We start from the raw sequence: 57,671 nt of genomic DNA, 5'->3' as shown, positions 1-57,671 counted from the left end.
CTCTTAAATCTAAATGGAAGAATACTACAAACTTCGCTACACCTTTTGCAAACATCATTAGTGCAATAGTAATTGCTCCTTGCAAGAAATATAAGAACAACGTAATAATTAATGGCAATACGGATTTTCTAAATACATTTGCTAAGAAAAAGGCAAGTGTTGCAAAGAAAAATGGTGATACAAGCTGATATAACATCGTTTTTAAAACAATTCCTAACGTTAAATCTGTTTTACTACCATCCATTACAATACCACCAATAATCGTTGCAATGAACATACCAGCAAATATGATAAATAGCATCGCTAATAACACAGTAATATATTTAGAAAATAAAACTGTAAGTCGTTTTCTTGGACGAATTAACAATTGTTTAATTGTACCTTTTTGGAACTCATCAGTAAGAGTACGGGCTGCAAGTGTGATCCCAAAAATTGTTGCGAATAAAACGATTAAACCAATCTCTGAGTTTGCATAATCTAAATACGACCCCTTAAACTCATCACCTTTTCCCCACTTCATCATTGCTAAATTTCCTAAAATTTCGAGTGCCGCAATGACACCGATTAAAATATACATACCTTTTTTCGCATGTAACTTTAAAAATTCATTTTGAATTAATTTAAACATTACGCTTTCACTCCCCCAGTAATCGCTAAGAATTCATCCTCTAACGTTTTATTTTGAACGGTAACACCATATACAAGCACATCAGCATGCACAAGTTTTTTTACAAGCTGTGGAATTCTCTCTTTTGTTACAGATGCCACAATTACATTCTCCTGTGCTTTACCTTTAATAATTTCATTCGCTTTCTGAACTTCATCTACTTCGAACGCTACTACTACTGTCTCATCATGTTTCGCTTGTTCATGTAAGTTGTACTCTTGTACAAACTCACCTTGTTTAATAATTACGACGCGATCACACATTAATTCAATTTCACTTAATAAGTGACTCGATACGATTACCGCGATATTCTCTTCTTTCGCTAGTCGTTGTAAATAATCACGAATTTGGCGAATACCAGCTGGATCTAATCCATTTGTCGGTTCATCTAAAATTAATATTTTCGGCTGATGAAGTAACGCCTGCGCAATTCCTAAACGTTGTTTCATACCAAGTGAGTATGTTTTTACCTTTTTATGAATTGCATGCTCTAATTCAACAAGCTTTACAATTTCAGCGATGCGCTCTTTATTAATAGGTGTAATTGCCATGTTCGCAAAATGCTTTAAGTTTTGCATACCAGTCATATAATCATATAGTTCCGGATTTTCTACAATCGCTCCAATTTGCTCTAACGCCTTTTCACGTTCCGTGCGAATGCTATGACCACAAATTGTAATATCGCCTTCTGTCATAGAAATAAGACCTGTCATCATACGAATTGTCGTCGTCTTACCACTACCGTTCGGTCCAAGGAATCCGTACACTTCCCCTTCTCGCACCTCAAATGATAAACCTCGAATAATTTCTGTTCTACCAATCTTTTTTCGAACATTTTCTAATTTTACTACTACATTTCCCAATGCTGATTCCTCCTTTAGACTTCTAGTTTTTTGTCGATTATGCGGCCTGTAATGACTAGTAATATAATTGTTAATAAACAATTAAAACATAGATTTAAAACTGTAATATCTGTGCCAGAATAGAATGATGTATTTAAAAAGCCATTTTGATCTATAAATCCAATATTATTTATGGCAAACACATACTTTTCTATTTGATGAAAGATATACGTTATTCCCCCATTAAATGCGATAAAAATGAAGAATAAGACTACGCAAACAATCTTACTCATCGATGATTTCACATTGAATAGCTTCACAATTACTATAATTAAATAAACTGAAACTAGCATATTAACAAAATCTAGTCCCCATAAGAAAATAGATAACATATGATGGAATATTCCATAATCATATAAACTGTGGATCGCTTGCTGAACACCTAAATTTGTTTTTCCATTGTAAATATTTAAAGAAAAATAGTATAGAAAAATGATTCCTATTCCTAGTAAAATCATAAAGAGTAGTACAGAAAATAAAACATTTGCACATATATACTTTTGTGCTGAAATAGAAGTACAACGTAGCATAGAGTTTTTTAGCATTTTTCGAAAAGACGATATACCTGTTAGAAAAATTGCAAATCCATTTATACCTAGTACGATAAAAAATATAATAATGATTATATCTTGCCTACCTGAAATTCTAGCTCCTGAAACTCCTTTCATATTAAATAAAAGAATTAATGAAACTGTAATAAATCCGAAGTAAATAATGGCTATCTTTCTCTTATTACAATTATACAAATAACGAAAAAGCTGATTCATTTCTCATAGGCCTCCTTAAACAGCTCATGTACTGCTTTCCCTTTTTGAAATCGTAGTTCTTCCACATTTTCATGCAATATTATTTCTCCATCTTTCAAAAAGATTACTTCATCAAATATATTTTCGATTTCTCTTATTAAATGAGTCGATATAAGCAACGTACAATCTTCACGATAAAATTTAAGGATTAGCTCAAGTACATGTTCCCTAGAAACAAGATCTATCCCGCCCAGTGGTTCATCCAGTACGTATAACTTCGCTTTTCGAGAAAATGTTAAAATGATTTGCAGCTTCTCAATCATCCCTTTTGACAATGCTTTAATTTTTTCTTCTAACGGTATTTTGAATTCCACAATCGTATCTACTGCTTTTTGAATATCGAAGTCTTTATAAAAATCTCGATAGAAAAATAAAGCATCTTTTACAGTCATCCAATCATCAAAGACTGGCTTATCGGACATAAATGAAACAATTTCTTTCGTCTCTAACCCAACTTTTTTACCGTTAATTGTAATGCTACCTTCAGAAGGGTGCTGCAAACCTGCAATCATTTTCAATAACGTCGTTTTCCCGCTCCCATTATCTCCAACAAGCCCTATAATTTTCCCTTCCGTAATCTCTATGTTCAATTCACGAATCACTGCTTTTAATCCGTATCTCTTCCATAAGTTTTCTATTTTTAATAGTTCTGTCATTTGCTCTCCTCCCTCTTCTCATGTAAGGAAGAACGAAGAATTGAAAGGATTTCGTCTTCTGAAAACCCTAAGTTATCCATTCCATCTATAAAAGAATGAAGTAATTCTTTCGCCATATCTTTGCGCAGCTCCATAATTTTCTCCCCTTCATTCGTTACATATCGTCCCATTCCTCTACGCGTTACAACAACACCATCCCGTTCCAATTCTTGAAATGTTCGTTGAATTGTATTTGGATTTACTTGTAATTCACTCGCTAATTCACGTACAGAGGGAATTTTATCACCAGGCGATAAATGCCCAACTACAATTTCTTTTTTTATGTATTCCATTACCTGAATGTAAATGGGTGTATTTGGAGAAAATTCTATTTTCATTTCTTCCCTCCTTCTGTCTTAGTGTACTAGTTAAATAGTACACTAAGACAGAGTATATGTAAATACTTACAAATAAAATGTAATAAAAAGGCAGTGCAACTTTCGTTACACTGCCTCCTTACAATCAAAACTAGTACAGTAAACAATATGATAGTTTTACTAGTTTGAATCCGTATATAATTTTATACAAAAATTACTTTCCTTTTACTAGCGCTAGTACAGATTTAAACGTATTAATAACTGTATCTACCTCTTCATAACTAATTGTAAGAGATGGTTCGATACGAATTGTTTTTGAATTAATTAACGTTCCAGCAACGAGAATACCTTGATCAAACATTGCCTTTGACACTTCGTAACCAATCTCGTCTTTATGGAATTCAATACCAATCATTAAACCTTGACCACGAATTTCAAAGATTTTATCCTCGTGCCCTTCTGCTGCTTGTTTCAATCCATTTAAGAAATACGCCCCAACTTCAGCAGCACGTTCTGGTAATTTCTCTTCCAATAATACATGGATTGTTGCAATTGCAGCCGCACATGCCAGCGGATTCCCTCCAAATGTTGTTGTATGCATAAATGGATTTTCAAACCAACTTTGGAATACTTTTTCTTTCGCAACGATAGCTCCTGCTGGCATGACGCCTCCACCAAATGCCTTCGCCAGACAAATAATATCCGGCACAACATCATATAATTCCGCTGCAAACATTTTCCCTGTACGTCCCATTCCAGTTTGTACTTCATCGAAAATAAGGAGTGATCCAAACTCATCACAAAGCTCTCGTACTTGTTTCAAATAATTTTCTGGAGGTAAAATAATACCGCCCTCTCCTTGAATTGGTTCTAAAATAACTGCTGCAACATCTTCTCCCACTAATGCGCATGTCTCAAATGTTTTTCTCATCATATCAATATCGCCAAATGGGACATGACGGAAACCCGGAATTAATGGTAAAAATGGCTTGCGGAACATTCCTTTTGCCGTCCCAGATAAAGCACCAAGGCTCTTACCATGGAAAGCACGAGTTGTAGAAATGAAAGTTGTTCGTTCACTATACATTTTTGCTAGTTTTAATGCTGCCTCTACACTTTCAGTTCCACTATTTGTGAAGAAGGCATATTTCAAATCACCAGGTGTAATATCCGCTAAAATCTTTGCAAGAATCGCTCGAAGTGGATCTAGTAAATCTTGACTGTGTAATGCTTGACGCTTTAGTTGATCTGTCACAGCTTTTACTACTTTCGGATTACGGTGACCAACATTGTAAATTCCGAATCCACCTAAACAGTCAATATATTTTTTACCATTAATATCCATAAAACAAGATCCTTCATCAGACCATTCTACTGCCGCAAATTGTCCATCCTTTGTTACTGTTTTTCTATATGCTAGAAAACCAGGATTCACATGCTCTCTAAATCCATCTACTGTTTCTTTTTGAATCCAGTTTGCTTCTTCTTCAGAAACTTTTTCTTTTTCAATTAACTGTAGTACTTTCGTAATATACTCATTTACATTTGAACCTTTTACATCTTGTTCATTCAATTTATTTTCCACGTTCGTTCCCATTTATTTCACTCCTATATTCTTTTTATTTGCAAACCAACCAATAGGTTCTACTTCTAGATTTATATTAATCTGCTTAATTTCTTGAAATTCCTCTAAACCAAACGTTCCTAGACTACGACCTATACCACTTTGCTTATATCCACCCCAAGGTGCCTCATTGTATGTTGGATGATAGCTGTTAATCCACGTAATTCCTGCGCGAAGCTTGCGAATTACACGCATTGCTTTCGCACCATCAACTGTAAATACCCCTCCAGCTAAGCCATAATCTGTACCATTTGCTAACTCAATTGCTTCCTGTTCATTTTTAAACTTTTGAATTACTACAACAGGACCGAAAATTTCTTCCTGTACAATGCGCATATCGAGTTTTACATTGACAAAGACCGTTGGTTCAATAAAGAAACCTTCACCTTTTCCATCAGTCAGTATTCGCTTACCTCCACAAGCGATGTCTGCACCTTCGTCTTTCCCAATTTCAATGTAGCGTAATACTTTTTCCATATGTTCTTGACTTACAAGTGGTCCCATTTCTGATTCAGGATTATCACCAGGCCCAACGTTAATTTGCTGCGCTCGCTCCACAAAACTATTAATAAATTTATCGTAAACGCTTTCTTCAACAAGGATTCTCGATCCTGCTGAACATACTTGTCCGCTACCTGCATAAATACCAAATAGTGCATAATCAATAGCTGTTTCAAAATCTGCATCTGCAAAAATAATATTCGGTGATTTGCCTCCAAGTTCTAGCGAAATCTTTTTCATATTATCTGCTGCCGTTCTCATAATGTGCTTACCTGTTTTTGTTCCACCTGTAAAGGAAATCATATCCACTTTACTACTCGCTGCAATTTCATTCCCTACTATTGGACCGGCCCCCATTACCATATTAGCAACACCTTTTGGTATCCCTACTTTTTCAAGGATTTCGAATAGCTTTGTCGCAGTAATTGGTGTCACTTCAGAAGGTTTAAACACAATTGTATTTCCAGCTGCTAAAGCAGGTGCAATTTTCCATACACTCATCAATAGCGGATAATTCCATGGAACAATTAATCCACAAACACCAACTGGCTCTCTTACAACCATTGCTTGCATTGGATCGGCTACATGATATGTTTGCCCATCTGGCTTTGTAATCAATCCAGCATAATAGCGAAAACAAGCCGCTGCATCTCCAATATCTCCTTCTGCCTCACGGTATGTTTTTCCATTATCCATTGTTTCAAGATACACTAACTCTTCCATATTTTTATCAATTTCATCTGCTATTTTAAATAAATATGATGCCCTTTCAGCAGTGGATGTTTCTGACCAAATTCCACTATCGAAAGTCGCTCTTGCCACTTCGATCGCGTATTTTGTATCCTCAATTGTTCCCTCAGGTGCATATGCTATACCCTTGCCATTCGCAGGGTTAATTATTGTTCTTTTTTCTTGATTACTAGACTCTCTCCATTCACCGTTTACATACATTTTTAAATCTAGCACTATATTGAATCCTCCTTTATTGATCGTTTATATATTTATAAGCAAGTTTCATGCCAACATTTAAAGCACAAAGGAATCCTATAAAAACTAACTATATTCTTACGTGTAATAAAAAAGAAATATGCGTTGTTGCATACACTATTCCACTTTGCATAAAACAAAATGTAGATCAGTACCATTACCATCTTTCATTTTGCTGAAATGTGAGATGATAGTACTTGCCAACCACGAATAGCGGAAAACTCGCTAAACTAACAAAAAAGGAGAAGTCTATGTGACCTTCTCCTTTTTTAGGAATACGAGATTATATCAGTTGGCATTCCTTTTTCACTGACAATCCTTTGATATTTTCGACTCACTGAAGATTGGCTAATGCCAAGAGCTTTTGCTGCCTTAGTCGTTGTTTTATACTGCTTCATTGCAAGTAAAATCAATTGTTCTTCTACAGAATGTAGTGCTTCTTGTAACGGTAATACTCTCGTAATAACTGGTTTTGATTTTTTAAAGTCATAACCGGGGGTTAAAAACTTACTAACAAACTCAGCTTCAATTACTGGATCGTCTGCTGATACTACTAAACGTTCAATCATATTTTGTAATTCACGTACATTTCCTGGCCATGAATAAAACTCTAGTAAGTTAAGTGCATCCGGAGTTAAATGATAGTTTTTATTATATTTTTCATTTAACTGTTGTAAAAAATGAAAAGCGAGTACTGGGACATCTTCCATTCGTTCTCGTAGAGGAGGCACTTGCAATGGAATTACATTTAAGCGATAAAATAAATCTTCACGGAACGTTCCTGCCTCTACCATCTTTTCCAGACTTTTATTTGTAGCGGCAATAATTTGTACATTTATTTTCGTAGGTATTGTACTTCCAATAGGAATTACTTCTTGTTCCTGCAGGACCCTAAGCAATTTCACCTGCAAATGTAGAGGCATTTCTCCAATTTCATCTAAAAATAAAATACCTTGATCAGCTCGCTTGAAATATCCTTCTTTTCCATTTTTATCTGCTCCTGTAAAAGCACCTTTCGTATAACCAAATAGTTCACTTTCTAACAAAGTTTCTGGAATTGCACCACAATTTAATTTTAAAAATGGCTTTGCAGATCGCTTTCCAAGTTGATGAATTGCTTGAGCAATTACTTCCTTCCCGACGCCCGATTCTCCGGAAATAAGAACATTGGAAGAGAAATCTGCTATTTTTTTAGCTTGGTTTATAATTTGCTCCATTTTCGGACTACAGTAAATAAGTTTCTTAAGAAAACGATCTTTATTTTTAAAATCATCTAATTCCTTCTTATATTGCTCTGATATTCTCTTTATTTCATGTAATTCCGTCTTTAATCTCGTAGCTTCTGTAATATCTCTTGAAGCAATAATAATACGATGAAGCTCTCCGTTTTCATCAAATACAGGATTTCCAACTGCCAATATTTTTCTTCCACTTTTTGTTTCTTGTACAACTGATACCTTTTTTTGTTGCTCCAATACTAATCGCGTAACAGATGGACTAAATAACCCTTTCTGTTCTAAGTCTAAAAGGTTTTTACCTAAAAGATCCTTCAAATTACTCCCCCAAAAATCATTAATAACGGTTTCACTGTAACGAATTAATTCCCCTTTATGATTAACAACTAATATTTCATCATAAATACTAGACAAAATTGCATGCAAATCTTTGTTTAAATCCTTTATATATTCAATTTCCATTGCCATGTCCTCAACCATCGGCAAATCTTGTACGATAATAACCATTCCTTCAATATTTCCATCAAAGTTTGGAATGGGACTGTAGTCAACTAATACACCCATCTCATTTGTGATTTGTAATTGATTCAAAATTGTCTTTCCCGTTGCAAATACGTTATTAATATGTCCTTCGTTAAAAATTTGTTCTGCTGGTACATTCATTACTCTTTCAGGTGTAGATTTAATCATCTTCAAACCAGATTCATTGCAATTTACAATTTTCTTTTCACGATCCACTACAAAAATCCCCATTGGAATAGACGTTAAAATAATTTTTAATATATCAACACTCTGATTTTCTTGTTTAAATAGTTCTGCAAAAACATCTTCTCTTCTTATATATCCTATTAACTCATCCATTTCATTTTTCACTATCGCAATCGGCGCTCCAATAATTTGAAACAGAGCTGTTAAAGAAATATTTTTACTAAGATAACATATTGTATCTAGCGAAACTGCATTTGCAAGCAATGCCTTAGAATGTAAGTCCTTACTGTTTGATAGCAGATCCTTGACATGAACGTATGCAAATAATTTCTCTCCCCTTTTTAAAAATAGAAAAGGTTCTTTTATATTTTCAACGTCTATATTCCATTCCTTTTCGGATTGATCGATAGGTAGAGAAACAATAGGTCTAATTTTATTACGAGCAATGGAAAACATTCTGCTATTCCTCCTTTGGGCTACTTAATTTGTATTGTATCATTAAATGCAGATTTTTTTAATTAATCTGAAAATAAAACATTCTTTCCTTTACTTAATAAAAAAAGGAAGATGAGCACCTCCATCTTCCTCATTGTTCTATCATTAATCACTACCACTAACGAAAAGGTCTTCTTGAATATAAGCTAATACCATACCTGGAATTACTTTATCTCCTGCCTCTACTTCTAAAGAGTGAACTTCTCCGCTACATCCCATCTTAATTACTTCCAGTTTACCATTCATATCTTTAATCGAAAATAATGGCTCCCATTCATAAACTCGAGAATCCTTAACAATAGAAACTTTTTCAATTGTTCCATAGCATGGACTCGTAATAATATCATAGTACATAATCAATCATCCCCTTCTTTTATTCTATTAATATTGCTCTTCTAACCTTTGTGACTGAAGAATCATATAAAAAAAGCTTTGAAACTCTTCTATGTCTTCAATCTCAATTCCTAACCTCGGTGCCCAATATTGTTCCTCTACAATATCTTCTTGACTTAATAAAATCATTCTCCCATTTTGAATAGAGGTAACCATTGCTTTTCCAAGAAACTGTTGTGAATACGTAACAGCTATATCGTAACGATGACTTTTCGACAAAACACAATAATAACCGATTGGTTGTCTCTCCACTTCTTCTAATAAAATATCCAGTTTCATTTGAGCCCTCCTTTAGGTTAAAAATGCAACCAACCTCTTAGGCGCGATGCTTCTACAATCTTACGAACTCCTTCAATATAAGCAGCAATTTTCATATTTACTCCAAAGTGTTTTGAAGTGTCAAGTACGTTAGAAAAACTAGATGTAATTTTCTCCTTTAAACATTGATCAACATATTGCTCTGTCCAATAATATCCTTGATTATTTTGACACCATTCAAAATAAGAAACAATAACACCACCCGAGTTTGCTAAAATATCTGGAACAACCAAAACTCCCTTTTCTTCTAACATCGTTATCGCCTCTTTTGTTGTTGGACCATTTGCAGCCTCAATGATAATCTTACATCCAAGCTTTCCTGCATTATGTTTCGTAATGACTCCCCCAATTGCCGCTGGAATGAGTACATCACATTCTTTTTCTAACAACTCCTGATTAGAAATTGTTTTACTAAAGAGATTCGATACTACACCGAAAGAATCTCTGTTTTCTAATAAATAAGGAACATCTAAGCCGTCTGGATTATAAATTCCTCCTATAGCATCTGATACCCCAACTACTTTCACACCAATATCATATAAATATTTCGCCAAATACCCTCCAACATTCCCAAATCCTTGAATAATAACTCTCATATTTTGTAGTGGAATTTGTTTTAACTCACTTACTAACTGAAGCGTATACAATACACCTTTAGAAGTTGCTGTTTCCCGTCCTTGTGATCCTCCTAGCATTAATGGCTTCCCGGTTATAAAGCCTGGAGAGTCAAACTCCCTAATATGGTCATATTCATCTAGCATCCAAGCCATAATTTGCGCATTTGTGTACATATCAGGAGCCGGAATATCTTTCGTCGGTCCCACAATTTGACTTACTGCCCTTACATACCCACGACTCAATAACTCTAATTCTCTAAAACTCATCTCCTGTGGATTACAAATAATCCCGCCCTTTGCGCCTCCATATGGCAGTCCTGTCACTCCACATTTCAAGCTCATCCAGCCAGCAAGTGCTTTTACTTCTTCTGCCGTAACATCTGGATGGAATCTAATACCACCTTTCGTTGGCCCAGCTGCGTCATTATGCTGAGCACGATACCCTTGAAATACCTTTGTTGTTCCATCATCCATACGAACAGGAATACTTACTTCTAAAAAACGCATTGGTTTTTTCAGAAATTCAAATACTTCGTCTGGATAATGTAAAAAATGAAGCGCCTCTTTTAATATAGCTTGAAATTCCTCTAAAGGATTTTCAACCTCACCTGTATGTTTTTCTGACTGAATCGGCACGATAACACCCCGCTTTTTATTTTTACTAATTATACAAAGCAATAATCGTGCCAAGTGAAAATGCTACGATAATCATATTGTGTCACCCTCCTACTTATGACGCTTTGAATGACTTATGCAATACTGCATGATTATTAAATATAAAAAGCAAAAGACATCGGGATTTATCCGATGTCTTTTGCTTTTTACATTTCCTGCACTTCTTCAAAATGCATTTGCGGAGGAGCTAAGCGGAACATATTTGTAATATATAAAAGGTATCCCATTCCAATAGCAGCCCAGCAAATACCGAGAATAAGTGAATGAACATTGAGATTAAACCATAGTACTGCTACAGTACCAGCACCTAAAATAGGCATCACTAAAAAATTTAAACAGTCTTTTATCGTTTTATATCTTTTTTTCTTAATTACATAGTAGGAAATTACAGATAAATTAACAAATGTAAATGCAATAAGCGCTCCAAAATTAATAAGTGATGCTGCCGTTTCTAAATCAATGAATATCGCAGAGAGTGAAATAACTCCTACAATAATAATGTTATATACTGGCGTTCGCCAACGAGGATGAATGTATCCGAATATTTTTTTCGGAATAACATTATCTCGCCCCATTACGTACAATAATCTAGACACACTTGTATGAGAAGCTAAACCAGACGCGAGTGTCCCCATAAGCGTTCCTACTAAAAAGAAAGCTTGAAATAGTTTTCCACCAACATATAGCGCAATTTCTGGAGACGCTGATTCTTTATCTTTAAATACAGATGTATCTGGAAAGAAAGATTGTGTAAAATACGTAGTTGTAATGAATAAAACTCCACCGATTAAAGCAGTAAGAAAAATAGCCCGAGGTATTGTCTTCCTCGCGTTTGGTGTCTCTTCCGAAAATGTAGTTACTGCATCAAAACCTAAAAATGAAAAACAAAGAATTGTTGCACCTGCAACTAACGGTGATATTTGTATATCTGATTGAAAAAACGGCTGAATGGAAAAAACTTCTCCTGTTCCCTCTCCCGCTAATAAACCTTTTATAACTAGAAAAACAAACACGGCCATTACTAGCACTTGAAATATTACTAAAAACGTATTGAAGTTAGCAGTAACATTTACGCTAATAACATTTATAAGTGTAATCAGTAGAATAAAACCAATGACCCATATCCAATTAGGAACACTTGGAAAAAATGCTGACAAATAAATTCTCGTTAATAGTGCGTTCACCATCGGCAGAAACAAATAATCCAATAATGCGGACCATCCAACAAGAAACCCAAGTCTTGCACTAATTGTTTTCTGTGTATACGTATAAGCTGATCCTGCGGTAGGAAAAACCTTTACCATTTTGCCGTAGCTTGCAGCAGTAAACAACATCCCTGCTAATGCAATCAAATAAGCTCCTGGAACATGCCCACCCGTTTTTTCCGAAACGATTCCAAACGTATCAAATCCAACCATCGGTGTCATATACCCGACCCCTAGCATAACAATTGACCAAAGCCCTAACGAACGTTTTAAACCAACTACTTTTCCCACCTATCATTCCCCCTACTTTCTCTATCTCATTTTCATTTGAAAATCGACAGCGAAAAGGAAACGCTTTCAAATAGCTGTATACATCACACCAACTATTACAGTTCCCTTTTGTTTTTAAATATCATGCAATTTTCGAGCCAAAATGTATGTAATTAAAAGATTCAATTCGAAAGAAAACATATAGGTGGAATGAGGCCTCACTTCTTCTCATTTTTTATTCATTTTGACATAAGTTATTCAATCTCTCATACTGCTAAATATAAAAAATAAAACTTTAATTCGTGTTTTTATTTTCACTCCCTTACAAATTTGGCTTTTATGAGATAGGAATATTTCCATGAAATAATAACATTATGTAAACTATCCATAGAAAAAAGCTGTCTTTTCTATAAAGACAGCTTTTTCTATGACACGATATTAAAAATTGAATGCGAAGTCATCGTCAGATAACTTTTCAACGTTCGTTGCTTTTACGTAACCATTTCCTTTTACAGAGAAGAAATCATGGTTTTTCGTATCTGTACGTAGACCATTTAAAACGATTGGGTTAATTTCTTCTTCTTCAAACTTCGGTTCAAGTCCTAAATTCATAAGTCCTTTATTCGCATTGTAGCGAACGAAACGATTTACATCATCTACAAGACCGATAGAAGTGTAAATTTCTTCTGTGTATGCCATTTCAATTTCATATAGTTCCATTAATAACTCTTGCGTTTCTTTTTGCACTTCTTGTTGATCTTCTGCAGAAAGCTCTGCGAAAAGTTGTTGTGCTAAAATACCGACGAATACGCCGTGAATGGACTCATCACGAATGATTAGGTTAATAATTTCACCACTTGCCGTCAATTTACCTTGACCTGCTAAGTAAAGTGGATAGAAGAATCCACTATAGAATAAGTAACTTTCTAAGAACACACTTGCTACCATTGCCATGTATAACTCTTTTTTCGTTACTTGAGGCTTTAATAAACGACGATAGTAACGAGTAATAATACCAGCCTTTTTCTCAAGTAATGGATGATTGTCTACCCATTCAAAAATATCATCAATTTCTTCTTCCGTAGCTAACGTTGTAAAAATATGACTGTAACTCTTCGCATGAACTTCTTCCATAGCTCCCATGAAAGCTAATACACTTTTTGCTTGTAAATTTTCAAGATGAACAAGTACAAGTGGCATCCCTTCGCCACCTTGTTTCGTATCTAAAAGTGTTAAACCACCTAATACACGCTTATAAGCAATTTGCTCTTCTTTTGATAATTGTGCCCAAGTATTTTTGTCAGAAGACACCGCGATTTCTTCTTCTGTCCAAAACTGAGCGATGTTTTGCTTCCAAAACATTAAACTAAAATCGTCTTCCTTTTTGTTCCAGTTTACCGCACGCATTCAATCGCCCCTTCTCTAAATAAACATGAAAAATTGATAACTAAGCATGAGCAGGGTTCAGAAAACCCTGCTCATAATGTCTCACTTTTTTATATTAAACGGTACAAGCTACGCACTCTTCCACGCTTAATTTACGTGTTCTCGTATAATACAGACTCTTTAAGCCTTTTTTATGTGCATAGATGTAGTAACGTGCTAACTCACGTGTTGAAATATCACTATTAACGTAAAGAATTGTACTAATTCCTTGGTCAATATGCTCTTGAATTTCTGCAATTAAATCAATTAATTTAAACTGATTCATATCGTAAGAAGATTTATAGTACCAGAACGTATCTTTTGATAAATACGGCATTGGATAATATGTTGTCGCATTCGCATACGTTCTTGATTCGATTTGACTTACGATCGGCATTACGCTTGAAGTTGCATTTTGAACGTAACTGATAGATTGTGTTGGAGCGATAGCAAGACGGTATGAATTATATAATCCATTCTTCTGCACTTGCTCTTTTAAACTTGTCCAATCTTCTTTTGTTGGAATATGAATTCCTTCAAATAGTTGCTGAACTTTTTCAGTTACTGGGCTGTAATCTGTCGTTTCATACTTCTCAAAGTATGTGCCGTTCGCATAATCAGACTTATTGAAGTCTTTAAATGTTTCGCCTTTTTCTTTAGCGATTTCCATACTTTTCTCAATAGAGTAGTAATTTAACATCATAAAGAATGTACGAGCGAACTCTTTCGCTTCTGCACTTTCATAACCGATTTTATTTTTTGCTAAATATCCATGTAAGTTCATTGCTCCAAGTCCAACTGAATGAAGCTCATCATTTGCTTTTTTCACAGTTGGTGCATTCGGAATGATTGTCATATCAGAAACAGCTGTTAAAGCTTCCATTCCTGCATGAACTGCTTCACGAATTTCTTTATTTTCCATTACATTTACGATATTTAGTGATCCTAAGTTACAGTTAATATCGCGGCGGATAATGTCATCTGTACCATAATCATTTATTTCAGAAGTTTCTTGTAGCTGGAAGATTTCTGTCTCGAATGTTCAACCGAGTTCGCTACTCCTCAGTCCGTTGCTCATGCAACTGCTGTATGTCACCATACAGGACAGACTATATCATCACCTACAGCATTACCTGATTAGGTGCTCCGCTTTTCGAACGCCAATCACTTGCGCTCTACTCCCATAAGGGATAGTCGTTAGGCTTTTACTTATCTTAATCTTTCAGAAAGTCTCTTATTACTTTATGTTGTCCAATCACTCTGCTATACAAAATAATAAGATACATTCTGAACTTTTCTATTTTCATTCTAAGATAAGATTTAGCACGGTAGGTTACCTCAAACTTGAGGCTTTCCCCGTTTAACGGAGTTTTCGACTAGCATTTCTACTAGAAGGTGCTACATATTTAACACAAGTTCGACATCTTCACAGTTCCAATATCCTTCAGTGGATGCTGATTATTTGCATTTGATTTAAACATTAAGTATGGATAACCAGACTCAAGCTGAATCATTGCGATTTTAATAAGCATATCACGTGCACTAATATCTAGCGGCTTCTTCTTCACTTTCGGATTGCTCATTAATTCATCGTACATTTCATCAATATCAATATCATCTAAATGCTTGCCATATTCTTTAAACACCGTATAAGGCGCGAAAACATGGAAAGGTTCGTTTTTCTCAGCAAGCTCAAAGAACTTACTTGGAACAATAATTCCGATTGATAGAGACTGAATACGGCTCTTCTCGTCGGCATTTATTTTCTTTGTATCAAGGAATTCGATAATATCCCAATGGAAGATGTTTAAGTATACTGCACCAGCACCTTTTCGTTGGCCAAGTTGATTCGCATATGAAAACGAATCTTCAAGCAATTTCATAACAGGTACTACACCACTTGCAGCGTTATCAATACCTTTAATTTGCTCACCACGTGCACGTAGCTTAGATAAGTTTAAAGCTACTCCCCCGCCAATTTTTGATAATTGCATTGCAGTATTAATGTTAAAGCCGATTGAATTTAAGCTATCGTCCATCTCTAACAAGAAACAAGACACCATTTCTCCTCTTCTGCTTCTTCCCGCATTTAAAAAGGTTGGTGTCGCTGGTTGGTAGTTTTGTTTTACAATCATGCTTGCGAATTGTTTCGCCTTCGCAACATCACCGCGTCCTAAGTATAATGACACAATTGCTACACGATCTTCATAGCTTTCTAAGTATTGTTTTTGATCATTCGTTTTTAACGCATAATCTTTGTAGAACTTAGATGCTGCCATATAAGATTGGAATTCGAAGTTTTCACCATAAGCGATGTTATATACTTCTTCTACTTCCTCCAAGCTATACTCGTCCAGAACGTTGTAATAGTAATCATGTTCTTTCATATACTCCATTCGCTCTGCCACGCTATTAAAAGGAACGGTATTCTCTCTAGCTTCTTCCATAAAGACTTCTAATGCCTCTTTATCTTTATGAAGCTGATAAAAACCGTCCTGCATTTGCGTGATTTCATTATTCAGTTCAATGTGTCGCAATCTCCCGCACCCTTTCCTTAAAATATTCTACATCGTTATTTGTTCCTGATAACTCAAATTTTGATACAATAGGCACTTCATATTTAGCAGAAATTTTGTCAGCACTTGCACCGAACATGTCTCCCCAGTTACGATTGCCGCTTGCAGATACGCCTTTTAATTTGTCATTATTGCGCTCTAAAAATTCTAAAACACGTTCTGGTACATTGCCAAAACCTGTTGTATACGTAATAAGAATAAAGTCTTCATCTATTACTAGATCTTCACCAATTTGAACGGCCGGCATATTTAATTTGTGAATGAAACGCTTCACGTTTCCTGTCATAGAATCATATGCAACTAACATTTCCGACCCTCCCTCTCCAATCTATACTCTTTGTATGTCGTTTCTTGATTTCTCTATATATTGTATTACGTTTCAAAACAAGACACAAGATATATGTATAAATTCTTTCTTTTTTTAACTTTTACTTTTCGACAAGACCGCCGATTTTTTTCAATACAATGACTATGAAACAACATTCTAAAACTCATGTCAATAAAGTGCTTTTCAAAAAAGTTGTCAACGAATTTAACCTCATTTTAAAAAAAGTTAACAATATATTTTGTCATAAAACGGCAAATGCTGGAGGAATATATTTCTCCAGCATCACGCAAAAAAGAACAGACATGAAACGATAATCTGTTCTAACAAACGATTACATTTATCAATTTTACTTTATTAAATATTATACATATACTTTCGTTGCTCGTTACATAATAAAAGATAACTATTATAGAAAAAGATTATTATTATGGCGTTTCAATTTATGTATGAAAAGTTTATTCAGAGTGCTCAATACGCAAAATATCTTTTACAAATATGTGATGCGGATTCTCATCTTTATCAAGCATTGTACATACAGGAGCTTCTTCATCAAAGTATACGATCATTCCTTCTACGTACTCATATGTCTGTTGAACTTGTACAGTTACTTTAATTTCTGCCGCTTGCTCATACGCCCTTTTTATTTTCTGAAGCATTTTTGTTGAACATTTTCGTTTCTCTGGATACATAACCATTCCCATACATCTATTTCCGGCTCTATCTTTCCACATATAATCCCAATGCGGTAAAATGCCTTGTTTAAAATCGCCCATAATTCTCCTCCCCTTTATCTTCTATTTATGAACGTGGCGTTTTTGAATATGTATAAATTACCTGTCCGCCGCGTTGTGCGTTCCCAATAATATGTTTAAAATCTTCTCGACTTACTACAACTTTCCTAAACGTATAAAATACATCTTTCGTTACAACATACTCCTTTATCTCACCATTTTTCAGCTGATCCAAAATTGTATTTGCTAATTGTTCATCCATGTATTTCACCTCTATGCAATATTTTATTTTATCGTATCTTTTATCGGTCAACAACTGTAAATTTTTCCTGTTGCTATGCCTTCATTTCATTTTCATTATTTTACAAGCAGTATTGCTTTATTATATGTCCACTAAATATCATATACTAACATAGCTACTTCTCTATATCAAACATTTTGGCATTCAATCATACAAAGTTCCATACCACTATGTTACAATATATAAATAGAACTAGGAGGGATACTATGATTCGGAAAGCAACAAAGACAGATGCAAAGGCAATATCTCCTTTATTGTATAATGCTCTGCATGAAATTGCTGAAAAAATCACTGGTAGCACAGTTGAAGCAAATGTATTACTAGGACTTGAAAAATGGTTCGTAAAAGAAAATAATCGGTTGAGCTATGAAAACTGTTTAGTGGCGGAACAAGATGGAAAGGTAGTTGGGGTTATTGTCGCTTATCACGGTAGTGACGTTGAACAACTTGATGCACCAATCATACGCCACTTAAGAGAACTACATGAAGATGAATCCATTACGTTAGAAAAAGAAGCTGAACTTGATGAGTATTATATTGACACGTTGTCAGTTTCAAATATGTACGGCGGACGTGGCATTGGCTCTAAGTTAATCGATGCAGCTGAACTTCATGCAGCTGAAACAGGTTATGAAAAAATCGCCTTACTTGTTAATTTAGAAAACAAGCGTGCTTTTTCACTGTATGAAAAACTAGGTTACAACAAAGATAAAACCGTAATGCTCGTTGGCGAACCTTATGCTCATCTAATAAAACCATTACGTACATTGGTTTCTATATCTTAAAAAAAAGCACACGATTTTATATAAAATCGTGTGCTTTTAAGTTAATTTTGTATTTAATACACTTCCACTCATCGCCTCATGGAACGTATACTTTGTATATCCCCACGGCTTCCGATGAAAAATAGGAGGTCCAGACCATCCCATCGCCCTCAGTTCCGCACCAATCATGGCATTAAAATAGCTATGTCCTACTATCGCGATTTTCCCGTGCACCATTGCATAATGATGTAACATGTTAGCAGCTTCTTTTGCCCTTCCCCTTGCTTCCTTATACGACTCAACATCTTTATGATACCCAACCATCCATAAAGCACGTCCAATAAAAAACCAAGTCCCCGGCTTACATTTAAACCATTCTGGTGCAAAAAAACTCGACGGTACTTCTACTTCCCTAAAAAGAGAATTTTGCACAAAGGACAAAGAATTCATTAATTCCGCTGCTGACTGTACAGCACGTCTTTGATCACTCGATACAATTAAATTTGCCGATTCTACTGCCTCAATTGTTTCAATCGGTATGTTACATTCCCTACTCATACTATCTACATCATATCTCTTCAGCCATTCATGAAATGAAGTAATTGTCATCGGTTCTATAGTACTATTCAAGCGACCATGACGAATAAAAGATATCCACATTCTTTTCACTCTCCATTCATCACTTACGAACTATATTATGTACTATTTCTTACATTCATCATAACATGCTGAAAATAAAAGTTACATATTGTTACATATCTCCGCCACTACTATGAGTAACTGAAGCATCTATTCCATCAAAATATGTATTCGTTTCATGTTGACGAATTTTCTTCAACTGTGTATAAGAAAATAAATATAAGAACAAAGCTATAAAGATCCCCATAATTTCAAACATTATTTTACCGCTCCTATTTCCCCATATTAAACAGACCAACATCCATTTTCATTATAAAGATATAAACACTTTTTCTCCAGCATCATATGAAATATGGATATTATCTTACAAAACATGAATATTTTTCGACTTTTTCCTTTGAAAACATTTACAAAACAGGAAACATAGTTCAAAATAAAGGAAAATAAAAAATCCCAAATTATTCTTTTTTGGAAAAACTGTAACAAGGAGAGTTGCTTATGCAGATCGCAGAAACTGGAGATATCATCGAATTTAAAGGTGGAATGCAAGGCCGTGTTCAAAAGGTAAATCAAAACTCTGTTATTGTTGATATAACAATTATGGAGAATTTTAGAGAACTAGATATGGAACCTCTTACAGTTGTAAGTCATAAAAACTATACTGTCATTAATCAAAATGCATAATATAATAGAAAGAAAAGTCCTGTATACTATACAGGACTTTTCTTTCTATTAACGATTATCAATCGTTTCCGGATATAGATCGTGGTTCATCATACGGTAATCTGCCATTTGTTCATACTTCGTTCCTGGTCGACCGTAGTTGCAATATGGATCAATTGAAATACCACCACGTGGTGTGAATTTGCCCCATACTTCAATGTAACGCGGATCCATTAATTTAATTAAATCATTCATAATTACATTCATACAATCTTCGTGGAAGTCACCGTGATTGCGGAAGCTAAATAAATATAACTTTAAAGATTTACTCTCTACCATTCTTTGTTCAGGAATGTAGCTAATATAAATTGTTGCAAAGTCTGGTTGTCCTGTTTTCGGACATAAGCTTGTAAATTCAGGACAATTGAATTTTACAAAGTAATCACGGTTTGGATGGTTATTATCAAATACCTCTAAAATTTCTGGGCTATATTCAAATAAATATTTTGTATTTTGATTTCCTAATAATGTTACATCTTTTAAATCTTCATCTAATCTTCCTGCCATTTTAAACATCCCTTCTCTTTATACGCCTCGTTTATTTCCCCATACTAACGCATGAAGCTGCGGCAATACTTTCGCATCATTCATTTTTTTACAATTAACAGCTTTTTCAATAAGCCACTCATACTTATCTAATAATTTTTTAATAAGCATTGCATCATCCACTGTTTTCGTATCATCGTTCCCTACTTGTAAGAAAAATGGTACAGATGGATAACGTTCGTGCATCTTAACTGCATATTCAAAGTCGCGATCATCGAATACTACTACTTTTAAGCTAATATCTTTTCCTGCTAGTTTCTGAATTACAGCATCTAACTTTTGATAATCTGTTTTCATTCCCGAACTTGGTGGTTTTGGCGAAATGGTTATCTCATCAATTTGAAGTAACCAATCTTGCCATTTACTCCCTTGTGTTTCTATCGCCGTTCGCATCCCATTCTCTTTTAATATAGAAAGAAGCGACTCAATATTTTTCAATAAAACAGGATTCCCACCCGAAATCGTAACATGAGAGAAATTTTCTCCTCCAATTTCAACAAGCTCATTCCAAATGTCTTCCGCTGGCATTTGTCTAATTTGATCTTTTGCCGATCCATCCCATGTAAAAGCAGAATCACACCAAGAACAGCTATAGTCACAGCCAGCAGTTCGAATAAACATAGTCTTTTGCCCGACAACCATGCCTTCTCCTTGAATAGTCGGACCGAATATTTCTAAGACAGGGATTTTACTCATCGAGCATCCACTCCCGTCTTACTTCCGCATAACTAGTTGGCGTCTCAAATAGACGAACAAATTCAACACGAGCTCCTTTATATTCGTTCACACGATTATCTTTCGTTAATGCTTCTGCCATCTTTTCATAAATCCAAACGACCATATTCTCAGCAGTCGTATTCATCGCTGGTAATGTTTCGTTTAAATAACGATGATCTAAATATATTTCAATTTCGTTTTTCCAAATTTCTTTTATATCTCCAAAGTCAATTGCAAGTCCTATTTCATTTACATATCCACTAATCCCAAATACAACTTTATATGTGTGACCATGTAAGTTTTTACATTTCCCTTCATAACAGTGTAAATGGTGTGCTGCATCAAATGTAAATTCCTTGCTGACCATTACTCTTTTATTATGATATTTGAGTTGTTTACGTTGAATATCCTTGTCCATTTTTTGCAAATTTTCTACGATGCGAAATCCAAAGAAATTATCCATTAGTTGTTCGCTCCTTCGCGTTCTTGTAAGTACGTATCTAATCCTGCTTTACGAAGTTGACATGCTGGACATTCACCGCAACCATCACCAATGATTCCGTTATAACATGTTAATGTTTTTTCTCTAACAAACTCGAATGCGCCAAGTTCATCAGATAATTTCCACGTGTCTGCTTTATCAATCCACATAAGTGGTGTATGAATGACAAATGGATAATCCATAGATAAATTTAATGTAACGTTTAACGATTTCACAAACACGTCACGGCAATCTGGGTAACCACTAAAATCAGTTTCACATACACCCGTTACAATATGACGTGCCTCAACTTGTTTTGCTAATACAGCAGCAAATGATAAGAATAGTAAATTTCGTCCATCTACAAATGTCGATGGCAATTCACCTTCTTCATGTGTAATCTCCATATCCGTTCTCGTTAACGCATTTGGAGCAAGTTGATTTAATAGACTCATATCTAGTACCGTATGTTTAATTCCTAGCTCTTTCGCAATTTCCACTGCACAATCAATTTCTAATTTATGACGTTGATTGTAATTAAACGTTACAGCTTCTACTTCTGCAAACTGCTCTATTGCCCAAAATAAACATGTTGTACTATCTTGTCCACCACTAAAAACAACAACTGCTTTTTCTTTTTTCATTTCACTCATTCTCCTTCTCTACTACGAATAAGAAGAAAGAACGTTCTTGAACTGTCACAATAAAAAAACAAAACAATACCTAAGGATATTGTTGTTTCCATAGTTTTTTATAGAGGGAGTTCGCGAACCTCTCCCATGCGATGCATGGAATTTCTTCTTTCATTGACAAAACATATTGTAACATATTGTATACTACCAGAAAAAATTTCTGATTTTTCCGCTATTTTATATTCCATTTCTTTCATTTTATAGTATGATTAGTTTACTATTCGGAGAGAGGAGGCATCCCACTGAAACACTTTATTATTTACCTCTTTTTAAATATTTTATCTATTCTCGTTACAATGCTTATTTATCACTTATTTTGGAATCAAAAAGGGAAACGGTCTCCTAAATTAAATTCAGCTATATTTATTGTGCTGTGTTGCCTCGCTACAATACTATGTATCACTTTTGCAGCAAAAACAAATAATGGTTTTCAATTTGATATGCGTCATATCGTATTAATTGTCGGTACATTGACAGGAGGACCTATTGCTGGTGGTTCTATTTTAGCTGTATTAAACATATATCGCTTCTTATTAGGAGGAATAGGTGTTTTCCCATCCCTTATCGCTTCTATTGTTCTATTTATTGTTCTACTATTAACGTACAAATTTTTCAATCGAACTTCTAATCGTATAAAAATAGCACTTGCTATTATTTACAGTCTCACATATGGATTTAGCTGGATACCCTTCTTCCTTTCAGAAGTTACAAATAAGGTAGATTATATACCCCATATTATTGTGTATGAGTTATGTACGATGCTTGGTACGATCCTTATTTTATATTTACTACACATATTACAAACTCAGGTTCGTCTCCAAAATGAGCTTATGAACGCTGAGAAATTTCATTTAATTGGTGAAATGGCAGCTTCCATCTCGCACGAAATTCGCAATCCTTTAACTTCAACGAAAGGATTTTTACAACTATTGCAGTCTGATACATGTACCGAGCAAGAACGGAAATTATATATCGATATAGCCATTAATGGTATCGAGCAAGCAAATCATGTTCTCACAGACTATTTAACCTTTGCAAAACCGAGTATTGAAAAAGAACAAACACTACAACTCGAGGAAGAATTACTGCATGCACTATCTTTAATTACACCACTTGCCAATTTAACAAATGTCCGTACTCATTACATAAAGCAAAGTACTTCTTTCTTTATCGCTGGAGAGAAGCAAAAACTAAACCAATGCTTATTAAATATTTTAAAAAACTGCATTGAAGCTATGCCAAAAGGTGGCGATCTTTATTTCACATTAGTTCCTGATCATAAGCATATCCAGCTATATATAAAAGATACAGGAGTTGGCATGGATCAAGAGCAGGTGAAGCGCCTCGGTTCTCCTTTCTATTCAACGAAAGAAAAAGGGACTGGTCTTGGAATGATGGTTGTATTCAGTGTTGTTCAAGCTATGAATGGAAAAATTGATATTATAAGTGAAAAAGGAATCGGTACAACCTTCTTATTAACCTTTCCACTCATACAAAAAACGTGATGAAATAATCATCACGTTTTTTCTGTTCCTTCAACTAATTCAGCAAAAGCTTTCACTTTTCCATGTGGTTTTTGATTCTCTTTACGTGCTTTCCAAGCACGCTCTTCTTCTCTCTTTTTCTTGGACATACTTTTCAACTCCTTCTTTTCTTTCTCCATGTAGTATTCCAAAGTAAGAAAGAAAACTATGCATGTATCAAAAAAGAAGTGGTTTCCCACTTCTTCCACTTTATCGCTGCAAAATTGCGTATTTCGCCTCTTTTAACTGTGTAAGATGTCTTTGTTCATGTAAATCAAGAAATTGAACCCACTGATACAAATTCAAATCATTAAAAACAGGATGCTTTAATCCATTTTCAACTAATTCTTTTTCATCTATGATACTATGAAGCGCATGTAATAGTTCTTGTCGTGAATGTTCTAGCAATTGAATTCCTTGCTGTTTTTTCATTAAAGTTTCTGTTGGTTGCATTTGCTGAGGAGCTTCTCTTTTATGTGTGCGATCAAGCGTAAGTTGGAGGTCTTTAAATGGAGTCGCATTTCTTTCATTTTTGTGTAGAGCATATACAAGGGCAGATGTGACAGATTGTTCAACTAAATGTAAGTGATGTAAAATTTGAATAATACTCCATTTATCACGGCGTGGCTTTACATTCACTTCTGTATCATTTAACATTTCAATTTCTGATAATAGCGTGCTTCGGGTAGACTGCAATGAGTTCACCAAACTTTCTAAACTCACATCCATATTAGATTGAAGCATACTTCTTTCCCCCCTTTTTGTTGGTGAAAAGAGGTGCTCCTTATTAGAAACACCTCTTTAGTATTCTGAATTTTCTTTTATTATCTCATCATTTTCCCATTATGTCGATGTTAAACATGTGAAAAAAAGCGCATGTTTTTTACAATTTTGTGTCGTCAATTGCATGTAACCATGCTTCAATTTCTGTAATGACACTTTTCACACAACCTTCAGCAAATGGTGATGTTAAATTTGCCACTTCTACTAATTCTAAGAATGATTTACTTCCACCTTGTTGGCAAAGGTTCACATAATCTTCCCATGCCTCTTGTCTATTATCTCTTGCACGCTTCCAAAATTGCAGTGCACAAATTTGAGCTAACGTGTAGTCAATATAGTAGAACGGCGAGCTATAAATATGTCCCTGACGTTGCCAGAAGCCACCGCGCTCTAAATAATCATTATCTTCATAATCACGATGCGGTAAATATTTCTTCTCTATGTTACGCCATGCTGTCTTACGCTCTGCTGGTGATGCTTCTGGATTTTCATATACATAATGTTGGTATTCGTCGACAGATACACCATATGGTAAAAACAGAAGTGCTGAACTTAAGTGTGAGAAATAATATTTATCTGCATCTTCTTCAAAGAATAGTTTCATCCATGGCCATGTAAAGAATTCCATACTCATAGAATGAATCTCACACGCTTCATATGTTGGCCAATTATATTCTGGAATTTCAAATTTACGACTTTCATATACTTGGAAAGCATGACCAGCTTCATGTGTTAATACATCAATGTCACCAGATGTTCCATTGAAGTTTGAGAAAATAAATGGCGCTTTATAATTTTCGATATATGTACAATATCCGCCACCAGCTTTTCCTTTTTTCGCAACTAAGTCTAATAAATCATTATCTAACATGAAATTGAAAAATTCATCTGTTTCAGCTGATAACTCTTTATACATCGTTTTCCCATGATTAATAATCCAATCTGCATCTCCTTTTGGAGTTGGATTACCTGTAGCAAATTCAAAGTTTTCATCGTAATATGCTAGCTTTTCTACACCGATACGTGCTTTTTGTCTCTTTCTTAATTCCGTTGTAACTGGAACGATATAATCAAGTACTTGCTGACGATAATTCGCAACCATCTCCGCATTGTAATCTGTACGATACATTCTTGCATATCCTAGTTCAACAAAGTTTTTGAAACCTAAAGATTTCGCAATTTTCGTTCTTACTTTAACAAGCTCATCATAAATACGATCTAGTTCTTCCTCATTTCCAGCTAAAAATCCGTAGTATGCTTCACTTGCTGATTTACGTTCACTTCTTTCTTTTCCTTGCATAAATGGAATCAGTTGCGATAATGTTCTTTCTTCTCCTGCAAAGTCAATTTTTGCAGATGCTAACAACTGTGTATATTGTGAAGACAATTTATTCTCTAATTGTAAATCTTTCACGATTTCATCTGAATATGTTTTTAAATCACATTCTGCTAGAGCGAATAATTGCTTTCCGTAATAGGCTTCTAATTCTTCACGAAATGGAGAACTAATTAACGCCTTATAATATTTTGTTCCATATCCTTGTACAACTGGAGAGTATTCATCAAAGAAATCTTGCTCCTCCTTATAAAAAGCATCTGTCGTATCAACAGAATGACGAATGTAACAAAGATTCCCCATTGTACCAAAATCATTGCGAATTTCATTAATTGAATTGATAACTTGTTTTTGTTCTTCTACAGTTTTTGTATTATCAAATTTCTCTAAAGCAACAGTAAATTTCTCTTTTAATTCTTCAATATTTGGCCGTTTATATTCATAGTCTTTAAATGACATGAACGAGCCTCCTCTCCATTATGTATACCTTTACTATAATTCAATACTTCTTCCCAAATCCCCTCTTAGTTTTCAACAAAATTCGGCAGCTGCCATCTTACTTACTTATATGCAAAAAGCCTTGGATTTTTTATCCAAAGCTCCTTTGGAACATAGTATCACTTTTCATACTTTCCAATTTTTTTCAACAAATCAAGTAATTCATCCTTTTCATCCTTCGTTAACATTTCAAAAGACTGATGTATAACTTGCTCATGCCCCGGAAAAATAGAAGCAATAAAACTCTCCCCAGACTCCGTTAATTGCGCATAAATAACACGTCTGTCATTCGGACATGGGATTCTCTTTACTAATCCCTTTTTTTCCAGCTTATCTACAACATATGTAATGCTGCCACTAGCTATTAAAATGCGCTCACCAATTTGCTGAAGTGGTTGACCACCTTTATGATATAGCAGTTCTAATACAGCAAATTCAGTTGGATTTAACCCGTTACTTTGTATAGATTTATTTGTAGTATCCATAACAGAACGGTGTACACGAGATAATGCAATAAATACTTTTAAAGATTGAGAAATATCTTCTCGTTCATTATTTGATGTCATACAACTTTCAACCCTTCACTTAAATTCTCAGTAATAAAAAGAAAATACAGCTTAATACTTCATGTGAGTTCCGAATGAGCATTCACTCATCCATTTCCTCTCCCCTAATATATTACGAATGATTCTTGAATAAAAACATGACAATTTTAACATAGTTTATATATAATGATAATAAAAAAGAAGGAGTACCACATTTGAAAGTCAAATTCCAAAGCATAGTTTTATATATATTGCTTGTTATCCTACCAACGATAGTGATTGGTGCTACATTTTATTCCTATCATACGTATAAAATGAAGCAGGAAAACAAAACATCTGCTCATACGGTTCTCTTTTTATATAGAGACTATTTAGATCATCACCTTGGTGAAGCAATTTCTGCCTTAGAAATGCTTGCAAAAGTCGTAGGTACTGAGACTGGTAACATAAATGGGATTAAACAAATTGTGCATGATACAGATGGAAACGATGCGCGCTTTTCTGGTCTATATTACGTTACACCAGAAGGAATCATTACCATCGCATCAGAAAGCGAATCAAGACCTGTAGACGTCTCAGACCGCAAGTATATTCAAGACGCATTACAAACTAAGAAAACAACTGTATCATCCGTCATTACAGATCGCGTCCTTGGACATCAAGCTATTATAATCGCTTCCCCAATATTTAACAAACAGAAGGAACTCTCAGGCTTATTGTTAGCAAGTTTACGCTTTGACTACATTTCATCTTCTTTAAATGCTATTAAACCACAATACCATTTCGAAGTAACTGATAAACATGATGTAGTTTTTCTAACTGATGACAATAATGAAACAAGCGATGCGCATTCTAATATGCTCACTACCCCACTCCAAAGGTTAAATTGGAAGGTCTCTGTTTCTCCATTACCTATCCACAAGCAAACTTTATACCAATGGGTTGCAATAGAATGTATAGCTACTTTATTTTTAATGTCTATCTTATTTTTACTCGCTCAATATATGTTATTAAAACGGCAAACAAAACTGGAAAGACAACAAAATGAACTGCAAAAAATTGAATTGGTTGGAACTTTTGCAGCGAGTACAGCCCACGAAATCCGCAATCCTCTTACAGGAATTAAAGGACTCGTTGCGCTATTAAAAGAAAAATATAAAGATGAACAGGATCAGTTTTACTTTTCCATCATCGAACAAGAAATAGAGAGAATTAATGAAATTGTAAGTGAATTCCTTATTCTTGGAAAGCCAACTGCTATCATTGAACAAACATATGATGTGAGAACTATTCTAAATGAGGTAGCATTGATTATTCAATCTGAGGCGAATCTACATAACATTGTATTCCATCTACATTTGCCAGACCATCCTGTTCATATCCGTTGCTCAAAAGACCATATGAAACAAGTGGTTTTAAACATTACAAAAAATGCAATTGAAGCCATGACTTCTAGTGACACACTAACCATTGTCGTAACAGACAATGAAACACACGCACAATTGCAAATTATTGATACTGGAAAAGGTATTCCAAAACATATTCAAAAACACCTCTTTCATCCGTTCTTTACTAATAAAGATACTGGAACAGGTCTTGGACTTGTCATATGTAAACGAATTGTAGAGATGTACGATGGGCATATTTTTATTGACAGTAAAGAAAACGAAGGAACGACAGTTCATATCGAGATACCGTTACATACAGTATAATTATCCTTATCACAAAAGGGTAATTATACTTATTTCATAAAACCCGCCACAAGCATTCGCCAAAAATTATTCGATTTTCCTTCATATCCGATTTGGAAAATAGGTACCTTTATAATGGAAAACCATTTTGGTGTTTGTTTTTCTTTATAGCGCTGGTATTGTAAAATAAGCTTGTCCAATTCTTGACTAACTTGAATTGTTTCCCTACTAGTTAACCCGCTTGTTAATCCTAGTTGAATCATTTCTTCACGCTTCATATGAATATCACGTGAAAGCTTTTCTAATGTGTACTTCCTTTTTACAGTAAACATCCATATCCCCCTTATTATTCTTCCATGCTCTCAACTTCACTATTGACCTTTTACCTGCTTAATCATATTCAAATTTGAAGAATCAGAAAATTAAACATTTTCTCCCTGTAATTTACAAATCTTTACCCTCACTTTGAGAATTATTACAAATTATTCTATCTTTGTAAATACATTCGCAATAATAGACATTTTTTTCATCTTCTTTTTTTACAAATACCAATTAAATAGCGGTTTCTCTATTTAACATATACTTTTCTTCGACATTTTTTGTTTAATTTATATAAAAACGCAAAACATAATGATGATTGATAAAGTGAAACTTTAATCAGTGAGGGGTGTTCATCCCCCACTGATTATTAGCAATCACCAATCGGGCGTTTACGAGCAGTGGATCTCCCCCTAACTTCTTTGCTCCAGCCGAATTTTGAGGTGGGAATCTTACTGCCCGCAAATAGCGGGATAAAATAGAAAGGAAATATTTATATGCGCAAATATACGATTGCATTGCTCATTTTTACTATGTTCTTACCATCCTTCTTGTTTCCGATTCAAGCCAATGCCCATACAAATAAAGTAGCTATTGTCATTGACGACTTCGGAAATAATATGAAGGGAACTGATAAAATGTTATCACTTCCCATTCCACTGACTGTTGCTGTTATGCCTTTCCTTCCTTCTACAAAAGAAGATGCAATAGCAGCCCATAAAAAAGGCCATGAAGTTATTATACATATGCCAATGGAACCTATTAAAGGTAAAAAAGAATGGCTTGGACCAAAAGCACTTACAACTGATTTAAGCGATGAAGAAATAAACAACCGACTCGAACAAGCGATTAAAGAAGTACCGCATGCAATTGGAATGAACAATCATATGGGATCAAAAGTAACAGCTGACGAAAGAATTGTACGTCTTATACTTACAGCTTGTAAAAAACACGGTTTATTTTATTTAGATAGCAAAACAAACCCTAATAGTGTCGTCCCACAAATCGGAAAAGAATTAGGGGTGCCTATTATTGAAAACCAACTATTTTTTGATGATGTTTATACAGCAGGACATATTTCAAAACAAGCTCAATTACTTATCAAAAAAATTCAAGAAAAACCAATTATGGTAGCTATCGGACACGTTGGGCCTCCAGGTGAAATTACATCACGTGTTATAGAAACCTCTATTCCCAAAATTCGCGAGCATGCAGACTTTATTTTTTTGTCTGATTTAGCATTATCTCCACCTGCTGTTTCAAAATAAAGTGAAACTTTAATTAGTGGGGCATTCACCACTAATTATTAGCCCTCACCAATCGGGCGTTTACGGGCGGCGGTGCTCCCAAAAATAGTGGGAGACAATTCATCACTTACACGAAAAAAAGGTACCACTCTACATATAGCAGATTGGTACCTTTCCTTTTCACTTAAATATAATCTACATGACTCACTCTGAATCCTTTTTTTTCTATTTTTTCGATTAATTTCTTTAATCTTTTTTCATCTAACTCATCTGATATATTTACGATAATACGGCGAATATATTGATCACCGTTATCTAGCGTAAACAACCCACCGATATTATATGCTTTTAACAATGTCCCAAGCTCTTTAATCGTTCCCTTACAATCTTGTGTTGCAATTGTTAATATATAACCACCCGTCCGCATACCGAATGAGTCTTCAATAACATCAAATACATTGGAATGTGTTAAGATACCAACAAATTCATTATAATCATTTAGCACCGCTAAAAATGGGAGACGACGAATCACATAAAAAGCTCTGAAGAAAGAATCCTTTTCAAAAATAAATGCAGAGGAATTTTCTAACATATCTCCTGCACTTACATGCTCTAATCCGCTATTGCACTTCTTTTCTAATAAATCTACTTTATAAATAATCCCCATGAATAGCTTCTCATCTTCTGCTAATACAGGGATTGCTCGAAATCCCGTTTCATTCATAATTTGTAATGCTTTTTCACCAGTATCATTTATCTTGCAATAAGTCACCTGCTGTTTTGGCAGAAAATGATATTTAACTCGCAAAATATGTTCCTCCTTACATGTCAACATGTAATCTATATATAATAAGGAGACCTATATTTTATGAGTAAAATTATTATTAAAACGCTTTCATTTATTTATGGAATTGTAACAACATCGCAAACATTTTTATATAACAGAGCTCTTCGCACCTTTTATCATTAACAACTTTACATGATAGTTCATTAAATATTCTATACCCTCTAGCCATTTTTTCGCTTCTTCTGGCGTTTTCCCCCACACAATCATGCCGTAATTATGAACGAGAACTACTCCTCCACCTTCAATAAAATTCGGAACATTACTTTCTAACAAATCAGCAAATTTCTTTTCATCTTCTACAATTGGAATTGTCATTTCTGTTATACCTTCTTTTCCAAAAACACGTTCCACGCTACGTTTATCGAATGTTACTTCTCTTTCTTCTCCGTATAACTCTGATATTAAATGGCTATCTACAGTCTGTACTTGTAAAATACATTCCGCACTGCTTTTTTTATAAATATCCGCATGCATAAATGACTCTACCGCTGGTTTTTCCTCGTTTTCAAACACTGGCTCACACATGCAATTGACAACAATAAAATCCTCTTCTGAAAACAATCCTTTATCTCTTCCCTCAACATTCACTAAAAATGTTAATGGCTCTTTTGACGTACATAACGATAAACTAATTTTTGTACCATAAAACCAATCACGAAGTGCCAATTCAGATTTCACATCTTTTAATTCATTCCATTTCTTCAGAAAAAATAACATTTCGTCACCCCCGTCGTAATATTTATATAATGTTCGAATCCTTTCTATGTAAAAGGAGTATTTTTTGATTATTCTAAAAATTTAATTGAATTATCACATGAGAATGCTTTTTTGTCAATATGATTTCAACGCTCATCGTAAAAATAGGCTACTCACATACCAATCCCGCCGTCCATGTCCTACTTCATTTTACAATAAAAAATACGTTATTCTTCTAATGAAAGAATAACGTATTTTTCTCATTTGCTTTAAGTTCGTAAAGAATGACGGATCTTTTATCTTCGCATTCGCAACTGTTAAAAATTTAAAATGCGGCATATATTTCAATGTACGATAATCAATAATCTCATTCGTATTTAAAAATAAGTCCTTTACTTGCAATAACTCTTCTTTCGTAATTGGTGTATTTAAATCTTTTCTATTACATACCTTTTTATTAACAAATTCTCTTAATTATTTATCTGTTATCATATTTTGGCTATCCACTTGATTCTTTGTTTCCGTATGGCATGAATTAGAGTTATCATCTGCTTTCTCTGTTTCTTTGTCGCCTAATGTTACTATTACTAGCACCTTAATATAATTTTTTCAAAATAAAATTCCCTTATATTGATAACTGCAATATTACATGTAAAATATGTGTCTAGCGATACACAATAAAAATCCCTTTATTCAAAGGGATTTTTTACCTATCGTATGAAGAATTTCACTTTTTTCTTTCTCATTAATAAAACCAATTTTTTGTAAAATATTTGCATACAATACAAGTTTATTATATATGCGTTCTGACATATTCTCCCTTCTTTCCTTCAGCCAACTTTTTTTATATTGGTAAATTATATGAAGGAAATGAGAAAATGTGTCCACTTTTTGCATGAATGCAAACCTTTTATTTCATTACTGCTTTCACTTTATTTAACACACTGTCCATTGAATATTATGCTTCTTAACTTCTTCTTCAAAACTATATGGCATTTTCTTATCACAAATAACATGTTGAATACGAGAAAATCCTGCTATTCTATAATTCCCTTTTACGCCTACTTTTGTATGGTCGCATAAAATATATGTTTTCTCAGCTAATTTCATCATCGCTTCCGACAGTTTTGCTTTTTCTAATTCAAAACTGGAAACGCCAAAACTAGGTAATAACCCATCAATCGAAACAAACGCTTTATGAAAATGAAATTGATGAATCACTTGCTGAGAAATAGATCCTGATACACGCGAATGCTTTGGGGATACTTTTCCACCAATAAATAAAACTTCACCGTGAAACATCTTTTTATTAATAGAAGAGATTAATTGTGTCGCTACTGGAAAAGAACTCGTAACAATCGTTAAATTTTTTCGATGAACAAGATATGGAACCATCTGAAGTGGTGTACTTCCGTCATCAATTGCAATAACATCACCATCTTCTACAAATGTTGCTGCTTTATAACCAATTCTTTTCTTCTCTTCTATATGTAGCATTTCTCTTTCTAACATCGGCGCCTCTATCCCGGCACCTGGAAGTTGAACAGCTCCACCATACACTTTCTTCAACTTTTTTTCACGATCTAACTCTTCTAAATATCGACGAATTGTTTCTGTTGATACAGCGAATTCTCTCGCTAATTCTGAAACCTTTACTTTTCCTTTAAACTCTACTTTTTCAAGAATAGTCCGCTTTCTTTCTTCTCCTACTACAGACATAGCTTCACCCCATTTGTATCTACCTCATAAAGTTCCTTGCTTATACAAAATTATAATTTTCTTTTTCAGTGAAAACCTCTTCATGAATATAAATGCCGCGCTTTTCTAGTTCATCAAAAACAAGTTGTGGATTTTCGAAAGCTTCTTCAGGCGTAACAACACCCATTTTATTTACATTCCCATTTGCAATTAACTCGGTAGCAATTCCAAATGGAATACCGACGTTTCTCGTATAAGCTCTTAAATTTTCCCATCCTACAATAGATCCATCAGATAACGGATGTGTATGATATAATACATGTCTCTGTTTCTCATTGTTTTTCATACCTACTACTTCTACATGAAGTGCATAACCGTATACTTCCGTCTCTTGACCTTCTTTCGATTGTAATAAATACTGCGAAATACAATCCATAATGCCAATTTCTTTCCCGTTTATTTCAATTTGATCATTACGCAATATGCCGTAATCATATAAAGCACGTACGAGCTGCATATTTTTCTTTGGCCAAGTTCCTCTCGTCTCTATCAGTTTGACACCTTTATTTTCTAGTGCCTTTGCTAACGTAATCGTTTCAGAATGCGGAATGATATACTGCATTGTTTTACCATAAGGCGCTGGCAATTCAATTTCTCTTGGTCGCGCAAAAGGAGGTACTTGCTTAAACTTACCATCTTCATATACTGTACGCGATGGTAAATTTGGATCATATTCATATGTCGTTGTTTCTGTAATTGATGCAGAAAAAGCAATTGGACGATACGAACCGTGACTTACACGAACAGACTCTACAGTATCTAGCTGCTTTGCTGCATGCATGGCCATCATTTGCGTTACACCTGGTGTCATACCAAATCCGGGTAAACATGTTTTTTCATTTTGAACAAATATAGCATGTGATTCATTTTCTTCACCAAATCCATTCAAATTCACACCGTGACACCCAGCTTCCGCAATACAACGAGTAGACAATCCATTTAACTTTATCGTCGTACCATCCATTACAATGTCATAGCCTTTCATTTTTGCAACTGTATCCTCATGATTTGTCACATCGACTTTCACAAAATCAACACGAGGATCGTTGAGCCATTCTACTACTTTACGGCCTTCTTCTTCGTTAAAATCGGCTACTGTAATCGTCTCAAAAGATGAAAATTGAACTAAATCCAAAATCGCTTCACGACAAATTTTACCTGCTCCACCTAAGCAAAATACTTTCAACCTATAACAACTCCTTTGGCGATACTATCAACTAAACGATTTATATCTTCCTCATGTACATCACCGATATTTCCAATACGGAACGTATCTACTTTCGAAATTTTCCCTGGATAAATTACAAATCCATACTTCTTTAACTCGTTATATAACTCCTGAAATTCAAATCCCTCTGGGTAAATAAACGATGTAATAATAGGAGATTGATATTTTTCATCTACTAATGACTTAAATCCAATTTCTTTCATTCTGTTGACCAATAATTTTTGATTGTTATAATATCGATTGCAACGTGCTCTTACTCCGCCCTCTTTTTCTAGTTCAAGCAAGGCTTGATAAAAAGCGTGTACAACATGCGTAGGTGAAGTAAAACGCCATTTTCCATTTTGCTCTTCCATCGTTTCCCATTGATCATATAAATCAAGAGATAAAGAGCGTGCTTGCCCTTTACACTTTAGTAATTCCTCACGATTTGCGATAACAAAACCAAATCCAGGAACACCTTGAATACATTTATTCGCACTACTAATTAAAAAATCAATTTGCAAATCAGCAATGTCTATTTCAATCCCGCCGAAACTACTCATTGCATCAACAATTGTAACCTTCTCGTATCGCTTTCCTAATTTACATACATCTACAATTGGATTAATAATACCTGTAGTTGTTTCACAATGAACTACTGCAATATGAGTAATCTCTTTATCTTCTTGCAATAACTTTTCTACTTCTGCAATATTAGTAGGTTCCCACTCTTCTGTTTGACTCACGACCACATTTATATGTAACATCTCTGCCATTTGCACAATCCTCTTACCGTATGCACCATTTGTACAAACAAGAAGCTTTCCATTTTTAGGAACGACAGAACCAATCACTGCTTCAACTGAAAACGTACCGCTTCCTTGCATTAAAACCGTTGTATATTTCTCTTCTTCTTTCGTTGCTAACGATACAAGTTTAGCTCTTACATCTTGCACCATTGTGTTATATTCAACATCCCATGTACACCAATCGTATAGCATAACTTCTTTTACCGTTTTTGTTGTCGTCAATGGTCCTGGCGTTAATAATAAGTAGTGATTTCCATTCATGATCCTTTGCCCCTTTTATGAAATAATAAGTTCTTGTTTCTCGATATGTTCAATTACGTTCTCGAGTTCTTGCATCGTTTCAATCGTAAAATGAGCTCCGTTTTCAACGAAACGATTACGAACTATTTCCATCTTTTCATGAAGTTCTACCGGATCCATAGTTTCAACTTCCCACTCGCTTAAGCCGAGCTCGCTACTACCGAGAATTACGCCAACAGTCCACATCCCAGCATTTCTGCCCTCGTTCATATCTGACACCGTGTCTCCCACTTTTATCATATGATTCATCGGATACACACCAAGTTCCATCGCATTTTTATAGCACATCCACGGGTACGGACGACCTGCTGGAACATCATCTGGCGTCACAAGAAAATCAGGTTTATACCCTTGTAGTTTTGCTTCTTTTGCAACAATATCCATCATTTCTCTCGTATAACCAGTTGTTGAGCCAATTTTAATGCCTCTTTTACGTAATGAAGCCATCACTTCTCTTATCCCATCAATTGGCGTGGCATAGTTTGGCAGAATAGCAAAGAGAATTTCTTCAAATTCTTTATACATCTCATGAATGTCTGCTTCTGTTGGTAATTGTCCGAAAACACGCTTCCACTCATTCGCAATACGAGGCATTTCTGTTAGTGCTCTTACATGATCTATTTTTAATAATCCCATTGGCTTACGTGCTTCTTCTGCTGTAACTTCAACACCACGTTCATGAAAAATTTCCATAAATACTTCCAGTGGTGCAAAACATCCGTAATCAACTGTCGTACCTGCCCAATCAAAAATAACTGCTTCTATTTTCATTCTATCCATCACCCTTCTTATTTATCTCGCTGTTCGCCAGGCAGTAAGACTCCCCCTCGCAAAGAAGTTAGGCGGGAATCATGCTGCCTTAAAAGTCCGATTGGTTCAACTATTAATCAGCGGGGGATGCCCCCCCACTGATTAAAGTTTCACTTTATCTTTGTTGCCATTTTGACGTTCGGTTACGAAGTGCTTTCGTTCCCCATTCATATACAACTCTTACTACAATATTAGTAACAACAACAAGTACACTCATCGCAGCTGCTGGTGCCACATTTCCTGCATCATCCATATTTACAATTGACACAGCAGCTAGTTTAAAATCAGCTGCGTATAGGAATACAACTGCCGAGACAGTCACCATGGAATTTACGAAATAGTACATTACCATTTCTAAAATGGCTGGTAGACACATCGGTACCGTAACTCGAAAGAATGTTTTATAAAACGGGATCCCCATCGACTGTGAAACTAGTTCAAACTCTCGATCTAATTTCTTTAAAGCTGTCGTTGCCGTAACAAATGTTACAGAATAAAAATGAATGATATTAACTAGTACTAACACAGCAATTGTTCCGTATAGAGAATGAAACGGGTTCGTTACGGAAAGTCCAAATATTTGTATTGTTGGTTGACTAAAGAAAAAAACGTAGCCTAACCCAAGTACTAAACCTGGTATTGCTAAAGGTACGATAGAGAAAAAGTAACCTGTTTTTCGGAAAAATTGTAGCTGGTCTATTTTCTCAATTGCATACGCGAACACAAATGTTAAAATTGCCCCAATAACCGCTGTAACCGCTGAAACAATTACACTATTTTTAAACGCTTCAAGTCCATCTCCCGTTAAACTTGAAAAATTAAAATGCTCAAATGTAAAACTCATATTATACGGCCATACTTTTACACTTGCAGCAATACCAACTGCAACGAATAAAAGAATAATCATAAGCGTTATTACGCTACAATATGCGAACGAAATAACATCTCTTTTCTTATTATTTATTATTCTGTAAGGTACTGCTTTTGAAGATAAAAAATTCGCCTGTTTTCTTTGCGTAATACGATCAACTGCAAAAGCAAAGATAGCTGGGATTAATAAAATCATTCCGACAGTTGCCCCCATTGGCATATTTTGCTGTCCAATTACTTGTTTATATACGTCAGTAGCAAGCACATTATATTGTCCTCCTACAATTTTTGGCGCCCCAAAATCAGTGAAACTAAGTGTAAATACAACGAACATTGCACTAATTAATCCGTACTTTACACTAGGTAAAGTAACAGTAAGAAACTGCTTTGTTTTACTCGCTCCTAACATATTAGAAGCTTCATATAAACGATAGTCAGATCCTTGAAAAGCAATTAATAAAATAAGGAATGCTTGCGGAAATGTATACATAACTTCAGCTATTATAATTCCTACTGGTCCATATAAAGGGATTTGTATACCTTCAAATAAACCAAACATTCCTTTCGTTACTAGCCCTTGATTACCAAATAAATATGTAAGTGCTATACCGTGCATCATCGTTGGTGCGAACAATGGTAATAACGCTACATACTGAAATACGCGCTTTCCAAAAACATTCGTACGGGCAATTGCATATGCATAAACGAATGCGATTGCAACTGAAATAATTGTTGTTGCGCCCGAAATCCATACTGTATTTTGTAAAGACTGAACTAAAGTTGGTGTTGTGAAATATTTACTGAAATTCGCAACACCAACGAAAGCTCCATCTTTATCGTAAAAGGCTTGTGTAAACAATTGTAATAAAGGCAATACAAGTATGATAAGAAATGAAAGAAGCATACCGATAATTACTAGTCTCTGTATCCACTCTTCTTTACCGATACGTCTCTTAATCTTTTTTTTCGTATTTTCTACCTGATAATTTTCTAACATCTCCATCTATACAATGACCTTCTTTCCATATGACAACATATGATTTTCTGAGAAAGAGATTTGAATTTGCTTTCCTTTCCTAATAGAAGTTGCTTCTACTTCTGATGCCAATATATCCACTACGATTTTCTCGTTATAAAGGTGTGTTTTCTCTTCTATGACCCGCACTTCCGTCCGGTATACAGCCCCCCGGAATTCCATGCTTTCTACAACAGTTTTCATACCATTATTGTGCACAACTGTTACATGTTCAGGACGAATTGCATGTTCTTCATTATTTTTCGAAAAGAAATTAATAGAACCAATAAAATCTGCCACAAACGGATTGGCTGGTCTTTGGTAAATCTCCTCTGGTGTTCCAATCTGCATAATTTCCGCATGATTCATTACAACAATTTTATCAGCCATCGTTAATGCCTCTTCTTGATCATGCGTTACCATAATAGTTGTTACTCCGACTTTTTCTTGCAAATCACGCATTTCTCTACGCAACTTTTCACGCACTTTTGCATCTAAAGCAGATAACGGCTCATCTAGTAACAAAATATCGGGAGACAGAGCGAGCGCACGTGCAAGTGCTACTCGCTGCTGTTGTCCACCAGATATTTGAGCAGGATATTTATCTTTTACATTCAGTAAGTCAACAAGTTCTAACGCCAATAGCGCTTTCTCTTTTACTTCTGTTTTTCCATATTTTTTTGTCTTTAAGCCGTATTCAATGTTTTCAAGCGCCGTTAAATTCGGAAATAATGCATACGATTGAAAAACCATTCCGAAATTCCGCTTACCAGGCGGCAATGCTGTAATATCTTTCCCATTCACAGCTATACTACCTGTTGTCGCTTCTTCTAACCCTGCTAAAATGCGAAGCAACGTCGTTTTCCCACAACCACTCGGGCCTAATAAACAAACAAACTCATTTTTTTTCACTGTAAAAGAAATATCTTTTAACGCTGTAAATGCATCAAACTGTTTTTGAATGTGTTGAATTGATAAATATTCGCTCATTTTTCTCTCTCCCACTCACTTACTTTTTCGGTTCTGTTTTTTGACCAAACTCTTTTTCCCAACGCTCTAAAATTTTGTCGCGATTTTCTGCTGCCCATTTAAAGTCATTCTTTTTGTATAACTTTTCTGTCACATCTTTCGGGAATCCATCTGGAAGTTTATAGTCATTTTTAATTGTCGCAAATCCATTTTTCTCGAAGTATAACTTCATTACATCATCTGTAATTGCCCAGTCTAAAAACGCTTGTGCTAATTTATCATTTTTCGCATTATCTTTCTTAATAAGTGCGTTCGCTTCTACTTCCCAGCCTAGTCCTTCTTTCGGCAGTACAACTTCAACTGGTGCACCTTTTTGTTTCTCTTTTAAAGCGCTATAAACCATTGACACACCAACTGGATATTCACCTGCACCTGCTAATTTCGCTGGTTTTGAACCGGAATGCGTATAAGATGCCATATTATCATGAAGTTTTTTCATGTAATCCCAGCCCTTATCTTCACCCATAATTTGCAACCATGCAGAAACTGTTAAAAATCCTGTTCCAGAAGAAGCTGGATGTGGCATAACAAGTGTTCCTTTATATTCTGGTTTCGTTAAATCTTCATATGATTCCGGCATCGGTAAATTTTTCTTCTTTAATTCTTCTTTATTTACAGCAATCCCCGTCATAAACGCAGTATTACCTACCCATTTTTCAGGTTTCTTATCATCTTTAAATTGCGGAAGGACACGATCCGCTCCTTTTGGAGAGTATTCTTTTAACATATCTTTTTTCTCTAAAGCTAATAGACTAGACGCCGCAGTTCCCCACACAACATCTGCTTGTGTATTTTTTCCTTCAGCTAGCAATTTCGCTGTAATAACTCCTGTTGAATCACGAACAATGTTCAACTTCACATCCGGGTATTTCTTTTTGAAAGAATCAAGATAAATCGGTACAAGCTCTTCTTCAATCGCTGTGTAAACAGTTAACGATCCAGATAATTTATCATCTTTCACTTTTGCTCCAGCACTTTCTTCTTTCTTTGCACCACACCCCATTAATAACGAAAATACCATTCCAGTTGCTACAGCTTTAAAGATTGTTTTTTTCACTGTCTCTCTCTCCTTTTACAAATCTTATGTACAACTCAAATATAAACAATTAGTGTAAAAGCAGTATTAAACCAACATTAATCTTTTGTTTGTTGTTTGTTTTTGTGTAATACGTTGCTACTTCTATGTTTTTTCACATTTTTCTGCTAATAGAAAATGTGAAATTTACAAACAATTAAAAAAACCTTTATAATCCCACAAAAAAATGAGACGTTTGTAAAAAACGCCTCATTTTTGTTTACCTTTTTTTGAATTTCGATTTGCATACTTTGCACTGTTTTCTCCTTCATACTCTAATGCAAATTCTGCATCTGGTAAGCTTTCTTTCGGAGTTTTATTATTGTTAATTGCCGCATTTTGTTTCACTTTTCTTTTTACCAATACGTTCACCTGCTCTCAAGAAATTACTTTCTACTCTAGTTTGGAGCAATCTGAAATAACTATTACTGGCAAGTGTTAACAAGTACATAAGAGCTTATAGATGGAAATACTACATACGAACAAACCATTACAAAAAGGAGCGATTACTTTGAAAGAGAAAGAAACAATCCAATCGCCAATTTTAGACGAGACGCTCCCTCATCAAATGAACTTCCCTTCTTTTAAAGGAACAGGAAAAAAGATGCAACAACCTTTTGTAAATCAATATGATGTTGTAATTGGAGACAGTAAATACAATTCCGAGAACAACCCCTTAAACAATTGGAGTGATGAGGTAGACCCTGCCATTATGGCTGGGGATGAATGGATCCATCCTACAAATGATATCGGGTGGATTGCAGAAGAAAATCAAGAATTACTTAAAAAAGAAGTTGATAATAAAAATGACGCTTTTATGCATCCCCAATTCGGAATTAACGATTAAAAAAACCATTCTACCTAATGCAGGTAGAATGGCTTCATACTATCCAATAATAATTCTTTCTTTCGGATATTTATAGCGAGGTGGTTGTTCTCTTCCACCACTAGCTAATATAAATGTTAAAATACCGACGCGTCCGATAAACATGAGTACAATAAGTACAAGTTTACCAACAGTTGTTAAATCTGGCGTAATACCTGTCGATAAACCTGTCGTCCCGAAAGCAGAACAAACTTCAACGATCAAACTCATAAGCGGTACATTTTCCGTAATGGATAAAATAAATAGTGCCGTGGCACATAATAATATTCCCATTGTCATAACGACAGATGCTTTTAATACATCCTCTTCATGTAGCTGTCTTTTAAAGACTCGAACCGTTCTACCGCCCCTTGCAAATGTATATAACGATAATATACTAACCGCAAATGTTGTCGTACGTATCCCGCCCCCAACCGAACTTGGAGATGCTCCAATAAACATTAATATACTCATAAATAAAAGCGTTGGTTGTGACAATTCACGTATATCCATTGTAGCGAGTCCACCGCTTCGCGTTGTCACAGATTGGAATAACGTATAGAAAACCGTTTCATGCCATGACTTTCCTACTAAAAAATGATTTCGTTCTAGTAAAAAAATCATGATGGTTCCAACAACAACAAGTGCAAAAAATGTTGTTGTCGTCAATTTTGTAAATAACGAAAAACGAAAAAGTTGTTCTCTCTTCTTACTAAGAAATTGCTTCACTTCCATTAACACAGGGAAGCCAATCGCTCCTAAAATAATGAGTAACATATGAATCATTTGAACGATATAATCTTTTTTGTACGGGATTAGCGATTGTCCTGTTAAATCGAATCCACCGTTCGTCGTTGCACTAACAGCGGCAAAGAAACCGTGAAAATAAGCTTCTTGCCAAGTCGGAAAGTACAGTAAAAACCTTGTACCTAACAGGATCGCTCCAATGATTTCTATCGAAATAATTACAATTAAAATAGAACGCATTAATTCTACAAGACCCGATAAATTTCCTTGATTATGGTCTGCCATAATTAATCTTCTTCGCTGCAAACCAATCTTTTTACCCGTTATAATCCAAACGAATGTGCCAAGTGCCATGATGCCTAATCCGCCTAATTGTAAAATTAGAGCTAATACAATAATTCCTGCTGTTGTAAACGTATCTGAAATCGTAACAACTGAAAGTCCTGTAACACTTACCGCACTAACAGATGTAAATAGGGCATCGATAAATGTCCATTTCACATCAGCCTTCGTAACAAACGGTAAACTAAGTAATATTACCGATACGACTACTGCTAATAAATAAAACAAAACAATAAGTTGTACGGGACGTAATTTTTGTAAAAACTTTTTTATATCTCTCATTCCATCACTTCGCTACCTTTTTTCTATCGATTAAATAAAGAAAAATCATTACTTTCTTTATTTGTAAATAACTGCTGAAATAGTTTTGCAAATACCATTCCGTATACAGTTCCATTTCCCCCATATGGCAGTGCGTAATATAAATTATGTATCTTTTTATCTTCTTTTAAAATAGGAAGACCATCATGACTACCACCAAATGCTGCTGCCCAATAGTACTCTGCCTGTATATTATTAAATTGCGGGAACATTTCTTTTACAATATTAATAAGGATATCACGCTTATGCAATAATTTCGAATCGCCGATATTTTGAATTTTCAGCACCTCATCTAACCCGCCTACAATAATGCGGTTTTGATACGTTCGAAAATATAGGTAAGGCCGTGCCGTTTCCCAAATTAATGATTGCTCATGCCAACCTTCGAACTGATCTATCTTATTTGTAACAACTGCATAAGACGTTTCTACTATTGTATTTTTTTCTTTCTTTCCAAAAAGCGCTTCATAACCTGTCGCCATAATAATATTCTTTGCTGCTATTTTATTTCCTGTCTTCGTGTAACAAATTAGATCATTTTGCATTCGTTTAATATGTATTGCCTCTGTATGTTCATATATACTAGCACCCATTTGCTTTGCTTTATGCACAAGACTATGTGCTAACAAATATGGATTCACTTCTGCGTCACCGCTTGTATATAATGCTGCTTGTTTTGCAAATGAATAACGTTTCTTAATATCAGACTCTGTAAAATATTCAACCGGAAATTCATAATAGCGTAACGTATTATATTCTTCTTGTAAAAATGAAATATCCTCATCTCTACTCGCATAATACAAACTATTTCGCGGAATAAAATGGGGATTAATATCGAGAGTCGGTACAATCTTCTCCATTGTTCTAAGGGCTTCATAACAAAGCCTATATGCTCGTACCCCTTTTACTTTCCCAAATGTATGAATAAGAGAGGTTAACGATTTATCATGAAGAAATTGTAATAAACCTGTATTGGCAGCTGTGCTACCACATGCAATTGCTCTTTTTTCAATGAGCGTAACACGCATTCCTATCTTCGCTAATGAATACGCTATATGAGCACCCGCTTCGCCACTTCCGACTACGAGCACATCACATATCATATCATTTTCTAACGTTGGATAACAAGGTACAGAAACTCCTCTATTCCAAAACAACTTACCAGTCATAAGCTTCATAATTATACTCCTAAAATGTAAATTTCTCCTTTCTATGTTTTGTTATTTTCCATAAAAAAATCCAACTAACACAACGCTAGTTGGATTTTTTATTTTTAATTGGAACGCTCTTCAAGCCAATTTCCAATCGTCGGATATGTTTGTTTTACAGCTGTTCCACCGTAAACGATAGACATATGCCCTGTTGGTAAACATACATATTGTTTATCTGTGCTAGAAATATGATCTAGTAAAGCTTCCACTTGACATGGCAGAGCGATATGATCACGTTTCCCGGAAATATTTAAGACATTCGCCTTAATATTTGCAAGGTCTACCTTTTGTCCACGAATAACGAGTTCACCTTTAACCAATTTATTATTTTGATAAAAATCACGAATCCACTGTCTGTATGATTCACCCGGGAACGGAATGCCATCGCCAACCCACTTTTGAACTAATTTCCAGCTTTCGACGAAGCGCTCATTTTCTGAACGATCAACTAAAGCAACGTATGGACCAACAAAATTCGTAATTGGTTTTAACATCTTATTTCCGAAATCAATCATTTCTGGCGGAATATTTCCGAATGTATCAACCGCCTTATCTAAATTGAAATATTTCTCATCTAATAAAGGACCATATAATCCTGTTTCAGAGAAATCGAAAGGACTTGTCATAAAAATTAAGTTACGAATTGGCATATGCGGATGAAGTGCCGCATAAATAGACGTTAGCGTTCCACCCATGCAGTAACCAAGTAAAGAAATCTCGTCCGATTTTGCAGTTCGCATTACTTTTTTCACTGCTTTTGCAATATAATCGAACACGAAATCATCAAATTTCAAATGACTATCTTCTAAACCAAATGTGCCCCAATCAAGCATATACACATCAAAACCACGATCTACTAAATATTCCACTAAACTATTTCCAGGAGTTAAATCCATAATATATGGCTTATTAATAAGAGCATATATTAATAAGATTGGGACTCTCTGTGTTTTTTCTTGTTTTGGAATGTAACGATAAAGCTTCGTTTTATTCTTCGTCCAAATAACCTCTTTCGGTGTTAAACCAACTTGTGGTTCTGGTTCGCGTAATAAAATTTCGCTCGCTCTTTTCACACGGCGATATGCTTTGCGATATTCTTCTGGGTACAACTCCAATTGCTTTTCCCATTCTGTTACGAATGTAGTCATTTTTCTATCTCCTTTTCGGTCGATTTCTTTCTAAAAAAAGAAGTGCATTCCTGATATGGATATGCACTTTTTTCTTACTTCATTACATGTATAATCCACCGTTAATGTTTAATTGCTGACCAGTGATATACGCACCGTCACGGCATAGGTATACTACACCTTTTGCAATTTCATCAGCTTGTCCAAAACGTTTTTTCGGGATTTTCGCAACGATTTTTTGACGCACTTCTTCTGGTACCTCTGCTACCATTTCAGTATCGATAAATCCTGGGCAAATTGCGTTTACAGTTACATTTGTTTTTGCAAGTTCTAACGCTAATGATTTTGTAAATCCTAGCATACCTGCTTTTGCTGCTGAGTAGTTTGTTTGTCCAAATCCACCAGCTTGACCAATAATAGAAGAAATACTAATGATTCTTCCTTCTTCTGCTTCCGATATGTATGGAAGTACCGCACTTGTCGTATTAAATACACTACTTAAGTTCACGTCAATTACGCGTTCCCAATCTTCACGATTTAATTTTTTGAATGTACGATCTCTTGTAATACCAGCATTATTAACAAGAATATCCACTTTACCAAAATGATTCACAGCTTCTTCTACAAGTCGGTTTGCATCTTCTACTTTAGAAACATCCGCTTGAACTGCATAAACGTCATGCCCTTCTTTTCCTAGTTCATTTACTAAGTTTTCAGCTGCTTCTTTACTGCTGTTATAGTTAATAACTACTTTTGCTCCCTCTTGTGCTAATGCTACTGTAATTGCTTTTCCAATTCCTTTTGCCCCACCTGTTACGATTGCTACTTTGCCATTTAATTGAACCATTTCTTTTCCCCCTTAAATGAATTTGTGAACGATTATTATGAATCATTTTGGTACTCATACTAATAGAGTCCATATATTAATTATGTTTCGTTGTTTATACGTGAAAAAGAGATTCTCCCTCTCTCTTTTACACGTTGTAAACAAACGCTATTATCATTTTTTATTTTCTGGCTTATTCGCCGGCTTTACTTCTTCTTTTACAGGTACTTGTAGTTTAGCTAGTACTGCATTTTGCTTTTCTAGCAATTCTAAAATTTGATCAACTTTCGCTTCTAACGTGCGAATATCTTGTTTTACTTTCGTAACATCACGCTTTAATGTAGGAGCTTGTCCTAACGAATCCACTTTCTCTTCTAGAACTTCCTCAATATTATCAACTTTATTTTCTAAGTTAATAACAAGCGTAGCTACTCTAGCGATATCCTCTTTCGTTGGCACGTTCACTTGTTCTAAATAACTTTTTGTCGTATCATTTAATGCTTTTTGATAAAACAAATTCAAGTCTAGAACGCTGCCCATCCAAGCAGAATATTCTTCTGTTTTAATTGTTTCATTGAGCGCTTTTCCCCAAAATGTTTCGGTTTGTTCATAAGCATTTTTCCATGCTTGCAATGGATCGAATTTTTGATCAATCACTTCGCCTACACTCCCTTTTTTGTTTTTGAAACAATTCAACCTATTCACTATTTTCTAATATTCTGAATAAAACTTCAAGTCTATATTTTATTTTTCTTTATTTTCCAACAAATGTATTGACATTAAAAACAGATAGGTGTAAATTGCACTTATAAGCAAAAAATTCCATCTAACTGATTCATGAGGTGATGCACAATCATGCTACATAATGAACCAGAACACCCAGAAAGTTTGGAAAAAAACCAAGCGAAACAACCAAACTCCATGCCAAAAAACTTCTTAGTTCCTTTCTTACTTCTCTGTCTAAAAGACTGGAGTCTTCATGGTTACAAACTCATTCAAATGCTAATGGACATCGGCTTTTCTTCTGTTGACCAAGGTAATGTTTATAGAACACTACGCAAGTTAGAAAAAGAAAACCTTATTTCTTCTACTTGGGATACAAGCGATGGAGGGCCAGCAAAAAGAATTTATTCTTTAACTGAATATGGAGAGCAATATTTATCAACATGTGCGACTTCTTTTGAACATTATCAAAATATGTTGCGGACGTTTTTCACGTTATACACCAATGCATTCTTTCCATTTTCTACTTCTCCAGAAAAGGATGAAAAGGATTCTTCATCTTCACCTGGTGGTACAGCAGAGTAATCTGCGTTCACAATATGCAAAAAAACATTTGGAGGTCAAACAATGGAAACTAAACCATACGAATTAGTCGATGCATTTTGGAAAAACTGGTCTCAATCTCTTTCCCTCTTCTCTTCAGCTGGGAAACAATTAGAGCAACTTACTTTAGAAACGTTAAAACAACAACAAGACGCTTTGCATAAATTAACATCGGGAGTAAATGAACTAGAAAAAGAACTACAACAATTCACAGCTCAGTTCAATAACCAATATACAGATTACGTGAAGCAATTAACTGGAAACTCCTTAAATGATCAAATTAACGAGTGGCAAGGGAAATGGAATGAGCTTTCTACTCAAATGCATCAACTTACTGTTTCTCCTACAAAAACATCTTTGTCTATTCTTACTCAAACTAGCGGTCAATTTGAAGAAACAACAAAACACTTTATAGAACAACAACAATCGCAACGCGAAGAGGTTCAAAAACAGTTAGAAGTTTTTTTGGGAGAGTTCAAGTCCAAACAACTAGAACTCGCAAAGCAGTTCGAGGAAAACTCAAAAAATCTATTTACTTCCATCAAGTAAGAAAAATGTGGCAACTAACTGCAGCACAAACAAAACTCTTTCTTCCTCCTACTACATCAAGATGGCTTACATTTTTCGATATGGAAAAGAAGGAGGACAAAATGAATCCATTCCAAGAAGCACAAACTGTTCCGGAGCTTCGTTATGATGAGATTCAAGTCGGTGATCAAGCATCTCTAACAAAAATAATTACGGATGAGGACGTTATCAATTTTGCAAAATTGACTGGAGATGTAAATCCTATTCATATTTTAGACTCTTTTGCAAAAACGACAATGTTTAAAGAACGTATTGCTCACGGTATGCTCGTTTCAAGTTTTATTTCTACCGTTCTTGGAACGAAACTCCCAGGAAAAAATACGATTTATTTATCCCAAAACGTTTCATTCCGTGCTCCTGTCAAAATCGGCGATACACTTCGTGTAGTGGCAGAAGTCATTAAAAAACGGGATGATAAAAAAATCATTACATTACAAACAAACATCTACAATCAATCCGATGATATTGTCGTGGAAGGTACAGCGACAATACTGAAAAAAGAGTAGCAATTTTGCTACTCTTTTTTCTATCCAAGAACTTCTAATCACACCGATTACTTCCGGGTATGAGTACATCGTTTCCACATAAAATAACATTACCAGTTTAGATAGTACTTAACTTAGCTGAACTGGACTACTCAAAAGGATGTGTGTCAACATGGTAAAAACAAACAAATTACTAGTTCCAGGTGCAGAACAAGCACTTGAACAATTTAAATATGAAATTGCACAAGAATTCGGTGTTAGCTTAGGCTCAGATACAGCATCTCGTTCTAACGGTTCAGTTGGCGGCGAAGTAACAAAACGTCTTGTTGCTTTAGCTCAACAACAATTACGCGGATAATACTATAACATATGGCTTAGAGGCAGATATTCTCTGCCTCTTTCTATTGCAACATACATAATAGTACTTTTTCACATACTAGTAAGAACAAACTGAAAGGAACGATATGTGAGATGAAACGGATTAATATTAGCATGAGCCCTCCTCGTGTTCTTACTTTATCTTTTATTGTATTATCACTTGTCGGCACATGCTTATTAAAACTACCAATTGCTACAACAACATCTATTTCATGGCTCGATGCCTTATTTACAACGGTTTCTGCTTGTACAGTTACAGGGCTTGGTGTTGTGGACACTGGAAAAGTATTTACCTTATTTGGCCAATGTGTAATTTTAACACTTATACAAGTTGGCGGTCTTGGTATTATGAGCTTTGCTGTTTTAATTGCAATTATGCTTGGCAGAAAAATCGGTCTTCAGAACCGAATTTTGTTACAACAAGCACTAAATCAAACGAATATTGGCGGTGTCATTCGTCTTGCCAAAGCATTATTTCTATTCTCTTTTACAGTAGAATGTATTGCTACTTTGCTCCTCTCTTTTGAATGGGTACCAAAATACGGAATTGCTAAAGGGTTCTATTATAGTTTTTTTCATTCGATCTCTGCCTTTAACAACGCCGGTTTTTCTGTGTGGAGCGATAATTTAATATCCCATTCTCATAGTATTCTCGTCAATCTCGTTATTTCTTCTCTCATTATTTTAGGTGGAATCGGTTTTACAGTGATCATAGATATAAAACGAAAAAAGAACTTTAAAAACCTTACATTACATTCAAAACTCATGCTCTCTTCTACTCTAATCGTCAATATTATTGCTACCGTTTTTATTTTCATATTCGAGTTTCATAATTCTTTTTCTATGAGAGGTTTTACCCCATTTGAAGAAGGAATGGCTGCTTATTTCCAAGCAATTTCAACGCGCACTGCCGGATTTAATACCGTTGATATTTCTGCATTAACAAAACCTTCCCTTTTATTAATGATGCTTCTTATGTTTATTGGTGCTGGTAGTGCTTCAACTGGTGGTGGAATTAAGTTAACAACATTTTTAATTATGTTTTTTGGCGTATTTAAATTTTTACAAGAACAAGATGATATTGTTGTGTTTAAAAAATCCATTAAAGATACGCTCATTGTCAAATCATTGACCATTACTATTATTTCCATTTCATTTATCTTTGCTGCTATTTTAATTTTAAGTATTACTGAGCGAGTTCCTCTATTGATGAGTGCTTTCGAAGTATTTTCAGCATTTGGAACAGTCGGTCTCAGTATGAATTTAACACCACACTTAACGATAATTGGAAAAGCTATTATTATCTTTATGATGTTTTTTGGAAAAATGGGACCGTTAACATTGGCTTTTTCATTTGCACGTAAAAAGAACCGGAAAATAAAATATCCGAACGAAGATATTTTAACAGGTTGACAACCGTATAAATTATCCATATAATGAGAGTACAATAGCATATCTCCAAAGGGGAGTAGCGTCCAAGAATATTTCTTGGAAACAAAGTCGTCATTACGTAGAACTTAGTTCTTCCGGCTTTGTTGGCATTTTTATTACATATGTCTAGCAAGACCTTTGCCTATTAACGGCAGAGGTCTTTTTTGTATTCATTGCCAAATTCTTCCAAAGTTAATAGGCAGGAGTATGGGGAAACTAAATAGTGGGGAAATTCTTCACTTATTTAGTACTTATAGAAATGAGAGGAGAATGTACATGGATGTATCATTATTATTGGAGTATGGTTGGGTATTACTCATCCTGATTGCACTTGAGGGGATTTTAGCGGCTGATAACGCGCTTGTTCTTGCAATTATGGTAAAACATTTACCAGAAGAAAAACGTAAAAAAGCACTATTTTACGGATTAGCGGGGGCATTTGTTTTCCGATTCGGATCGTTATTTATGATTTCGTTCTTAGTCGATGTATGGCAAGTGCAAGCAATCGGTGCTATTTACCTTATGTTTATCGCTGGTAATCACTTATTTAAAACGTATGTTAAAAAGAATACGGATGAAGACACAGAAGAAAAAGAAGCAAAGAAAAAACAAGAGAATTTTTGGTGGACTGTATTTAAAGTCGAGGTTGCTGATATCGCCTTTGCAGTTGATTCAATTTTAGCTGCTGTTGCATTAGCAATGACTTTACCGAAAACAGGACTAGGTACAATTGGTAGTCTTGATACTGGGCAATTCGTTGTTATCTTTGTAGGTGGACTTATTGGATTAATCATTATGCGATTTGCAGCAACTGCTTTCGTACAAATATTAAAACGTAAACCAGGACTTGAAACTGCAGCATTCTTAATTGTAGGTTGGGTTGGTGTGAAGTTAGCAATCTATACATTAGCACACCCTGCATTAAATGTAATTCCGCATTCATTCCCAGAATCTACTCCGTGGAAACTTACATTCTGGATTGTATTAGTTGGAATCGCAGTTGGCGGTTGGTTCTTCTCGAAAGAAGTAGAAGTAAAAGTAGAAAAGAATTTAGACGAAAAAGCGCTGTAATTACAGCGCTTTTTCTTTTTTATTTCAATTCCCTCTCTATTTTTAGAAAAAATTCCATTATACTACCTTTTGTAATCGCTTTCTTATTTTATGTATGTCCTTTTTGTGAAACATTGCACAAACTTATTGAAACTGTGAACGAATCCATGTACTTTATTCATATAAGGAGTATTTATAGAAGATTTACTAAAGGAGCGTATGACTCATGCTAGAACAAGGATTAGATTATGTTGTCAAACTGGCTAAGAGCAAAAAGAAAATGCTAGATATAAATCCGATGCAATATTTCATTCGTGCTGCACTTGCGGGCATTTATATCGGTTTTATTATTGTACTATGTTTTAAATTAGGTAACTTTTTTCACATTGCAGATTCACCAGCAACTTATTTAGCTGCTTCCATGTTTTTCGGGATTGCCCTCGTACTTATTATATATGGTGGTGCTGAATTATTTACTGGAAATACAATGTACTTCACAGTAGCAACTTTAAGAAAAGAAACAACGATTTCTGATACACTTCGCAACTGGATTGCATGTTATGCAGGTAACTTAGCGGGCGCTTTATTCTTTGCCTTACTATTTTACGCAACTGGCATTTTCGAAGCGATTGATCACGGTCATTTAATGAATAAAGTAGTTGAAGGAAAGATGAATACACCTACAATGCAATTATTCTTTAAAGCAATTTTATGTAACTGGCTTGTCTGTCTTGCCTGCTTCTTACCTTCTCAAGTGAAAGGTGACACAGCCAAAATATTAATGATGATGATGCTCGTTTTCACTTTCTTTTTATCTGGTTATGAGCATAGCATTGCAAACTTATCACTGTTTGCTTTATCTTTAGTATCACCACATCCTGAGACAATTTCTTTTGCAGGCGCTATTCATAACTTAATTCCAGTTACAATCGGTAACATTATTGGCGGGTCCGTATTTGTCGGTATGGTATATCACTACTTAACAAAGAAAACACCTGATGTTAAACAGGAAGAGACTGTAATCGCAGCAGCTCAACAAGAAGAGATTATTCCTTTACAAGCACATATGAAACATTAAAAACTCCAAAGTTAAACTTTGGAGTTTTTAGCTCCCCACATATTTCACAATAATACTTGCTTCAATCTCTCCTTGTTCTTTTCCACCCTCTATTCTTTGTTTCATCTTATCCATACCAATGACATCATTTGTGTGAAAGTGGATTTCCTTAACATGTAATCCCTCTTTACAAAAAATATTTACGAAATCAAATCCATTACTCTGCCGCCATCCCATATTAAAGTCGAGAGAAATAATATTTACCTCATTCTCCCTAACAAATTCCAAGGCAGTTTCTACTGTAGTTGCGGGCACATATCCGAACGGACAACTTCTTTGATCATCCATATATATATTCATTCTCTATCCCCCTCTATTTTGAATACACAATTAATACATAACATATTGCTCCAAGACTAATAAAAGGGCCAAATGGAATTGGTTTACTTGCTTCTATACGCTTTAATAAAATACCCATCCCGAAAAAACAAAGACTAAAATAAGACGCTAAAAATAAAATAATAAAAACCCCTTTCAATCCCACTATAAATCCAAGTAGCGAGAGTAATTTTATATCCCCTCCACCAAGCCCTTCTGGATATATCTTTTGCATACAATATAACAAAAAGAGTATAACCCCACTACCAACTATACTATCTATCCACGTAACTAATGGTACAAAAATACATTCTAAAATAAGCAGAAAAGCAAACGAAATTAAAATACGATCAGGAATTAACATATATATATAATCTGTAACGGAAATAATAAGAAGTAACGAAAAAAGTGATAAAATGATGAGAAGCTCTCGTTCTACTCCAATCATATATACAGTAAGAAAAAATATTGTACCGGTTACAAATTCAAATACTACGTACAGAATCGGAATTCCCCTCTTACAATTCGTACAGCGCCCTCTTTGTATACAAAATGAAATGATTGGAATTAGTTCTTTTGGCTTTAGTACATACTTACAATAATGACAATGCGAACGCGGTGTAATAATAGACTCGCCTAAAGGAACCCTTATTGCGATTAGCATAAAAAAAGAACCAAACACCATACCCACTAACAATGCATATATATAAGTGAACATCCCTTCCTCTCCTTTCCAAAAGAACATAACAAAAAAAGGAGAGAACTTCTACTTCATATTATCCTTTATTCTACTAAAAAAGCAGGCCATTTCCTGGCCTGCTTTCCCCTCTTTTATACGATGAAATATACCGCTTTTAATGGTCCGTGTACTCCGACAACAAGATTCATTTCAATGTCAGCAGAGTTACTAGGTCCTGTAATAAAGTTAATACAAGATGCCGCTGTCTCGCCATTTTCTACACGTGAGTTCATATCCTGAACTGCTTGCGTAATACGAGGCACAAGTGTTTCACGTGGAATAATAGCAAAGTATACAGTCGGTAAAAAGTGTAAAGAACGTCCTTGCCCTTTATGACTTTGTACAACAATTGTACCAGATTCAGCTAATGTATAATCACTAAATGCAATACCGATATTCGCTTTTTCAGCTATACGCATATTTTCGTCTTTTCTCTCTGGATCCCATACGTTTACTTCAATATCTCGCTTTGGAAGTTCTTCTTTAAATAAAGATGTTAAACCATATGCATCAAAGCGTTCATCTGCTGATAATAAAATAGGTCCCCCGCCGTTTTCCATGATTACTTTTTGAAGATCTTCATACAAACGGTCATTTGTCGTTTCTACTACAGTTGTATGAATGTTTGTACATTGCTTTTTAAATACTTCTAGTAATTCTTCTTGTGAATAATCTTTTAACGTTTCTATATTCACATTACTTTTCCATACTGGACGCTCGACACCTTCTCTTTTACGCGCACGCCCAAGTTCTTTTGCAATGTTATCTAGAAAGGAATCACGGTTTTGAATTAATCCTGCCATTATTTATTCCCGCCTTTCTTATGATCTTTATACCAATCACGGAATCTTTCTTTACTTGGCGCTGGGAATTCACGAATATCCGTCCAGTTTTTAAGTGGTCCAACACCTTTTGATACACGGTTACCAGATGTGAATGGACTCATTGCTGCTGGTGCCATTTTTGATCCCATTTTGTATAATGCAGCTGAAGAAGCACCCATACTAAACATTTTCATCGCTAATTTTTCTGCAAGTGGCGCACGTCCTTCTTGTTCAACGATTACTTGGCGATGCTTTAATAATAAATCATGTAATGGAATTTTTACTGGACAAGCCTCTGTACATGCTCCGCATAAACTAGATGCATAAGGAAGCTCTTTGTAATCATCATATCCACCTAAAAGTGGTGTTAATACCGCACCGATTGGTCCTGAGTAAATCGATCCATATGAATGTCCACCAACGTGACGATATACAGGACATACATTTACACAAGCTGCGCAACGAATACATTGCAATACTGAACGGAATTCAGATCCAAGAATTTGAGAACGACCATTATCAACAACAACTAAATGGAACTCTTCAGGTCCATCAACTTCCTCTTCTTGAATTGGTCCTGCTACTGTTACATAACTTGTTAACTTTTGACCTACCGCACTACGGCATAGTAAACCAACTAAAACATCTAACTCTTCCATTGTCGGAACCATACGTTCCATACCCATTACTGCTATTTGTGTTTTCGGAATCGACATAACAAGATCCGCATTACCTTCGTTCGTTACTAAACAAAGTGATCCCGTATTTGCAACAGCGAAGTTACAACCCGTCACACCAATTTCTGCATCCATAAATTTCTCACGAAGTTGTTTACGAACAAACTTTGTCATCTCATATGGATCATCAGAATTTTCATAGCCAAGTTTTTCTTTAAATACATCACGAATTTGCGTTCTATTTTTATGAAGTGCAGGCGCAATAATATGTGAAGGTGGATCGTTATCTACTTGCAAGATATACTCTCCTAAGTCACTTTCTAACACTTCACAACCAATTTCTTCAAGCGCATGGTTCATACTAATTTCTTCTGTTACCATCGACTTTGATTTCACTACTTTTTTCGCTTGTTTCTTTTTCGCGACGTCTTGAATATACTTTGCTGCTTCCTCTTTCGTTTTCGCAAAGTACACATGGCCGCCTCTTTTTGATACATTTTCACTTAACTGCATTAAGTAATAATCAAGATTTTCTAACGTATGTTGACGAATTTGTTCACCTAGTTCACGCCACTCTTCCCAGTTTCCCAATTCGTCCGCTGCTTTTAATCGATTCGTATATAAACGCGTTTGTGCAGAAGATACTGCTCCGCGCATAAACGAATCTTGAATTCCATCGCCTACGCGATCATTAAATTTTTTCTCACTGATTTTCATAGACATAGCTTATGTTCCCCCTTCATGAGCGACTATTCAGTACCTCAGCAATATGCATTACTTTTACTTCTTTTCCTAAACGCTCAATTCGTCCGCCAATGTTTAACAAACACCCACAATCTGCACCGATTAAATAATCAGCACCTGTTTCCATTACACTATCTACTTTTTCATCTACCATTTGCTCAGAAATCGGAGTCATCTTAACTGAAAACGTTCCCCCAAACCCACAACAATTTTGCACGTTTGGCAGTTCTCTCACAGTTAATCCTTTTACATTAGACAATAAAATTCCTGGTGCCTCTTTTACTCCAAGCAGGCGTGTCATATGACAAGACTTATGAATAGTAGCTATTCCTGGTAAACTTGCACCCACATCTGTCACTTTTAAAACATCTACAATAAATTGTGTAAATTCATATGTTTTATCAGCAACCTTTTGTGCACGCTTAGCCCATTTCGGGTCATCTTTAAAAACATGCGGATACTCATGAAACATTGTCGCACAAGAGCCAGATGGCGTAACGATATATTCTGCATCTTCGAAAGTCTCAATCATATGTTTCATCGCTTCTTTTGCTGCTTCTACATGGCCGCTATTATAAGCAGGCTGACCACAACAAACTTGTGCTTCCGGAAATTCAATTTCACAACCTAAACGCTCCAACACTTCAACTGTTGCTTTACCGACATTTGTTTCAAACATATCGACTAAACAAGTAACAAATAAAGTAACTTTCATAATTATTACTCCCCCTCTTTACAACTTCGCCAACAAACATATGGTCATCAGATGACTTAAGAGAAAAGAAATAGGCTCAACCATGACCTATCCTCTCCCTTTTCTAAAGAAAACGCTTACTTAATCTTTCTCTATTTTATCAGAAAATTAGATTTTTTAAAGATTAAATTACGAATTTATATCGTTTCTACCTGTGACAATATGTTCTACATTTGTTAAATGATCTAGCATTGCTTGCTGCGCTAATTCTACATCTTGTTTTAAAACCGCATCATATATAACTTGATGCTCTTCTATAAGTCGTTCTGATGTCGTTTGTTCACCATATAAAATAATGCGTCTTGATTCACCAATCGTTTCAGCAATCATCTCTGAAACATGATTCATGAGTTCAAGCAAAATGCTATTATGCGAAGACTCTGCAATTCCCATATGGAACTGAAAATCTGCTTTTTCGCCAGCCTTTTCATCTCCAATGCTCTTTGCCATTTCATCTAACCAATGTTTCATATTTTGCAAATTATCTTCCGTACGTTTTGCCGCTGCTGCTCGAACTGCCCCCACTTCAAGCACCTTTCGCACTTCTAATAAATTCAAAATATCTTCTTTCTTCATTAATAATCTATTGTTTAATGATTTTGTTAATGAAGAAGAATCAAAGTTCTTCACATATGTGCCTTCTCCTTGCTTCATTTCAATTAAGCCCATCGCTCTTAGCGCACTTAACGCTTCACGAACAGCAGATCTGCCAACTTGAAACTGCTCAGCTAATTGATGCACAGGAAGTAGCTTGTCACCAGGTTTTAACGTACCATTTTTAATCATTGTTAAAATAGCTTCAGATACTTCTTCGTAAATTTTTTTCGGTTTAATAGATTTGTACTCCAGTTAAATCACCTCAGTATCTTCCAAACAACAATTGAAACGATTTATAAGAACTTAGCATCCATACCTATTTTAGAACGAATTGGTAAGAAGTACAAATGTTTTGTTCATAAAATAGTCAAATTTTTAATATTTATTTGCTATTAATTTATATCTATTCCTATATTCATTTACATTCAATTGAAAAAGCATGTCCTTCGCATTAGAACATGCTTTCTTCATCTTGTATTTTTAATTTAATAAATACTGTTGTTCCCTTA

63 protein-coding genes, 2 pseudogenes and 2 riboswitches (2 of these 67 cut by a window edge) are annotated in these 57,671 nt (G+C 35.0%); of the genes and pseudogenes, 13 read left to right on the top strand and 52 right to left on the bottom strand.

Annotated features, from left to right (window positions below; translation table 11 throughout):
- From ACS2MN_RS08160 to ACS2MN_RS08075, 18 genes and pseudogenes are all read right to left on the bottom strand, one after another.
- Window positions 1-628 carry the 5' portion of an ABC transporter permease gene (locus ACS2MN_RS08160; protein ID WP_000475420.1) on the bottom strand. It extends 149 nt beyond the left edge of the window, so only the first 628 of its 777 coding nucleotides appear in the window; it begins with the start codon at window positions 626-628; its stop codon lies off the left edge, out of view.
- Window positions 628-1,530, bottom strand: a complete 903-nt coding sequence (locus ACS2MN_RS08155) for an ABC transporter ATP-binding protein (RefSeq protein WP_000528809.1) — start codon at window positions 1,528-1,530, stop codon at window positions 628-630. The genes ACS2MN_RS08160 and ACS2MN_RS08155 overlap by 1 nt, the downstream gene beginning before the upstream one ends.
- A 14-nt stretch (window positions 1,531-1,544) precedes the next feature.
- Entirely contained in the window at window positions 1,545-2,336 is a 792-nt protein-coding gene (locus ACS2MN_RS08150; RefSeq protein ID WP_001072488.1) for a hypothetical protein, read from the bottom strand.
- Window positions 2,333-3,031: an ABC transporter ATP-binding protein gene (locus tag ACS2MN_RS08145; protein ID WP_088055433.1), complete on the bottom strand. Its 699-nt coding sequence runs from the start codon at window positions 3,029-3,031 to the stop codon at window positions 2,333-2,335. The genes ACS2MN_RS08150 and ACS2MN_RS08145 overlap by 4 nt, the downstream gene beginning before the upstream one ends.
- A complete protein-coding gene (locus ACS2MN_RS08140) occupies window positions 3,028-3,408 on the bottom strand; it encodes a GntR family transcriptional regulator (RefSeq protein ID WP_000687521.1) in 381 nt (126 codons plus the stop codon). Before ACS2MN_RS08140 ends, ACS2MN_RS08145 begins: the two co-directional genes overlap by 4 nt.
- Window positions 3,409-3,601: 193 nt before the next feature.
- Window positions 3,602-4,984: a putrescine aminotransferase gene (locus tag ACS2MN_RS08135; protein ID WP_000537091.1), complete on the bottom strand. Its 1,383-nt coding sequence runs from the start codon at window positions 4,982-4,984 to the stop codon at window positions 3,602-3,604.
- Window positions 4,985-6,478 carry an aldehyde dehydrogenase family protein gene (locus ACS2MN_RS08130; RefSeq protein ID WP_098805390.1) on the bottom strand — a complete coding sequence of 498 codons (1,494 nt, stop codon included), beginning with the start codon at window positions 6,476-6,478 and terminating at the stop codon, window positions 4,985-4,987. It lies immediately after the preceding gene.
- Window positions 6,479-6,768: 290 nt separating this feature from the next.
- Window positions 6,769-8,898 carry a sigma 54-interacting transcriptional regulator gene (locus ACS2MN_RS08125; RefSeq protein WP_000491359.1) on the bottom strand — a complete coding sequence of 710 codons (2,130 nt, stop codon included), beginning with the start codon at window positions 8,896-8,898 and terminating at the stop codon, window positions 6,769-6,771.
- Between the two features lie 144 nt (window positions 8,899-9,042).
- The gene (locus ACS2MN_RS08120; protein ID WP_000291046.1) at window positions 9,043-9,291 is read right to left on the bottom strand and encodes a hypothetical protein; all 249 of its coding nucleotides are present in this window, start codon (window positions 9,289-9,291) and stop codon (window positions 9,043-9,045) included.
- Window positions 9,292-9,318: 27 nt separating this feature from the next.
- Window positions 9,319-9,609 (bottom strand): SAV0927 family protein, encoded by a 291-nt coding sequence (locus ACS2MN_RS08115; RefSeq protein WP_000762558.1) that lies wholly within the window; start codon window positions 9,607-9,609, stop codon window positions 9,319-9,321.
- Between the two features lie 17 nt (window positions 9,610-9,626).
- The gene (locus tag ACS2MN_RS08110; protein ID WP_015000270.1) at window positions 9,627-10,901 is read right to left on the bottom strand and encodes a Glu/Leu/Phe/Val family dehydrogenase; all 1,275 of its coding nucleotides are present in this window, start codon (window positions 10,899-10,901) and stop codon (window positions 9,627-9,629) included.
- A 185-nt stretch (window positions 10,902-11,086) separates the two neighbouring features.
- Window positions 11,087-12,436, bottom strand: coding sequence for an APC family permease (locus ACS2MN_RS08105; RefSeq protein WP_000521244.1), 1,350 nt, complete (start codon window positions 12,434-12,436; stop codon window positions 11,087-11,089).
- Between the two features lie 417 nt (window positions 12,437-12,853).
- On the bottom strand, window positions 12,854-13,822 hold the full coding sequence (gene nrdF, locus ACS2MN_RS08100; RefSeq protein ID WP_001203010.1) for a class 1b ribonucleoside-diphosphate reductase subunit beta: 969 nt from the start codon (window positions 13,820-13,822) through the stop codon (window positions 12,854-12,856).
- Window positions 13,823-13,916: 94 nt separating this feature from the next.
- Window positions 13,917-14,867: a ribonucleotide reductase gene (locus tag ACS2MN_RS08095; RefSeq protein WP_306472714.1), complete on the bottom strand. Its 951-nt coding sequence runs from the start codon at window positions 14,865-14,867 to the stop codon at window positions 13,917-13,919.
- A 382-nt stretch (window positions 14,868-15,249) separates the two neighbouring features.
- Window positions 15,250-16,377: pseudogene (locus ACS2MN_RS08090) on the bottom strand (ribonucleotide reductase N-terminal alpha domain-containing protein); the annotation flags it as partial.
- A complete protein-coding gene (nrdI, locus tag ACS2MN_RS08085) occupies window positions 16,364-16,723 on the bottom strand; it encodes a class Ib ribonucleoside-diphosphate reductase assembly flavoprotein NrdI (RefSeq protein WP_000959449.1) in 360 nt (119 codons plus the stop codon). The pseudogene ACS2MN_RS08090 and the gene nrdI, both read right to left, overlap by 14 nt.
- Before the next feature lie 476 nt (window positions 16,724-17,199).
- The gene (locus ACS2MN_RS08080) at window positions 17,200-17,517 is read right to left on the bottom strand and encodes a hypothetical protein (protein ID WP_000502193.1); all 318 of its coding nucleotides are present in this window, start codon (window positions 17,515-17,517) and stop codon (window positions 17,200-17,202) included.
- Between the two features lie 25 nt (window positions 17,518-17,542).
- The gene (locus ACS2MN_RS08075) at window positions 17,543-17,737 is read right to left on the bottom strand and encodes a hypothetical protein (protein ID WP_000344286.1); all 195 of its coding nucleotides are present in this window, start codon (window positions 17,735-17,737) and stop codon (window positions 17,543-17,545) included.
- A gap of 245 nt (window positions 17,738-17,982) precedes the next feature.
- On the opposite strand from ACS2MN_RS08075, the gene ACS2MN_RS08070 reads away from it, so the two are divergent.
- Window positions 17,983-18,561 carry a GNAT family N-acetyltransferase gene (locus ACS2MN_RS08070; protein ID WP_000619578.1) on the top strand — a complete coding sequence of 193 codons (579 nt, stop codon included), beginning with the start codon at window positions 17,983-17,985 and terminating at the stop codon, window positions 18,559-18,561.
- 36 nt (window positions 18,562-18,597) lie between these two features.
- On the opposite strand, the gene ACS2MN_RS08065 is transcribed toward ACS2MN_RS08070, so the two are convergent.
- Together ACS2MN_RS08065 and ACS2MN_RS08060 are read right to left on the bottom strand one after the other, a co-directional pair.
- Window positions 18,598-19,200 (bottom strand): histidine phosphatase family protein, encoded by a 603-nt coding sequence (locus ACS2MN_RS08065; protein ID WP_000264990.1) that lies wholly within the window; start codon window positions 19,198-19,200, stop codon window positions 18,598-18,600.
- A gap of 91 nt (window positions 19,201-19,291) precedes the next feature.
- The gene (locus ACS2MN_RS08060; protein ID WP_000461687.1) at window positions 19,292-19,438 is read right to left on the bottom strand and encodes a hypothetical protein; all 147 of its coding nucleotides are present in this window, start codon (window positions 19,436-19,438) and stop codon (window positions 19,292-19,294) included.
- Between the two features lie 239 nt (window positions 19,439-19,677).
- Between ACS2MN_RS08060 and ACS2MN_RS08055 the strand changes: the two genes are divergently transcribed.
- Complete coding sequence (locus ACS2MN_RS08055) at window positions 19,678-19,863, top strand: YkvS family protein (RefSeq protein ID WP_001165081.1); 186 nt, start codon at window positions 19,678-19,680, stop codon at window positions 19,861-19,863.
- Window positions 19,864-19,911: 48 nt separating this feature from the next.
- Here ACS2MN_RS08055 and queF read toward each other — a convergent pair whose 3' ends face one another.
- Genes queF through queC form a run of 4 tightly spaced genes read right to left on the bottom strand, consistent with a single transcriptional unit; the run spans window position 19,912 to window position 22,290 of the window.
- Window positions 19,912-20,409 (bottom strand): preQ(1) synthase, encoded by a 498-nt coding sequence (gene queF, locus ACS2MN_RS08050; RefSeq protein ID WP_000918895.1) that lies wholly within the window; start codon window positions 20,407-20,409, stop codon window positions 19,912-19,914.
- An 18-nt stretch (window positions 20,410-20,427) separates the two neighbouring features.
- Window positions 20,428-21,144 carry a 7-carboxy-7-deazaguanine synthase QueE gene (queE, locus tag ACS2MN_RS08045; RefSeq protein WP_000036310.1) on the bottom strand — a complete coding sequence of 239 codons (717 nt, stop codon included), beginning with the start codon at window positions 21,142-21,144 and terminating at the stop codon, window positions 20,428-20,430.
- Window positions 21,137-21,628, bottom strand: a complete 492-nt coding sequence (gene queD, locus ACS2MN_RS08040) for a 6-carboxytetrahydropterin synthase QueD (protein WP_000368413.1) — start codon at window positions 21,626-21,628, stop codon at window positions 21,137-21,139. Before queD ends, queE begins: the two co-directional genes overlap by 8 nt.
- Entirely contained in the window at window positions 21,628-22,290 is a 663-nt protein-coding gene (gene queC / locus ACS2MN_RS08035) for a 7-cyano-7-deazaguanine synthase QueC (protein ID WP_000711602.1), read from the bottom strand. The genes queD and queC overlap by 1 nt, the downstream gene beginning before the upstream one ends.
- Before the next feature lie 93 nt (window positions 22,291-22,383).
- A riboswitch (PreQ1 riboswitch) is annotated at window positions 22,384-22,427 on the bottom strand.
- A gap of 207 nt (window positions 22,428-22,634) precedes the next feature.
- Here queC and kinB point away from each other — a divergent pair.
- Entirely contained in the window at window positions 22,635-23,843 is a 1,209-nt protein-coding gene (gene kinB, locus ACS2MN_RS08030) for a sporulation sensor histidine kinase KinB (protein ID WP_002038243.1), read from the top strand.
- 11 nt (window positions 23,844-23,854) lie between these two features.
- Here kinB and ACS2MN_RS08025 read toward each other — a convergent pair whose 3' ends face one another.
- The 4 genes from ACS2MN_RS08025 to ACS2MN_RS08010 all read right to left on the bottom strand — a co-directional run bounded on the left by ACS2MN_RS08025 (window position 23,855) and on the right by ACS2MN_RS08010 (window position 27,044).
- On the bottom strand, window positions 23,855-23,971 hold the full coding sequence (locus ACS2MN_RS08025) for a DUF6254 family protein (protein WP_000038354.1): 117 nt from the start codon (window positions 23,969-23,971) through the stop codon (window positions 23,855-23,857).
- A 100-nt stretch (window positions 23,972-24,071) separates the two neighbouring features.
- Entirely contained in the window at window positions 24,072-24,605 is a 534-nt protein-coding gene (locus ACS2MN_RS08020) for a DinB family protein (protein WP_000941967.1), read from the bottom strand.
- Between the two features lie 139 nt (window positions 24,606-24,744).
- On the bottom strand, window positions 24,745-26,439 hold the full coding sequence (locus tag ACS2MN_RS08015) for a M3 family oligoendopeptidase (RefSeq protein ID WP_000008590.1): 1,695 nt from the start codon (window positions 26,437-26,439) through the stop codon (window positions 24,745-24,747).
- A 158-nt stretch (window positions 26,440-26,597) separates the two neighbouring features.
- On the bottom strand, window positions 26,598-27,044 hold the full coding sequence (locus tag ACS2MN_RS08010; protein WP_000203343.1) for a MarR family winged helix-turn-helix transcriptional regulator: 447 nt from the start codon (window positions 27,042-27,044) through the stop codon (window positions 26,598-26,600).
- A gap of 194 nt (window positions 27,045-27,238) precedes the next feature.
- Between ACS2MN_RS08010 and ACS2MN_RS08005 the strand changes: the two genes are divergently transcribed.
- Window positions 27,239-28,735, top strand: a complete 1,497-nt coding sequence (locus ACS2MN_RS08005) for a DUF3149 domain-containing protein (protein ID WP_087949129.1) — start codon at window positions 27,239-27,241, stop codon at window positions 28,733-28,735.
- A gap of 29 nt (window positions 28,736-28,764) precedes the next feature.
- Here ACS2MN_RS08005 and ACS2MN_RS08000 read toward each other — a convergent pair whose 3' ends face one another.
- Window positions 28,765-29,046, bottom strand: a complete 282-nt coding sequence (locus ACS2MN_RS08000) for an aspartyl-phosphate phosphatase Spo0E family protein (protein ID WP_000495542.1) — start codon at window positions 29,044-29,046, stop codon at window positions 28,765-28,767.
- Window positions 29,047-29,529: 483 nt separating this feature from the next.
- Between ACS2MN_RS08000 and ACS2MN_RS07995 the strand changes: the two genes are divergently transcribed.
- Window positions 29,530-30,300 (top strand): divergent polysaccharide deacetylase family protein, encoded by a 771-nt coding sequence (locus ACS2MN_RS07995; protein ID WP_001234113.1) that lies wholly within the window; start codon window positions 29,530-29,532, stop codon window positions 30,298-30,300.
- Between the two features lie 163 nt (window positions 30,301-30,463).
- On the opposite strand, the gene cbpA is transcribed toward ACS2MN_RS07995, so the two are convergent.
- From cbpA to ACS2MN_RS07940, 11 genes and pseudogenes are all read right to left on the bottom strand, one after another.
- Entirely contained in the window at window positions 30,464-31,087 is a 624-nt protein-coding gene (gene cbpA / locus ACS2MN_RS07990; protein ID WP_001264225.1) for a cyclic di-AMP binding protein CbpA, read from the bottom strand.
- Between the two features lie 126 nt (window positions 31,088-31,213).
- On the bottom strand, window positions 31,214-31,843 hold the full coding sequence (locus tag ACS2MN_RS07985; protein WP_000896003.1) for a class II aldolase/adducin family protein: 630 nt from the start codon (window positions 31,841-31,843) through the stop codon (window positions 31,214-31,216).
- Window positions 31,844-32,074: 231 nt separating this feature from the next.
- Window positions 32,075-32,401, bottom strand: a pseudogene (locus ACS2MN_RS07980) (NEAT domain-containing leucine-rich repeat protein); the annotation flags it as partial.
- Between the two features lie 357 nt (window positions 32,402-32,758).
- A complete protein-coding gene (locus ACS2MN_RS07975; protein ID WP_000117656.1) occupies window positions 32,759-33,541 on the bottom strand; it encodes a DeoR/GlpR family DNA-binding transcription regulator in 783 nt (260 codons plus the stop codon).
- Window positions 33,542-33,581: 40 nt separating this feature from the next.
- The gene (locus tag ACS2MN_RS07970) at window positions 33,582-34,766 is read right to left on the bottom strand and encodes a saccharopine dehydrogenase family protein (protein WP_000862161.1); all 1,185 of its coding nucleotides are present in this window, start codon (window positions 34,764-34,766) and stop codon (window positions 33,582-33,584) included.
- Window positions 34,763-35,857 carry a 2-aminoethylphosphonate--pyruvate transaminase gene (gene phnW, locus ACS2MN_RS07965; protein ID WP_001014015.1) on the bottom strand — a complete coding sequence of 365 codons (1,095 nt, stop codon included), beginning with the start codon at window positions 35,855-35,857 and terminating at the stop codon, window positions 34,763-34,765. The genes ACS2MN_RS07970 and phnW overlap by 4 nt, the downstream gene beginning before the upstream one ends.
- Before the next feature lie 15 nt (window positions 35,858-35,872).
- A complete protein-coding gene (phnX, locus tag ACS2MN_RS07960) occupies window positions 35,873-36,667 on the bottom strand; it encodes a phosphonoacetaldehyde hydrolase (RefSeq protein WP_098710178.1) in 795 nt (264 codons plus the stop codon).
- Between the two features lie 154 nt (window positions 36,668-36,821).
- Complete coding sequence (locus ACS2MN_RS07955; RefSeq protein ID WP_142285951.1) at window positions 36,822-38,579, bottom strand: putative 2-aminoethylphosphonate ABC transporter permease subunit; 1,758 nt, start codon at window positions 38,577-38,579, stop codon at window positions 36,822-36,824.
- Window positions 38,580-39,581 (bottom strand): putative 2-aminoethylphosphonate ABC transporter ATP-binding protein, encoded by a 1,002-nt coding sequence (locus ACS2MN_RS07950; RefSeq protein WP_098710177.1) that lies wholly within the window; start codon window positions 39,579-39,581, stop codon window positions 38,580-38,582. It lies immediately after the preceding gene.
- Between the two features lie 19 nt (window positions 39,582-39,600).
- Complete coding sequence (locus ACS2MN_RS07945) at window positions 39,601-40,677, bottom strand: putative 2-aminoethylphosphonate ABC transporter substrate-binding protein (RefSeq protein ID WP_000750903.1); 1,077 nt, start codon at window positions 40,675-40,677, stop codon at window positions 39,601-39,603.
- Window positions 40,678-40,905: 228 nt separating this feature from the next.
- Window positions 40,906-41,058 (bottom strand): hypothetical protein, encoded by a 153-nt coding sequence (locus tag ACS2MN_RS07940; protein WP_000240799.1) that lies wholly within the window; start codon window positions 41,056-41,058, stop codon window positions 40,906-40,908.
- A 100-nt stretch (window positions 41,059-41,158) separates the two neighbouring features.
- On the opposite strand from ACS2MN_RS07940, the gene ACS2MN_RS07935 reads away from it, so the two are divergent.
- Entirely contained in the window at window positions 41,159-41,542 is a 384-nt protein-coding gene (locus ACS2MN_RS07935) for a DUF3905 domain-containing protein (RefSeq protein WP_000404292.1), read from the top strand.
- Between the two features lie 39 nt (window positions 41,543-41,581).
- On the opposite strand, the gene ACS2MN_RS07930 is transcribed toward ACS2MN_RS07935, so the two are convergent.
- From ACS2MN_RS07930 to phaR, 5 genes are all read right to left on the bottom strand, one after another.
- Complete coding sequence (locus ACS2MN_RS07930) at window positions 41,582-42,931, bottom strand: TrkH family potassium uptake protein (protein ID WP_001204697.1); 1,350 nt, start codon at window positions 42,929-42,931, stop codon at window positions 41,582-41,584.
- A 23-nt stretch (window positions 42,932-42,954) separates the two neighbouring features.
- Window positions 42,955-44,148 carry an NAD(P)/FAD-dependent oxidoreductase gene (locus ACS2MN_RS07925; protein ID WP_000772552.1) on the bottom strand — a complete coding sequence of 398 codons (1,194 nt, stop codon included), beginning with the start codon at window positions 44,146-44,148 and terminating at the stop codon, window positions 42,955-42,957.
- Between the two features lie 95 nt (window positions 44,149-44,243).
- Window positions 44,244-45,329, bottom strand: a complete 1,086-nt coding sequence (gene phaC / locus ACS2MN_RS07920) for a class III poly(R)-hydroxyalkanoic acid synthase subunit PhaC (protein ID WP_000206839.1) — start codon at window positions 45,327-45,329, stop codon at window positions 44,244-44,246.
- 82 nt (window positions 45,330-45,411) lie between these two features.
- A complete protein-coding gene (locus ACS2MN_RS07915) occupies window positions 45,412-46,155 on the bottom strand; it encodes an acetoacetyl-CoA reductase (protein WP_000250411.1) in 744 nt (247 codons plus the stop codon).
- Between the two features lie 153 nt (window positions 46,156-46,308).
- Complete coding sequence (phaR, locus tag ACS2MN_RS07910) at window positions 46,309-46,791, bottom strand: polyhydroxyalkanoic acid synthase subunit PhaR (RefSeq protein WP_000566959.1); 483 nt, start codon at window positions 46,789-46,791, stop codon at window positions 46,309-46,311.
- Window positions 46,792-46,989: 198 nt separating this feature from the next.
- On the opposite strand from phaR, the gene phaQ reads away from it, so the two are divergent.
- The 7 genes from phaQ (at window position 46,990) to ACS2MN_RS07875 (ending at window position 52,470) form a co-directional block, all read left to right on the top strand.
- Window positions 46,990-47,442, top strand: coding sequence for a poly-beta-hydroxybutyrate-responsive repressor (phaQ, locus tag ACS2MN_RS07905; RefSeq protein WP_000903016.1), 453 nt, complete (start codon window positions 46,990-46,992; stop codon window positions 47,440-47,442).
- A 42-nt stretch (window positions 47,443-47,484) separates the two neighbouring features.
- Complete coding sequence (phaP, locus tag ACS2MN_RS07900; RefSeq protein ID WP_000448600.1) at window positions 47,485-48,009, top strand: polyhydroxyalkanoic acid inclusion protein PhaP; 525 nt, start codon at window positions 47,485-47,487, stop codon at window positions 48,007-48,009.
- Between the two features lie 101 nt (window positions 48,010-48,110).
- Complete coding sequence (locus ACS2MN_RS07895; RefSeq protein ID WP_103592423.1) at window positions 48,111-48,554, top strand: MaoC family dehydratase; 444 nt, start codon at window positions 48,111-48,113, stop codon at window positions 48,552-48,554.
- A 151-nt stretch (window positions 48,555-48,705) separates the two neighbouring features.
- Window positions 48,706-48,891 carry an alpha/beta-type small acid-soluble spore protein gene (locus ACS2MN_RS07890; RefSeq protein WP_000241211.1) on the top strand — a complete coding sequence of 62 codons (186 nt, stop codon included), beginning with the start codon at window positions 48,706-48,708 and terminating at the stop codon, window positions 48,889-48,891.
- Window positions 48,892-49,004: 113 nt separating this feature from the next.
- Entirely contained in the window at window positions 49,005-50,324 is a 1,320-nt protein-coding gene (locus tag ACS2MN_RS07885) for a TrkH family potassium uptake protein (protein WP_098805388.1), read from the top strand.
- Window positions 50,325-50,362: 38 nt separating this feature from the next.
- Window positions 50,363-50,528, top strand: a riboswitch (yybP-ykoY riboswitch).
- A 90-nt stretch (window positions 50,529-50,618) separates the two neighbouring features.
- Window positions 50,619-51,413: a TerC family protein gene (locus ACS2MN_RS07880; protein WP_000383309.1), complete on the top strand. Its 795-nt coding sequence runs from the start codon at window positions 50,619-50,621 to the stop codon at window positions 51,411-51,413.
- Window positions 51,414-51,618: 205 nt separating this feature from the next.
- Window positions 51,619-52,470: a formate/nitrite transporter family protein gene (locus tag ACS2MN_RS07875; RefSeq protein ID WP_000893032.1), complete on the top strand. Its 852-nt coding sequence runs from the start codon at window positions 51,619-51,621 to the stop codon at window positions 52,468-52,470.
- Window positions 52,471-52,497: 27 nt separating this feature from the next.
- On the opposite strand, the gene ACS2MN_RS07870 is transcribed toward ACS2MN_RS07875, so the two are convergent.
- The 7 genes from ACS2MN_RS07870 to ACS2MN_RS07840 all read right to left on the bottom strand — a co-directional run.
- The gene (locus tag ACS2MN_RS07870; protein ID WP_087949135.1) at window positions 52,498-52,809 is read right to left on the bottom strand and encodes a cyclic-phosphate processing receiver domain-containing protein; all 312 of its coding nucleotides are present in this window, start codon (window positions 52,807-52,809) and stop codon (window positions 52,498-52,500) included.
- A 13-nt stretch (window positions 52,810-52,822) separates the two neighbouring features.
- Window positions 52,823-53,572, bottom strand: a complete 750-nt coding sequence (locus tag ACS2MN_RS07865) for a prepilin peptidase (RefSeq protein WP_015000258.1) — start codon at window positions 53,570-53,572, stop codon at window positions 52,823-52,825.
- 86 nt (window positions 53,573-53,658) lie between these two features.
- Entirely contained in the window at window positions 53,659-54,369 is a 711-nt protein-coding gene (locus tag ACS2MN_RS07860) for a LutC/YkgG family protein (RefSeq protein ID WP_000907756.1), read from the bottom strand.
- A complete protein-coding gene (locus tag ACS2MN_RS07855) occupies window positions 54,369-55,790 on the bottom strand; it encodes a LutB/LldF family L-lactate oxidation iron-sulfur protein (RefSeq protein WP_000061931.1) in 1,422 nt (473 codons plus the stop codon). Before ACS2MN_RS07855 ends, ACS2MN_RS07860 begins: the two co-directional genes overlap by 1 nt.
- Before the next feature lie 16 nt (window positions 55,791-55,806).
- Complete coding sequence (locus ACS2MN_RS07850; protein WP_000869145.1) at window positions 55,807-56,526, bottom strand: (Fe-S)-binding protein; 720 nt, start codon at window positions 56,524-56,526, stop codon at window positions 55,807-55,809.
- A gap of 168 nt (window positions 56,527-56,694) precedes the next feature.
- Window positions 56,695-57,384 carry a FadR/GntR family transcriptional regulator gene (locus tag ACS2MN_RS07845; protein WP_254903113.1) on the bottom strand — a complete coding sequence of 230 codons (690 nt, stop codon included), beginning with the start codon at window positions 57,382-57,384 and terminating at the stop codon, window positions 56,695-56,697.
- Between the two features lie 229 nt (window positions 57,385-57,613).
- Window positions 57,614-57,671 carry the 3' end of a sensor histidine kinase gene (locus tag ACS2MN_RS07840; protein ID WP_000494806.1) on the bottom strand. 1,343 nt of this gene lie beyond the right edge of the window, so only the last 58 of its 1,401 coding nucleotides appear in the window; the start codon falls outside the window, past its right edge — the gene reads right to left on this strand; its stop codon occupies window positions 57,614-57,616.

The sequence above is a fragment of the Bacillus cereus group sp. BceL062 genome, assembly GCF_051780025.1.
Lineage (GTDB): Bacteria > Bacillota > Bacilli > Bacillales > Bacillaceae_G > Bacillus_A > Bacillus_A toyonensis.
The sequence above is the reverse complement of the archived record's forward strand: the minus strand, read 5'-3'. Positions and strand labels throughout refer to the sequence as shown.

Bases quoted from the DNA above. Each gene is read 5' to 3' on its own strand.
- ACS2MN_RS08150 (WP_001072488.1), bottom strand. From the start codon at position 2,336: ATGAATCAGCTTTTTCGTTATTTGTATAATTGTAATAAGAGAAAGATA.
- ACS2MN_RS08145 (WP_088055433.1), bottom strand. From the start codon at position 3,031: ATGACAGAACTATTAAAAATAGAAAACTTATGGAAGAGATACGGATTA.
- ACS2MN_RS08140 (WP_000687521.1), bottom strand. From the start codon at position 3,408: ATGAAAATAGAATTTTCTCCAAATACACCCATTTACATTCAGGTAATG.
- ACS2MN_RS08135 (WP_000537091.1), bottom strand. From the start codon at position 4,984: ATGGGAACGAACGTGGAAAATAAATTGAATGAACAAGATGTAAAAGGT.
- ACS2MN_RS08125 (WP_000491359.1), bottom strand. From the start codon at position 8,898: ATGTTTTCCATTGCTCGTAATAAAATTAGACCTATTGTTTCTCTACCT.
- ACS2MN_RS08120 (WP_000291046.1), bottom strand. From the start codon at position 9,291: ATGTACTATGATATTATTACGAGTCCATGCTATGGAACAATTGAAAAA.
- ACS2MN_RS08115 (WP_000762558.1), bottom strand. From the start codon at position 9,609: ATGAAACTGGATATTTTATTAGAAGAAGTGGAGAGACAACCAATCGGT.
- nrdF (WP_001203010.1), bottom strand. From the start codon at position 13,822: ATGCGTGCGGTAAACTGGAACAAAAAGGAAGACGATTTTAGTTTAATG.
- nrdI (WP_000959449.1), bottom strand. From the start codon at position 16,723: ATGTTAGTTGCATATGATTCTATGACAGGAAACGTGAAGCGTTTCATT.
- ACS2MN_RS08080 (WP_000502193.1), bottom strand. From the start codon at position 17,517: ATGGGCGATTTTAAACAAGGCATTTTACCGCATTGGGATTATATGTGG.
- ACS2MN_RS08075 (WP_000344286.1), bottom strand. From the start codon at position 17,737: ATGGATGAACAATTAGCAAATACAATTTTGGATCAGCTGAAAAATGGT.
- ACS2MN_RS08070 (WP_000619578.1), top strand. From the start codon at position 17,983: ATGATTCGGAAAGCAACAAAGACAGATGCAAAGGCAATATCTCCTTTA.
- ACS2MN_RS08065 (WP_000264990.1), bottom strand. From the start codon at position 19,200: ATGTGGATATCTTTTATTCGTCATGGTCGCTTGAATAGTACTATAGAA.
- ACS2MN_RS08060 (WP_000461687.1), bottom strand. From the start codon at position 19,438: ATGTTTGAAATTATGGGGATCTTTATAGCTTTGTTCTTATATTTATTT.
- ACS2MN_RS08055 (WP_001165081.1), top strand. From the start codon at position 19,678: ATGCAGATCGCAGAAACTGGAGATATCATCGAATTTAAAGGTGGAATG.
- queF (WP_000918895.1), bottom strand. From the start codon at position 20,409: ATGGCAGGAAGATTAGATGAAGATTTAAAAGATGTAACATTATTAGGA.
- queE (WP_000036310.1), bottom strand. From the start codon at position 21,144: ATGAGTAAAATCCCTGTCTTAGAAATATTCGGTCCGACTATTCAAGGA.
- queD (WP_000368413.1), bottom strand. From the start codon at position 21,628: ATGGATAATTTCTTTGGATTTCGCATCGTAGAAAATTTGCAAAAAATG.
- queC (WP_000711602.1), bottom strand. From the start codon at position 22,290: ATGAAAAAAGAAAAAGCAGTTGTTGTTTTTAGTGGTGGACAAGATAGT.
- kinB (WP_002038243.1), top strand. From the start codon at position 22,635: ATGCTTATTTATCACTTATTTTGGAATCAAAAAGGGAAACGGTCTCCT.
- ACS2MN_RS08025 (WP_000038354.1), bottom strand. From the start codon at position 23,971: ATGTCCAAGAAAAAGAGAGAAGAAGAGCGTGCTTGGAAAGCACGTAAA.
- ACS2MN_RS08020 (WP_000941967.1), bottom strand. From the start codon at position 24,605: ATGCTTCAATCTAATATGGATGTGAGTTTAGAAAGTTTGGTGAACTCA.
- ACS2MN_RS08015 (WP_000008590.1), bottom strand. From the start codon at position 26,439: ATGTCATTTAAAGACTATGAATATAAACGGCCAAATATTGAAGAATTA.
- ACS2MN_RS08010 (WP_000203343.1), bottom strand. From the start codon at position 27,044: ATGACATCAAATAATGAACGAGAAGATATTTCTCAATCTTTAAAAGTA.
- ACS2MN_RS08000 (WP_000495542.1), bottom strand. From the start codon at position 29,046: ATGTTTACTGTAAAAAGGAAGTACACATTAGAAAAGCTTTCACGTGAT.
- ACS2MN_RS07995 (WP_001234113.1), top strand. From the start codon at position 29,530: ATGCGCAAATATACGATTGCATTGCTCATTTTTACTATGTTCTTACCA.
- ACS2MN_RS07985 (WP_000896003.1), bottom strand. From the start codon at position 31,843: ATGTTATTTTTTCTGAAGAAATGGAATGAATTAAAAGATGTGAAATCT.
- ACS2MN_RS07975 (WP_000117656.1), bottom strand. From the start codon at position 33,541: ATGTCTGTAGTAGGAGAAGAAAGAAAGCGGACTATTCTTGAAAAAGTA.
- phnW (WP_001014015.1), bottom strand. From the start codon at position 35,857: ATGAATGGAAATCACTACTTATTATTAACGCCAGGACCATTGACGACA.
- phnX (WP_098710178.1), bottom strand. From the start codon at position 36,667: ATGAAAATAGAAGCAGTTATTTTTGATTGGGCAGGTACGACAGTTGAT.
- ACS2MN_RS07955 (WP_142285951.1), bottom strand. From the start codon at position 38,579: ATGGAGATGTTAGAAAATTATCAGGTAGAAAATACGAAAAAAAAGATT.
- ACS2MN_RS07950 (WP_098710177.1), bottom strand. From the start codon at position 39,581: ATGAGCGAATATTTATCAATTCAACACATTCAAAAACAGTTTGATGCA.
- ACS2MN_RS07935 (WP_000404292.1), top strand. From the start codon at position 41,159: ATGGAAATACTACATACGAACAAACCATTACAAAAAGGAGCGATTACT.
- ACS2MN_RS07930 (WP_001204697.1), bottom strand. From the start codon at position 42,931: ATGAGAGATATAAAAAAGTTTTTACAAAAATTACGTCCCGTACAACTT.
- ACS2MN_RS07925 (WP_000772552.1), bottom strand. From the start codon at position 44,148: ATGAAGCTTATGACTGGTAAGTTGTTTTGGAATAGAGGAGTTTCTGTA.
- phaC (WP_000206839.1), bottom strand. From the start codon at position 45,329: ATGACTACATTCGTAACAGAATGGGAAAAGCAATTGGAGTTGTACCCA.
- ACS2MN_RS07915 (WP_000250411.1), bottom strand. From the start codon at position 46,155: ATGGTTCAATTAAATGGCAAAGTAGCAATCGTAACAGGTGGGGCAAAA.
- phaQ (WP_000903016.1), top strand. From the start codon at position 46,990: ATGCTACATAATGAACCAGAACACCCAGAAAGTTTGGAAAAAAACCAA.
- phaP (WP_000448600.1), top strand. From the start codon at position 47,485: ATGGAAACTAAACCATACGAATTAGTCGATGCATTTTGGAAAAACTGG.
- ACS2MN_RS07895 (WP_103592423.1), top strand. From the start codon at position 48,111: ATGAATCCATTCCAAGAAGCACAAACTGTTCCGGAGCTTCGTTATGAT.
- ACS2MN_RS07890 (WP_000241211.1), top strand. From the start codon at position 48,706: ATGGTAAAAACAAACAAATTACTAGTTCCAGGTGCAGAACAAGCACTT.
- ACS2MN_RS07885 (WP_098805388.1), top strand. From the start codon at position 49,005: ATGAAACGGATTAATATTAGCATGAGCCCTCCTCGTGTTCTTACTTTA.
- ACS2MN_RS07880 (WP_000383309.1), top strand. From the start codon at position 50,619: ATGGATGTATCATTATTATTGGAGTATGGTTGGGTATTACTCATCCTG.
- ACS2MN_RS07875 (WP_000893032.1), top strand. From the start codon at position 51,619: ATGCTAGAACAAGGATTAGATTATGTTGTCAAACTGGCTAAGAGCAAA.
- ACS2MN_RS07870 (WP_087949135.1), bottom strand. From the start codon at position 52,809: ATGAATATATATATGGATGATCAAAGAAGTTGTCCGTTCGGATATGTG.
- ACS2MN_RS07865 (WP_015000258.1), bottom strand. From the start codon at position 53,572: ATGTTCTTTTGGAAAGGAGAGGAAGGGATGTTCACTTATATATATGCA.
- ACS2MN_RS07860 (WP_000907756.1), bottom strand. From the start codon at position 54,369: ATGGCAGGATTAATTCAAAACCGTGATTCCTTTCTAGATAACATTGCA.
- ACS2MN_RS07855 (WP_000061931.1), bottom strand. From the start codon at position 55,790: ATGTCTATGAAAATCAGTGAGAAAAAATTTAATGATCGCGTAGGCGAT.
- ACS2MN_RS07850 (WP_000869145.1), bottom strand. From the start codon at position 56,526: ATGAAAGTTACTTTATTTGTTACTTGTTTAGTCGATATGTTTGAAACA.